The following is a 57,671-nucleotide window of genomic DNA, read 5'->3' as shown; positions in this document are numbered from 1 at the left end:
AACCTGCTAAGATTCTACGATCGCCTCCGACACCTAATACCCTTTTTAAAGCGCTGCTTGGAATTTGTGATTTATGTCTGCATGGCAACATTGGTGATTCAGCAGGTGCAGTTAATTGCCAATGTCGCAACTTTTGGGACGCGAATTATCAAGATAATCGGTATCATCTTCATTAGTCGCGTGTTGTTTGAGGTAGTTTACTTACTTATTGAAGAGGTGCTGTTCAAAGAGCAGAATCTAACTGATATTCAAAGAAGTAGACGCCTAACGCTCGTTCCTCTGTTTCGTAGTTTCTTACAATACTTAATTTACTTTGGTGCTACAGTTTTCATTCTCTATGCCCTGAGTATCGATCCAACTCCCATACTTGCGGGTGCTGGTATTGTCGGCATCGCTGTAGGTTTAGGGGCACAAACACTAATTAACGATATTGTCTGCGGCTTCTTTATTCTATTTGAAAACTACTACTTAGTAGGTGACTATATTGAAGCTGGAAAAGTCGAAGAGAAAGTTGTCGAAGGTATTGTCGAGGCGATTGAACTCAGAACCACTCGTGTCAGACATCCTAATGGTCAATTGCAGATTATTCGCAATGGCGATATTGGCTCAATTACTAATTACTCCAAACAGTATATCTTTGCAGTAGTAGAAGTTGGCGTGCCTTATGATTCTAACTTAGCGCACGTGTACAAAGTCATTGAGGAAGTGGGACAGCAGTTAAAAGCAGACTATCCAGATGTACTCGAAGGCACACAGATAGATGGAGTCGAAAGTCTGGGAGAGTCTAACTTGTTGCTGCGGACTTTAACGAAAGTAAAGCCAGGAAAACATCTTCAGATTCAGCGCGTTCTTCGGAAGATTTTTACGAATGCACTGCTGCGGGAAGGAATTACAATTCCCGTGCGCGCTGAAAGTGCTGAAGGTTAATTTGGCTCTTTTTTTCTACATTAGATTAGGCGGATTTCTAGTCATTAATATGATATAGAAAATAAATTTTAAGCTTAGTTAAAACGTGTTGATTTATACAAAAAATCAGTAGTGACTGTTATAGGCTTGAAAAGCCCTTTACTTTTATACTTTGGCGAAACTTCACCGCCAAAAAAGCACCAGAACGATAGAAAATTACCTGTTACCAAATGCGATTGATAGTTATCAAATGCAAATCCGGTTAAGTTGAACAGATTCTTGTCAGCAGAATAGGTGATTTTCTACGCTCTGGTTATTTCTTTTAATTATTTTAGCTCAATGCCTTTAAGCGATATCAATGCTATCTTAAAGGTTGTTTGAAAAGTCATGATTGATGTATTAAACATTTTTTACCCCGCCCTAACCCTCCCCTTATAAAGGGAAGGGAACCACATTTTTATTGTTTCCCCCCTTTATAAGGGGGGATTAAGGGGGGTAATAATGTAATTAAAATTACAGCCAACTACTTTTCAAACAACCTCTTAAATGCTTTGGCAGTTTGTGTACTTGCCAAAGATGTTATGAACAAAATATGGTTGTAATTTGCTAAAATTAGCTCCTTCATTTATTGATTAGGCAAAAAAGTTCTTTTAGCAGTGACGCGGCGTTTAACCCATTCCCAGTTCTGAGTAAAGATGTTAGATTCCCAACTTCTTTACTCAGCACTACTACCCCAGTCTCTAGTCTCTAGTCTCCATCAGTCTAACCAATTAATTTCTCCCAACTAGCAGGGCCGATAATTCCATCGGCATCTAAACCATTTTGCTTTTGAAAGTTTTTAACTACAATCTCTGTTTGCGGCCCGTAGACACCATCATTATCCACACCTAAACGGTATTGCAAGTATTTGACAACTGCATTACCAGCATGGTTTGGTCTAAGTATTCGTTTTGCCAAAATTTGATTTATGGCACTCCATGTAGTTGTGTCAGCAATTCCAGTTGACTGAACCCCAACAATAGTCTGAAATTTTTCTACAGCAGATTTGGTGTTAGCCCCTGTGAAGCCATCTTCCACTAATGTTTTACCATTTTTATCAGTTATTTTTAGTCGATTTAAGGCTTTTTGCAGTCTGAGAATCGTGGTATCTACATTATCTTCTTCATCTGGTACAGGGTTAACAGGAACACTTGCCACTTTACCAGTTAAGCCTTTGACAATTGCATTAGCCATTGCTTCAGGATTAAAAAGATTCATATCTTTTTGCGAATCGAGGAAGCAACATTCTACCAAGATAGCAGGCATATCTGTATTTTTCAGAACAAACAAGTGGGAACCACTCTTAACGCCACGATTAAAAAATCCTAACTTGATGATTTCATCTAATACAGGTTTAGCGATTTTTCTACCTGTATCGCTAGTTGCAAATACTTCTGTGCCATTAGCTTGCCCGTTAAAAGAGTTAAAATGAATCGAGACGTAAATATCTACTTTACTCGCATTAGCTGTAGAACATCTTTTTGAGAGTGATTCACGTACTGTACTAGCACTACTTGGTTTACATACTACGACTTCATTTCCTAAAGCTCTTAATTTGGCTATAACTCTATTACCGACATCTAAAGTTAAATTATCCTCGAATTTAATTCCTCTAGCTCCTGTATCTGGTGGACAATTGTGCCCGCTATCGATTCCGAATTTCATTATTTCATCCTCAATTTAATTGTTTTTACACTAATTCAAAACTTTTCTAATTATATAGACAAAGTTTTGTTAATAACTTTGTGAAAATACTTGTTAGCAATGGCTGCATTATTTTCAGCATTCCTACGCTATTAAACCAAATAAGTTTTTGTGCGAACCTGAGCAGTAACTTTGATTTGGTAAAATCCATTAATTACAAGCTATATTGTAACCAAAAACACAACTATTATAAGTTATCAATATCGAGAATAACCAGTAAAATTTTGCAATAAATTGAAATCTAGTAATTGCCTCCATTTTTTAGATAATAACGCTTTGTAAAACTGGAAAGCCATGACAAATGTACTTAGTTAGATGCCCAAATCCCAAAACCGAACGCACCCCTTGATGTGCATCTGGGTTTATAAGGCCGTAAACCTTTGACAGACTCTACCCTTGGCTTCTTGTTAACCCTGAGCAGCTTAACACATAATGCTTTACAGTATTAATGAATACGCGATCGCTTCTAGTAGTTCACCAAGGAAACTTGGCGGGGTAAAGGGTAAGGGGTAAAGGGAAAAGGTTTTAATTCCTTCCCCTTTCCCCTTTACCCTTTTCCCAGTCCAAACATAGCAATTTTGGGTTGGCAGACTACTAGACACACCTGTGCAAGATTAACAAACTAAACTGCTCAAGAAACGAGGCTCAACATGGGATCTTTAAATTTTGTGAAGCTACTGGAGAATTCCATCAATGAACCCGGCTTAGGGTGGACTCTTTGTTTTATAGGGGAAGATCAATCTAGCAAACTTGCAGAACTCACGCAAGAATTGAGGGGAGAATTTTCTGCAACAGGCGATGGAAAAGAGATTTTATCTGGTTTTTCTTATTGGGGAATCGGCCCAACCATCGCCTGGGATCGTGCCTGTAACGATCGCTTCTATCTCGTAATGAAAGAGAGTATAGAATCTTTTAGATATCGATGGAATCAAATTAATACAAATAATATCAAAGATCAAAAATATCATTATGTAAGTTTAGGCGTAGGCACCGGTGAAAAAGACCAACATATTTTAAGTTTATTGATTAACGCAAATCCCGATTTACTCTACTTTCCAGTTGATATGAGTTCGGAAATGTTAAGGCTAGGTGTGCAACAGGCAACGAGAGGCTCGCAATTGCAAGGTAGCCATGTATTGCCAATTCAAGTTGACTTTTCCATTGAGAGAAATGTTGACGAGTTACGAAAACTACTAGATAGAGTTATCAATAACAGTCCGGTGCTATTTTCGCTTTTGGGGAACACATTAGCTAACTTTCAGCAAGACACAGAACTTTTGCAAACTATTTCTAAACTAATGCGACCTGAAGATAGACTACTCCTAGAAGTAGCTACCACCGAAGAATTAAGCGAAGAAGCGGCACAAAATGCAGCCAAAGAATACGCAAAAACTAAATCGTTTAAAGAGTTTGTCACCAGTGCGTTGCTGCAAAATACTGATTTACATATCGACTTAAATAGTGTGTTTTTTGAAGGTACTGTAGAAGCCGATCGAGGAATTTTAATAAAAATATTGTATCGCAATCTAACTAAAAACAAAATTGAAGTAATGTTACCCGATCGGTCAGTAATGAATTTTGAAGACCAAGATACGATTCGTTTATATCTGAGTCGGAAATATGCTTCTAATGGCATCCAGAAAACTATATCAGACTGCAACCTGGTGCTTGTCGATCGGCTACACACAGTATTGGAACCGCGTTTAAAAAATGGATTTGGCATGGATTTAATCTTAATTGCCCCTGACTCTTCAGGAATTAACAATAATCCTTCTGTAGCAAATGATATATGGTCTAAAAGGTAAGATGTGATATGAGTATGAAAAACCTAGTGAGTTTTATCACGTTTTTCCCTCTACTTTTGGGATTTATTTTAGCCGCCGTCTGGTGGACTAAAGATGAAAAAAATTTGGAACCAATACTAACAGGTCTGGGATTATTAGCCACAGTTACCGGGATTTTTGGCGAACGATGGGCATCAGCTAACGAAAAGAGGATAGAATTTCTGCGTGCTTTACTGAATGAGTGCAGATCGAATGACGTAATTTTATCTGACGAACGATTTAATCCAAACTCACACAAGCCAGGACGACCGATAGTTTTTCCGCGATTAATTATATCAGTTACCGAAACAGCGATCGCATCTAATGTCTTTGCAGAACGTCAAGATAGAGAGTTATTTTCGCTTATACATCAATGGCGACATACTGCCAATGAGTTTAACCGGAGATTAGATATTACCGAGTTGCGTACATTCACAAACTTGTCAGCACAAGAAATTCGTTTGCTATACGAAGCGCTACAACAGTCAAAAGAGTTCAATGATGCACTGAATTTAACTCAACATATTACAACTTTTTTGCAATCAAAATATCCTAAAGGTAGTAGTGATAGTGAAGTCCTCATCCCTTCAAGGAACTACTGACCGGAATCTGTGGGTAGATATTTAACAATCAGCCTGAAAGCACGTTTAAAATTTAAGTAAAGAAATATTTCGTAGCTTACAGGCATGAAACGCATCGTCTTGATTGCTGGGTTTGAATCATTCAACGCTGACTTGTACAGAAAAGCAGCCTTTTTGGCTAACTCTCGCTGTCCTGAGTTGGATATTCGGGTATTTAGCGATCGCGATCTTACAACCAAACGCGCCGAGGTAGAAACAGCACTTGATGGCGCTGATGTGTTTTTCGGTAGCCTACTATTTGATTATGACCAAGTTGTGTGGTTGCGCGATCGCATTTCCCAAATTCCCATTCGCCTAGTTTTCGAGTCAGCCTTGGAATTGATAAGTTTAACCAAGTTGGGCGACTTTGCCATTGGCGACAAACCCAAAGGAATGCCCAAACCAGTTAAATTTATCCTCGACAAATTTAGCAATGGACGAGAAGAAGACAAACTTGCTGGTTACATCAGCTTCTTAAAAATTGGCCCCAAACTACTGAAATATGTTCCAGTACAAAAAGTCCAAGACTTACGCAACTGGTTAATTATCTACGGTTACTGGAATGCTGGCGGCCCAGAAAACGTCGCTTCATTATTCTGGACACTGGCAGAAAAATATTTAAATTTAAAAGTCGGCGACATTCCCCCGCTAGTCGAAACCCCCAACATCGGATTACTCCACCCCGACTATCCAGGGTTTTTTGAATCCCCCCGCGAATATTTGGAATGGTATGAAACCCATTGTAGAGACGCGATTCATCGCGTCTATTCTACAGACGCGATGAATCGCGTCTCTACAAAACCCATTATCGGAATTCTCCTCTACCGCAAACACGTCATCACCAAACAACCCTACATTCCCCAACTGATTCGCAGTTTTGAAAAAGCTGGTTTAACTCCTTTACCCATCTTCATCAACGGCGTAGAAGGACACGTGGCGGTACGAGATTTGATGACAACCGACTATGAAATTCAGCAACGACAACTAGGTAATATAGAGACTGCCTCACTATCAAGTGAAGCAGTGAAGGTGGATGCGATCGTTTCCACAATTGGCTTTCCTCTGGTAGGTGGCCCGGCTGGTTCAATGGAAGCTGGCCGTCAGGTGGAAGTAGCAAAACGCATCCTCACTGCCAAGAATGTACCTTATATTGTTGCTGCACCACTATTAATTCAAGATATTTACTCGTGGACGCGCCAAGGTATCGGCGGATTGCAAAGTGTCGTGTTGTATGCTTTACCAGAATTGGATGGCGCTATTGATACCGTTCCCCTTGGTGGTTTAGTGGGCGAAAATATTTATCTGGTTCCCGAACGGATGCAGCGATTAATCGATAGGGTTAAAAGTTGGGTAGCTTTGCGGCAAAAACCTGCATCTGAACGCAAGATTGCCATTATTTTATATGGCTTTCCTCCTGGTTATGGTGCTGTAGGCACAGCTGCATTATTAAATGTGCCGCGTAGTTTGCTGAAGTTTCTCCACGCACTCAAAAAACAAGGTTACACCGTGGGAGATTTACCTGATGATGGCGAAGAATTGATTCGCTGGGTGAAAGAGGCAGATGAATCTTTAGATGATACAAAAAATATTCCTGCGTCCGTTAGCACCTGTACCCTAGAAAAATGGTTGGGATATCTGCAAACTTCCCGCATCGAAAAACAATGGAAATCTCTGACGGGGACTGGTATTAAAACCTATGGCGATGAATTTCAAATTGGCGGTGTGCAATTAGGAAATGTATGGATAGGTGTACAACCACCATTAGGGATACAAGGCGATCCCATGCGCTTAATGTTTGAACGAGATTTAACGCCCCATCCCCAATATGCAGCTTATTATAAATGGTTGCAAAATGAGTTTCAAGCTGATGCTTTAGTTCACTTTGGAATGCATGGGACGGTGGAATGGTTGCCTGGTTCTCCGTTGGGTAATACGGGTTATTCTTGGTCGGATATTTTGTTAGGAAATTTGCCTAATCTATATATATATGCGGCGAATAATCCGTCTGAGTCAATGTTGGCAAAACGTCGCGGTTATGGTGTGTTGATTTCTCACAATGTACCGCCTTATGGTCGTGCAGGTTTGTATAAGGAATTGGTGGCGTTGCGAGATTTGATTTCGGAGTATCGCGAAGATCCACAAAAGAATTATGTTTTGAAGGAAGGGATTTGTAAAAAAATTGTGGACTCTGGTTTAGATGCAGATTGTCCCTTTGAGGATGCTAAACGGTTGGGAATTGCGTTTACTCCTGAAAATCTGCGGATGTTTAGCAATCATGCTTTTGATGATTATTTGGTGGAGTTGTACGAATATTTACAAGTTTTAGAAAATCGGTTGTTTTCTTCTGGGTTGCATACGTTGGGAGAAGCACCGAATGAGGAAGAATTAGGATCGTATTTGGAAGCTTATTTTGGAGAGGATGAAGGAGAAAAAGAAGAAGAAAAACTAATCAAAGACTTGTTGATGCAATCTACGGATGAGTTAACGAATTTGTTAAGGGGGTTGAATGGAGAGTATATTCCGCCTGCGCCTGGTGGTGATTTGTTGCGAGATGGCGCTGGTGTGTTACCGACTGGGAGGAATATTCATGCTTTAGATCCTTATCGGATGCCTTCACCTGCTGCTTATGAACGGGGACGAAAAATTGCTCAAAAAATTATCGCCCAGCATTTGGATGAACATGGGAAATATCCAGAAACGGTGGCGGTGATGTTATGGGGATTGGATGCGATTAAAACTAAGGGTGAATCTTTGGGGATTCTTTTGGAATTGGTGGGGGCTGAACCTGTTAAGGAAGGAACTGGTAGAGTTGTTCGTTATGAATTGAAGCCGTTGGCGGAAGTTGGACATCCCCGCATTGATGTGTTGGGTAATTTGTCTGGGATTTTTCGGGATAGTTTTGTAAATATTATCGAATTGTTGGATGATTTATTTCAACGGGCGGCTGATGCTGATGAACCGGACGATCAAAATTTTATTAGGAAACACGCTTTAGCTTTAAAAGCCCAAGGTGTGGAAAATGCATCGGCGAGATTGTTTTCTAATCCAACGGGTGATTTTGGTTCTTTAGTGAACGATCGCGTGGTTGATGGTAACTGGGAATCTGGCGAGGAGTTGGGGAATACTTGGCAAAGTCGCAATGTATTTAGCTACGGGAGAGAAGATAAAGGTCAAGCTAGACCGGAAGTGTTAAATACTTTGTTAAAAACTAGCGATCGCATTGTTCAAGAAATTGATTCGGTAGAATATGGTTTAACTGATATTCAAGAATATTACGCTAATACCGGCGGTTTGAAAAAGGCAGCAGAAAAACAAGGCGGTAAGAAAATTACAACCAGCTTTGTAGAAAGTTTCTCCAAAGATACTACACCGCGCAAGTTAGATGATTTGCTGCGAATGGAATATCGCACTAAGTTGGTAAATCCCAAATGGGCGCAAGCGATGGCGAATCAAGGTTCTGGTGGTGCTTTTGAAATTTCCCAACGGATGACGGCGTTGATTGGTTGGGGTGGTACTGCCGATTTTAGCGATGATTGGGTTTATGACCAAGCGGCTGATACTTATGCGTTAGACGCAGAGATGGCGGATAAATTACGTAAGGCAAATCCTGAAGCTTTCCGCAATATTTTAGGCAGAATGTTGGAGGCGCATGGGCGGGGTTTCTGGGAAGCTGACGATGAGAAGTTAGATAAGTTGCGCCAATTGTATGAGTTAACGGATGAGGAGTTGGAAGGTGTGACAGTTTAGAAGGTAGATGCGTTAAAAGTTCAAATAAAAATTATTGTAGAGACGGCGATTTATCGCGTCTTCACTTAATCGAACCGTATTGAAAGCGAGGTCTACGACGGGCTATGCCTACGCTATTACGCTTGAAGCTGTAAAAATTTAAACCTTTGCAGCTAAGATTACTTCATGTATAAGAAAGGCTTAAGTTTTTCTAGCAAATGTATAAGCCCTTGCTGGAAAGGCTTAATACTTTGCAACAAATGCTTTTCCATGTATAAGAAAGGCTTAAGTTTTTCTAGCAAATATATAAGCCCTTGCTGCAATTGTTTAATGCTGTGCAGCAAATGTTCTTCCATGTATAAGAAAGGCTTAAGTCATTGCAGCAATTGTTGTAACAAAATTATGACTCTATTTAATACCGGAAATAGAATATAGAAAATTGTAGGTTGGGTTAAGCAAAGCGCAACCCAACAAAGCCCCGAAAATGTTGGGTTTCGTTCCTCAAACGCCATGTGCTTCAAGTCGGGGAACCCGCCCAACGCAGTGGCTCCCCAACCTACACATTTCAAGGTTTTTGGCGCTAACCCAAGCGTATTGGAATATAGTCTAAGTGAAATTAACTAAATTTTGAGAAATGTAATTGCAACTGATTTGCTATATTTTCCCATGACAATTAGAAATTCTTTGGTATAAAACAGTACTAATAACTTAGTAGTAGAGATGCATTATGGCACGTCGTAAAAGAAATTCCACCGCTTTAGAACGAGCCGATCGCCGGATTGAAAGTTTACAATCTATCAGTGTAGAACTTGACTTTGGGGAAGGATTGACTACACAAGCTTACACCATGACAATTAACGATCTCCGGTCTAAGCTTGCTGCCTACAACACTGCATTATCTACCATTGACAAACTCACAGATGACGTGAATAACGCCGAAAAGGTTGTAATAGCGATGTCAGAAAAAATGTTATTAGGAGTTGGCAGCCGTTACGGTAAAACCAGCCCAGAATACGAGATGGCGGGTGGTGCTAGACGAGGTAATACCAAGAAGAAGCGAAGCGTACTAGACAATTCCAAACCCACCAATTCTTTAGCAGCCGATTCTGTGAAACTTTCTTCTGCAAATGGATCTATGAATCGGGTGTAGGGTGCGATCGTGAGTTGAGTAAAATCCAATAGGGTTTAGTGTCAACTTAAGCTCAAATACTTAATTTACTGTAGTTTGAGATCCTTCAACTCCATTAAAAAGGGGGCACTAGTTCCCCCTTTTTTAAGGCTACCGTGTATACACAAGTCAAATTACCCCCCTTAATCCCCCCTTGCAAAGGGGGGAAACAAGAATCTAGTTCCCTGCCCTTGAAAGGAGGGTTAGGGTGGGGTAAAATTAAGGCGAAAACCAAATGAGTAAACTATTTCAGACTTGTGTATTTCTGCAACTGCTGCACAAACGCATCATGTTCCGGTGATTTCAACCCCGCTTGCACCACCTCCAACACTCGCACCATCTGATTGTTTAACAGCGCCTCCACCGCTAACCACAAACCCGGAAACACCCCAGAGCGAATAATTCCATCTGCACCGGGAGATAGCAATCGATAGTCGCCATCAATGAGGCAAAACCATTCAATTTTATTCTCGTAAGATTGCCAGATTACGTACTCTAACACCCCATTACGACGATAAACCTGCTTTTTGCTGCCTGTATCAATGGCTGCACTACTCGCGGCAATTTCAACAATCAATTCGGGAGATCCTTCAATGTAACCGTCGCTGCTCAAACGGGTTTGTCCGCCTGCGTCTGGTTCAATAAAAAGCGCTGCATCTGGCTGGGGTTCATTGTCTAAATCTAGTCTTACCGTTGGTTCAACGCTCAAATCAACGCCAGGAGTCAGTGATTGGTAGACTCCTAACCAAGTTATCACCTGACTGTGGGGTTTGCCATGCTGCTCGTGTCTTACAGGAGATGCGATGTAAACAATTCCTTCAATCAGTTCTGCTTTCTTGATATGGGGTGCAGCCGCATAACGCCGTTCAAATTCAGGACGAGTTAGACGATCGCCACTTTCAAGCGGAGGCAGATGTCTCTGGGGTGAGTACTCTCTAACCATTTGCCAATCCTTGGAGTTGCCGGATATTTTTGACTTTAGCAAACCTCAGTTATCAGTTAGAATTTATTGATTTGCTGTTTTCCTCAAATTCCAAAAATCATAAAACGTACTGTTAATTATCATCGTATGTTCTACGTGCGATCGCTTACTGCCCAAGTTAGACATCGCCGACAATTAATGCTGCATAACAGATTCCAACTAGCTATCATTAGCTAAGTGGTATGCCAGATATATTGACGGCAATACCATTTAGTTAGCAGTCTTTCTTGACTGCTTACACTCGCACCCATAAAAATATTAGTTCGATCCACTTTTTATTCCCTGCTCTCTATTGTGATACGCATTGGCTAAAAGTACTCTAAATAAGTACGGGGTGCAAAAAATATAAAAAATTTCTCAAGATTCAAGATTAAGGATAAGGCTATGGCAACCGAACAGTTAACTAGAGACAGCGACAATCTAGATTTAAATCAGCTACTAAGAACGCTGAATGCTGTTAAACAGGGTGACTTTTCTGCTCGGATGCCCATAGACCATACTGGTGTGGCGGGGAAAATAGCTGATACGCTCAATGATATTATTGACCAGAATGAGCGGATGGCGGCCGAACTACAACGGATTGGTAACGTTGTTGGCAAAGAAGGCAAAATTGCCGAACGTGCCTCTCTCGGAGATGTTCGTGGTTCTTGGTCAGATTGCGTGACTTCTGTCAATAGTCTAATTACAGATTTAGTTCAACCAACAGCTGAAACTACTCGTGTAATTCGCTCAGTTGCTAATGGTGACTTATCGCAAACGATCGCCACAGAAATTGAAGGCAGACCTCTGCAAGGTGAGTTTCTCCAAACTGCAAATATCGTCAACACGATGGTAGAACGGCTCGGTTCTTTTGCATCGGAAGTAACGCGGGTGGCGCGGGAAGTAGGAACCGAAGGTAAATTGGGCGTTCAAGCCGAAGTGCAAGGTGTGGCTGGCACTTGGAAAGATTTGACTGATAACGTTAACTTGATGGCGGGTAATCTCACCGGACAAGTTCGCAACATTGCCGAAGTTGCTACTGCGATCGCCAATGGGGATTTATCGAAAAAAATCACTGTCAATGTCAAAGGCGAAATTCTGGAACTCAAAAACACCGTCAACACGATGGTGGATCAACTTAATTCTTTTGCATCGGAAGTGACGCGGGTGGCGCGTGAGGTGGGAACTGAAGGGAAATTGGGCGTGCAAGCCGAGGTTAAAGGAGTAGCAGGGACTTGGAAGGATTTAACCGATAACGTTAACTTGATGGCTGGAAATTTAACCGCCCAAGTCCGTAACATTGCGGAAGTTACCACGGCGGTAGCGAATGGCGACTTATCCAAGAAAATCACTGTTGATGTCAAAGGCGAAATTTTAGAGTTGAAAAACACCGTCAACATCATGGTGGATCAGCTGAATTCCTTTGCATCGGAAGTAACAAGAGTTGCGCGTGAGGTGGGTGCAGAAGGTAAATTGGGCGGTCAAGCAGAAGTTCGCGGCGTCGCAGGTACGTGGAAAGACCTTACCGATAGTGTGAATTTCATGGCGGGAAGCTTGACGGCACAGGTGCGGAATATTGCGGAAGTCACAACGGCGGTAGCAAATGGCGATTTATCCAAGAAAATCACTGTGGATGTCAAAGGCGAAATTTTGGAGTTGAAAAATACCATCAACACAATGGTGGATCAACTTAATTCCTTTGCATCAGAAGTAACAAGAGTTGCCCGTGAAGTGGGAACTGAAGGGAAGTTGGGCGTACAAGCAGAAGTGCGGGGAGTTGCGGGTACTTGGAAAGATTTAACCGATAACGTTAACTTAATGGCGGGTAATCTCACCGGACAGGTGCGAAATATTGCCGAAGTTGCGACTGCGATCGCCAATGGCGATTTATCCAAAAAAATCACCGTCGATGTTAAAGGTGAAATTTTTGAACTGAAGAACACCATCAATATCATGGTAGATCAACTCAGTTCTTTTGCCTCGGAAGTAACACGGGTGGCGCGTGAGGTGGGAAGTGAAGGGAAACTGGGCGTGCAAGCCGATGTGCGCGGTGTGGCGGGAACTTGGAAAGATTTAACCGACAGCGTAAACTTCATGGCGGGAAGTTTAACGGCACAGGTGCGAAATATTGCCGAAGTGACTACGGCGGTGGCAACAGGCGATTTATCCAAGAAAATCACCGTCGATGTCAAAGGTGAAATATTGGAACTCAAAAATACCATCAACACAATGGTGGATCAACTGAATTCCTTTGCATCAGAAGTAACAAGGGTTGCGCGTGAGGTAGGAAGCGAGGGTAAACTGGGCGTGCAAGCAGAAGTGCGCGGTGTCGCGGGTACTTGGAAAGATTTAACCGACAGCGTGAATTTCATGGCGGGAAGCTTGACGGCGCAGGTGCGGAACATCGCCGAAGTGACTACGGCGGTTGCAACAGGCGATTTATCCAAGAAAATCACCGTTGATGTCAAAGGTGAAATTCTGGAGTTGAAAAATACCATTAATACAATGGTGGATCAACTCAGTTCCTTTGCCAGTGAAGTAACGCGGGTGGCGCGTGAGGTGGGAACTGAAGGTAAATTGGGCGTACAAGCGGAAGTAAAAGACGTTGCCGGAACTTGGAAAGATTTAACTGACAGCGTAAACTTCATGGCGGGAAGCTTGACGGCACAAGTGCGGAACATTGCCGAAGTGACAACTGCGATCGCCAATGGTGACTTATCGAAGAAAATTACTGTTGCCGTCAAAGGCGAAATTCTGGAACTCAAGAATACCATCAATATAATGGTGGATCAACTCAACTCCTTTGCCAGTGAAGTAACGCGGGTGGCGCGGGAAGTGGGAAGCGAAGGTAAACTCGGCGTACAAGCAGATGTGCGTGGCGTAGCTGGAACTTGGAAAGATTTAACCGACAGCGTGAACTTCATGGCGGGAAGTTTAACGGCACAGGTACGAAATATTGCTACAGTTACCACGGCGGTGGCAAATGGCGACTTATCCAAAAAAATCTCTGTTGATGTCAAAGGTGAAATTTTGGAACTCAAAAACACCATTAACACAATGGTGGATCAACTCAATTCCTTTGCAAGTGAAGTGACGCGGGTGGCGCGGGAGGTAGGAACCGAGGGTAAATTGGGCGTACAAGCAGAAGTTAAAGGAGTGGCAGGTACTTGGAAAGACTTGACCGAAAGTGTAAACTTCATGGCGGGAAGCTTGACGGCACAGGTGCGGAACATTGCCGAAGTGACCACGGCGGTAGCTAACGGCGACTTATCCAAGAAAATCACCGTCGATGTGAAAGGTGAAATCCAAGAGCTTAAAAACACCATCAACACAATGGTGGATCAACTCAATTCCTTTGCATCAGAAGTTACCAGAGTTGCCCGTGAGGTGGGAACCGAAGGTAAATTGGGCGTGCAAGCTTACGTCAGAGGCGTAGCTGGAACTTGGAAAGATTTAACAGACAATGTGAACTCGATGGCGGGGAACCTCACCGGACAAGTTCGCAACATCGCCGAAGTTACCAAGGCGGTAGCTAATGGCGACTTATCTAAGAAAATTACCGTCGATGCCAGAGGCGAAATTTTGGACTTAAAGAACACCACCAATACAATGGTGGATCAACTTAGTTCCTTTGCATCAGAAGTAACGCGGGTGGCGCGGGAAGTGGGAACTGAAGGGAAGTTAGGCGGACAAGCGCAAGTCCAAGGTGTTGCAGGGACTTGGAAGGATTTAACTGACAACGTTAACTCGATGGCGGGTAACTTAACGGCACAAGTGCGCGGTATCGCCAGAGTCGTAACCGCAGTTGCGAACGGTGACTTGAAACGGAAACTGATGTTAGATGCCAAAGGAGAAATCGAAACCTTGGCAGAGACAATCAACGAGATGATTGATACCCTAGCAACATTTGCCAATCAGGTAACTACAGTAGCGCGGGAAGTGGGAATCGAAGGAAAGTTAGGCGGACAAGCGAGAGTACCTGGGGCAGCTGGAACTTGGAAAGATTTGACGGATAATGTAAATGAACTCGCTGCTACACTGACAACTCAGTTGCGAGCGATCGCCGAAGTTGCTACAGCTGTAACTAAAGGCGATTTAACTCGTTCAATTGCCGTCGAAGCACTAGGGGAAGTCGCAATACTCAAAGACAACATCAACCAGATGATTGCTAATCTGCGCGAGACAACGCAGAAAAATACTGAGCAAGACTGGTTGAAAACTAACCTCGCCAAGTTTACCCGAATGCTGCAAGGGCAGCGAGATTTAGAAACCGTATCTAAACTAATTCTCTCAGAACTAGCGCCTTTGGTAGGAGCGCAACATGGCGTATTCTTTTTGATGGAATCTGCTGAACATACACCGTATTTGAAATTAATTAGTAGCTACGCTTACCGGGAACGCAGACATCTAGCTAACCGCTTCCACTTGGGTGAAGGTTTAGTGGGGCAATGCGCTTTAGAAAAAGAGCGAATACTGCTAACGGATGTACCAAGCGATTATGTCAGAATTGCCTCTGGTTTAGGAGAAGCCACGCCCTTGAATGCCGTAGTGTTACCTGTACTTTTTGAAGGACAAGTGACAGCAGTCATTGAATTAGCATCCTTCCGCCGCTTTAGCGAAATTCATCTGACATTCTTCGACCAGCTTACCGAAAGTATCGCGATCGTCCTCAACACGATCGCCGCATCGATGCGCACTGAAGAATTACTCAAGCAGTCGCAATCATTGGCTGAAGAACTCCAAACCCAGCAAAGCGAACTCAGGGAAACTAACAAGCGCTTAGAACAACAAGCCCAATCACTCAAAGCCTCTGAAGATTTACTCAAAGGACAGCAAGAAGAACTGCAACAAACCAACGCTGAGTTAGAAGAAAAGGCAGAGTTGTTGGCGATGCAAAAGAAAGAAGTCGAGCGCAAAAATCGGGAAATTGAACAAGCAAGACTTTCTTTGGAAGACAAAGCTGAACAACTCGCCCTTTCTTCAAAATATAAATCAGAATTTCTCGCCAATATGTCCCATGAACTGCGGACACCGTTGAACAGCTTGTTGATTTTGGCGAAATTGTTGTCAGATAACATCGATCGCAACCTTACCGCCAAACAAGTCGAATACAGCCAAACAATCTACTCAGCCGGGACTGATTTGTTGGCGTTAATCAATGACATTCTCGATCTCGCCAAAATTGAATCTGGAACTATGTCGATTGACATAACTCAAATGCCATTGACAGAATTGGGCGATCAGATTGAGCGCACCTTCCGACAAATCGCTCAGAGCAAAGGACTTGGTTTCACAATTGAATTGGCTCCCGAATTGCCCACAACCATCTATACAGATGTCAAACGCTTACAACAGGTCTTAAAAAATCTCCTCTCCAATGCTTTTAAATTTACAGAAAAAGGAGAGGTACGCTTACAGATTGCGGTGGCGAAGCAGGGATGGAGCAAAGATCAAGAAACTTTGAATCGCGCCCAAAATGTCATCGCCTTCTCAGTCAGCGATACAGGCATTGGCATTGCTCCCGACAAGCAGAAAGTTATTTTCGAGGCATTTCAGCAAGCCGATGGCTCTACCAGTCGGAGATACGGCGGTACTGGATTGGGCTTATCAATTAGCCGTGAAATCGCCCGTCTCTTTGGCGGCGAAATTAAACTAATCAGTCAACCAGGTCAAGGCAGCACCTTTACATTCTACTTCCCCCAATTGAGTCCAGAGTTCCGAGTTTTGAGTCCTGAGCCAACATCAACTCAATCCAGCACAGAGGCGATTAATCGCGTCTCTACCCACTCCTCACTCCTAACTCCTAACTCCGCACTGATTAATGACGATCGCGCTACTATCGGCGTAGGCGATCGCGTGTTACTAATTGTTGAGGATGACGTTAATTTTGCGCGTATCCTGCTAGATATGGCACAACAGCAAGGATTCAAAGCGATCGCTGCCCAAACAGGCACTACAGGTTTGATGCTAGCGCAGCAATTCCTACCTTCAGCGATTTTGCTAGATATCAGGTTGCCAGAAATGGATGGTTGGACTGTATTAGATCGTTTGAAGCATGACCCAAATACCCGCCACATTCCTGTACATATCATGACCGTTGAGGAAGGAAGACAACGCGGTTTGCAATTAGGTGCGATCGCATATCTGCAAAAACCTTTAACCAGCGAGATCGTATCCGAGGCGTTGACCAAAATTAAAGGTTTTGTTGAGCGCCAAGTGAAAAATTTGTTGGTAGTCGAAGACGACGACGCTCAACGGCTGAGTATTGTGGAGTTGATTGGTAACAGCGATGTTTCGACCACAGCAGTAGGCACTGGTGCAGCAGCTTTAGAAGCTATTCGCTCACAGCATTTTGATTGCCTCGTTCTCGATTTAGGGCTACCCGATATGACTGGGTTTGAACTGATCGAGCAAATAAAGCTTCTACCTCACGGTAAAACTTTACCAATTATTGTCTACACAGGTAGAGATATTAGCAAAGCTCAAGAAACGGAACTCAGACGAATTGCCGAAACAATCATCATTAAAGATGTGCGATCGCCCGAACGTCTCCTCGATGAAACAGCATTATTTTTACACCGAGTCCAAGCAAATTTACCAGCACCCAAACGAGAAATACTTGAACAACTGCATTCCATAGACTACTTACTCGCTGGCAAAAAAGCGCTAATTGTAGACGACGATATGCGTAATATCTTTGCGCTGACAAGTATGCTGGAGCGTTATCAAATACAAGTTTTATATGCTGAAAACGGCAGGGAGGGGATTATCCTGTTAGAAACTACACCAGATATTGATGTGGTTTTGATGGACGTAATGATGCCAGAAATGGACGGTTACGAAACAACACGCTTAATCCGCCAAAACGAGCAATTTAAATCTTTGCCGATTATTGCACTGACCGCTAAAGCCATGCAAGGCGATCGCGAGAAATGTATTGAAGCGGGCGCATCAGATTACATCACCAAACCCGTAGATACTGAACAATTGCTGTCGCTATTGCGTGTTTGGCTATATCGTTAACGGAATAATGTTCTAATGTATTTGAACCACACCCAATACGGTTCGGTTAAAGGGAAAAGGGGAAAGGGGAAAGGGGAATAAAAAACCTTTAACCGCAAACCCATTTCCCTTTTCCCCAAACCCTATTTTGACGTGAGTTCGACGGCTCTAAAAACCCCTCTCCAAACCTCTCCCCCACAGGGAGAGAGGCTTTGAAACCCTAATTTTTTCGTTGTCAACTAAGAATATTTCTGTCCCTCTCCGCCTCGGAGAGGGGTTGGGGAGAGGTTCATCGAACTCACGTTATTTTGAGTTCAAAATGCTTATCCGAACCGTATTGCTTCCCCTTTAACCAAAACCTTTTCCCCAAGAGTGCAAAAAGCACTTTTGCCAAGAGGTCTATTTCTTTGGGGAGATGAAATTTAGATGATATCAGGTTGCGATAATTTTGGTTATCCTGACTCAAAAACCAAAACTAAGCTACAATTCAAGCAGAGTAAGCATTTCCGCTCAGAGACTCCCCATGTTTGATAACCTGCAAACCCAAATTTACCAACTAGAACAATTTGCCAACAGCCTTGTTTCTAACCAACTGACACACCTTAGCTGGGTAAGCGTTGGCATCATCTTTGTTGCTGGCTTGCTTACCAGTCTTACACCCTGTATGCTTTCGATGCTGCCAATTACCATTGGTTACATTGGTGGTTATGAAGCCAAAAGCCGCTTGCAAGCAGCTGCCCAATCAACTTGGTTTGCTTTAGGTTTAGCAACTACCCTAGCAGGGCTAGGTATCATAGCAGGTTTTGTTGGAAAAGTCTACGGTCAAGTGGGAATTGGTTTGCCGATTATCGTCAGCATTATCGCCATTCTCATGGGGCTGAACTTATTAGAAGCACTACCTCTACAATTTCCATCCTTGAATGAAACCAATTGGATTTCGCCAGATTTGCCAGCAGGATTGCGTTCTTATTTGCTGGGGCTGACTTTCGGCTTAGTCGCATCCCCTTGTAGCACGCCTGTTTTAGCGAGCTTGTTAAGTTGGATTGCTAGTACACAAGACTTAATTTTAGGTGCTGTTTTGCTACTTTCTTATACAGCCGGTTATGTGGCACCGTTGATTTTGGCGGGTACTTTTACAGCTTCAATTAAAAAATTACTAGAATTGCGTCGCTGGTCTGGCTGGATTAACCCAGTTAGTGGGGCACTATTGGTAGGATTCGGTGTATTTTCCTTAATTTCTCGGATTCCCCTTGGCAGTTTTTAATATCAATACGTTGTATTAGATTTTACACCTAATGATAGAAGATTCAGCGTCCAAAGAAATAAAATGGTGGGCGATACCTGGGCAGTTCTTACGCCAAGAGCTTTTGCCCGTACTGACTAACTTAAAATTAGCGATCGCACTACTGCTATTGATTGCCATCTTTAGCTCTACCGGTACTGTCATTGAGCAAGGTCAATCACCCGCATTTTACCAAGCCAATTACCCAGAACATCCAGCTTTATTTGGTTTCTTAACTTGGAAAGTAATTCAAGTAGTTGGGTTAGACCACGTATATCGTACTTGGTGGTTTCTGGCATTACTGATCTTATTTGGCACTAGCTTAACTGCCTGTTCATTTACCCGTCAGTTACCAGCTTTAAAAGCTGCCCAGCGCTGGAAATATTACGAAGAACCACGACAATTTCAAAAATTAGCTTTGAGTGCAGAACTAGATACTGCTTCTCTAAATTCCCTCAGCGAAATCTTACAAAAACACCACTATAAAATTTTTCCAAATCAAGAAAAAACAAATCTTCTTTACGCCCGCAAGGGAATAGTCGGACGCATCGGCCCAATTATTGTTCATATTGGTATCGTTGCTATTTTGCTAGGGGGAATTTGGGGCGCGATGACTGGGTTTCTGGCTCAGGAAATGGTTGCTAGTGGCGATACATTTCAAGTGACAAATATTGTCGATGCTGGACCTTTAGCCGCAGCGCAAGTCCCGAAAGATTGGTCTGTGCGCGTCAATCGTTTTTGGATTGACTACACACCATCTGGCGGCATCGATCAATTTTATTCCGATATGTCTGTCTTGAATAATCAAGGAGAGGAAGTTGACCATAAGAAGATTTTTGTCAACGAACCTCTGCGCTATCATGGCATAACTTTCTATCAAACTGATTGGGGAATTGCAGGTGTTCGCGTCCAATTTAACAACAGCCCGATATTTCAGCTGCCAATGGCGCAATTGAACACCAACGGTAACGGGCGGATTTGGGGAACCTGGGTTCCGACTAAACCAGATTTGAGTGAGGGTGTCTCTTTGCTAGCGAAAGACTTGCAAGGAATGGTATTAATTTATGATGCCACTGGCAAACTTGTTGATACAGTCCGCGCGGGGATGTTCGCGGAAGTTAATGGCGTGAAGCTGAAAATTTTGGATGTAATTGGTAGCACCGGCTTACAAATTAAAGCCGATCCAGGCATCCCAATTGTTTACACAGGGTTTGGCTTACTCATGCTGGGTGTGGTAATGAGTTACTTTTCACACTCGCAAATTTGGGCATTGCAAAAAGGCGATCGCTTGTATATTGGTGGCAAAACTAATCGCGCCCAAGTTGCTTTTGAACAAGAAGTTTTAGAAATTTTAGATCGGCTGAGTTCCCAGCCAAAAGGTGAAGAGAAAGAGGCAGCAATTGAAGTTTAAACACAGAAGGGCGCAAAGTAAATCGCTCCAGGAACGCAGAGAATGACTTTGCGTACCTTTGCGTTAACCTCCGCGTCCCTTTGCGTTTCAAAATTATTTACAACTAATTACACCCACACACCTACAAACATTGAAATTACTAGAGGTATTTATTAAACATTGGAACAAAAAATTTCTATATCTGCTAAACTTCAATCTCAAGGACGGGTTTGCCTTCTACCTTTAATCGCTATCTTGTTGAGTATTGCTTCTTGCACTGCCGAGCAAAAAAACATCAAGCGTGTTTCCCTTGTTGGTACTGGGGCAAGTTTTCCCGCACCTTTGTATGAGCGTTGGCTTTCAGATTACAACCAGCAAAATCCCAATATAGAAATTAACTATCAAGCTATAGGAAGCAGTGCTGGAGTGCAACAGCTCATCGACGGGACTGTAGATTTTGCAGCTAGTGATGTGGGAATTACAAGGGAACAAGCAGCCAAGGTAAAACGGGGAGTAATTGCTTTGCCAATAACTGCTGGTTCTATTGTGTTAGCTTATAACCTGACACCATCTATACGGCAGTCGCCTCAAGTGAATGTGCCACCTACTCTCAGGCTACCACGCCAAGTTTACGTAGATATCTTTCTCGGAAAAATTAAGAATTGGAATCATCCTAGAATAGGTGCAGCTAATCCAGGTGTAAGTTTGCCCGATTTACCAATTCAAGTTGTAAACCGAACTGATGGTAGTGGAACTACAAGCGTGTTCACGCAACACCTAAGCGCCATAAGTGCGGAATGGAAAAGCAAAGTTGGGGCTGGTAAATCTGTAGCATGGCGAATAGGAATTGGTGGAAAGGGTAACGAAGGTGTTACCGCCCTGATTCAACAGATACCAGGAGCTATTGGCTATGTAGAATACATTTACGCCAAACAAAATAAACTTTCTGTGGCTGCTTTAGAAAATAAATCCGGTAATTATATTACGCCGACACCAGCATCTGTAGCACAAACTTTAGAAGCAGTAAAATTACCAAGTGATAATTTGATTGCTTTTATCACCGATCCTACAAGTACCCAGTCTTATCCCATCGTCACTTACAGCTGGCTTTTAACTTATCACCAATATCCAAACCGAGTTAAAGCTCAAGCACTAAAAAACTTTGTAAATTGGGCTGTGATTGACGGGCAAAAATCCAGTTTGGAACTTGGGTATATTCCTTTATCAAAAAAAGTTGTGCTGCAAGTGCAATCTGCTGTCAAGAAAATTGCTGAATAAATATAGCAGTTCTCCTTTGGATGCAACATAGACTAAATGGTTGAAAAAGAGGCAAGGGAGCAGGGGAGATAGTTCAGATATTGCGTTTAGTTATAAACTTTGTAAAGAATAAGAAATTTTTTAGCAACCCAATAATCATTACAGTTTTATTATGAAATAAGAAACAGCTAATAACTTTATTCCTAGTTGACTGAAGTTTAGTGCTGTTATTTGGTGGAGGGTGCAATGTCCGGTGATTTGGATTTTGCTCCTTAGAGTGCTTTGGCTAGGAATTGTACACTTGCTCAATTAACTTCAGAGCTTCTAACTTAATGGAAGTAACTCCAGACCCTGACCAAATAGTACTTTTTTGATTGATATTCCCATTACTATCTGGAGGCTATTGCTATGTTCAATGAACAAGCTTACTTGCTAGCATACCCTGATGTAGCGGCGGCTGTTAATGCTGGCTCTTTTACCTCAGGACTACAACACTATGAACAGGTTGGACAATTTGAGAACGATCGCTTTGGCTTTTTTTTTGGAACCAACGGAAATGACACCGTAACTGGCTTTGGTGAAGGTAACAAACTCATTGCTGGACTTGGTTTTGACGTTTTATCAAATGGATCGACAGTTGCTGGAGTCGGTCAGATTGATACCCTAATTGGCACCCAAGGACAAGATGTATTCCTCCTTGGCCATCCTACTTTGTCTTCATTAACCTCCACGCCTCAACAATTTTACGTTGGTGGCGGTAATACAGATTATGCTCTAATCCAGAACTTTAAGCGAGGAAGTGACAAGATTGTGCTAGAAGGAGCAGCACAGAACTACACCTCTCAAGTAATAAACGGAAGTTTAAACATCTCTACATTATCGGGAGACTTAGTTGGTATTGTGGAGGGCGTTACTTCTTTAGTGCAGATTCCGGGTAGTTTAATTGACATTACACAATTCAACATTCCATTTAATGCTATTGGACAGTTTTCTGTTTTTTTGTAATGCAATGTACGAACTAGGCGTTGTTGCTTTATGGAGTTAAGTTTACTGAATGTTTATTAACTGGAAAGATTGGAACTGGTTGTTGGCGTTAGAGAGTTTGTTAATTATTGATGGTGCAATCTCAGCCTCTATCAATTGTGCTCTTGCCCAACCCATAGCCGATGATACCTTAGCTAAAAATTCTATTGTTAAACCTAGTATTATTCCGTTAAACAAAGATGTATCTAGTATCCTGATCGATGGTGGAGTCACTAGAGGAGCTAATCTTTTGCATAGTTTTAAGGAATTTAATATTGGAGAAAAAGAAGGAGTCTATTTCATTAATCCTATCGGCATTAAGAACATTTTGAGTCGAGTTACAGGAGATAAAGGCTCTGAAATTCTAGGAACTCTGGGAGTATTGGGCAATGCTAACCTGTTTTTGATTAATCCCAATGGGATCATCTTTGGACCAAATGCCAGCCTGAGTCTCAACGGTTCGTTTGTAGGAACAACAGCAAATGCCATCGGGTTGGCTAATGGTGACATTTTCAGTGCAAATCCGGTTAAAAACCTGCCAACCGGACTGTTGAATGTAAATCCTTCTGCATTTTTGTTCAATCAAATTGCTGCCCCAATTCAAAATAACTCAGCTGGTTTAGGGGTTGACGATAATCGTAGTTTGCTGCTTATAGGTGGCAACGTGAGAATAGATGGTGGCTCCTTGAATGCCTTGGGTGGGCGAGTGGAGTTAGGAGGATTAGCACAAGAGGGGACAGTCGATCTCAATATCAGTGGTGATAATTTCAGCTTAAATTTTCCGGCTAACATAGCGCCAGCAGATGTGTCGCTTACCAATGGCGCTGAAGTTAATGTCGCCTCTGGCGGTAGCGGTAGTATTGCTATCCACGCTCAGAATATAGATATTTTAGACAGAAGTAGCCTGCGTGCTGGCATCAGCCTACTTGCAGGTATCGATGACGCTCAAGCAGGAGATATTATGCTCAGTGCCAAAGGAGCATTAACGGTAAAAAATAGCTTTGTTTACAATGCTGTTTTTGATAGGGGGAATGGCGGTGATTTACTTGTTGACACAGGAAAATTGATTATTCAAGATGGAATAGTAGCGACTGCTACTACTTCTAGTGGTAGTGCTGGGAATCTGGCTGTGAAAGCCTCTGACTCAATAGAACTAACTGGCAGTTCCTCATCAAACGGTACAATTGACATCAATGTTCCGATTAATTCCGCCGATAATTCTTCCAATTTTCCTGTTCCAATTGGCTTGTTTTCCGCTTCCTTGGATGTCAAGAATCTTCTTGCCCAGAATCTTCGTAATGCTCCTCCTTATTTAAAAAATTTTATAATTTCTTCTCTACCTACTGCAAGTGGAAATGCCGGAAACCTGACCATTGAAACTGGGCGGTTAATTGTCTCTAATGGGGCAGTAATATCGGCAGGGAGTACTACCCCAGGGCGAGCCGGAAATTTATTCGTGAACGCAAAAGACTCTATAGAACTTAGTGGCACCTCAGCTAATGATGCTCCCCAAGGACTAGGACTGTTCACCATAGGCGATAGAGTTCCCAGTGGATTGCGTAATGAAACTAGAGGTTTGGGACAAGGAGGCGACTTAACTATTGATACTGACAGATTAATTGTCCGTGATGGGGCCTGGGTGACAGCAGGTACTGGTGGAGAGCAGCCAGGAGGAAAATTAACTGTGAATGCTTCAAAGTTAGTAGAAATAAAAGGCATCGGCACAGACAATAATGTTCCTAGCGTCTTAGCTAGTGGAACACAGGGATCTGGAAAATCGGGCGGTATGGCTATTACTACTAAAAAGTTAATAGTCAGTGATGGGGGAATCATCTCATCGGGTACTTCTAGCTTGGGAAAAGGCGGAGATTTAACTATCAACGCCTCCGAATCTGTAGAACTTCTCGGCACTTCAAAGCAAGGAGTGTCCGCCGATGTCTTAGAGCAACTAATTGGAATTAGTGGAGGCTTAGTCTCTAACGTCGTAAAGGATCGTCCGTTTCCTAGTGGTATAATTACAGGGACTACAGGTCAAGGAAATGCCGGAAACTTGGTAATTAAGACTGGACAGTTGTTTATCCAAGATGGGGCACAAGCATCAGTTTCAACAACCAGTGTAGAGAAAGGGAATGCGGGTTCCTTGACTGTTAATGCCACTTCTATAAAACTGAGTGGAACTTCACTTGAAGGCTCCAACCTCAACGATGTTGTGGGTCGGAGCCTGTTAACGACTGCTACCAGCAAAGACTCAACAGGTAAAGGCGGCGATATTAATTTATACACCAACTCCTTAGAAATCATCGATGGTGCTGCACTGACAGCTAGTACTTCAGGGCAAGGAGATGCAGGTAAAATAACTGTCAACGCTACTGATAAGGTAATAATTAGTGGTAGTGATTTTAATTATGATGACCTAGTTAATAACTTTAGCGATCGGGTAGAAAATATCGGCGTTAGCAGTGGCTTATTTGTCAGTTCTACTGGTTCAGGAACCGCAGGCGACATCGAAATCAATTCACCTAAAATTATTTTAGACAACAAAGGTAAACTCAACGCCGAATCTGCATCCGGTAACGGCGGTAACATCAACGTCAACAGCGACTTACTTTTACTCCGCCGCAACAGTCAAATCTCCACCAATGCAGGTACAGACAAATTAGGTGGCAATGGCGGTAACATCATTATCAATAACCTCCCAAATTACCGAGGCTTTATCGTTGCAGTTCCCAACGAAAATAGCGATATCACTGCCAACGCCTTTGAGGGTAGCGGCGGGAAAGTTATTATCAACTCTGCTGGCATCTTTGGGCTACAGCCGCGCAGTCGGCAAGAGCTCGAACAGCAGTTGCAAACAACCGACCCGAACAAGCTAAATCCTAGTCAGTTGCTAACAAGTGACATCACTGCCATCTCCCAAAGCAAGCCTTCCTTAAATGGTGAGATAAATCTCAACACACCTGATACTGACCCTAGTCGCGGCTTAATTCAACTACCTTCTAACCTGGTCGATGCATCCCAACAAATCGCTCAAGGCTGCACTCCCAGAGGACGACAAACCGCCAGTCGTTTTATTGCCACAGGACGCGGTGGATTACCCCTTAGCCCCAACGAGCCTCTGCGGGGACGAGCAGTAATTACTGGTTGGGTAGATTTGCCCCCACAAGCAACACAGAGAGTCACGGATAAATTATCTACATTTGTGACCAAATCTACTAATCAGATTGTGGAGGCTCAAGGATGGATTGTTGATGGTAAAGGTGATGTTATTCTTGTGGCTCAATATCCCCAAAATTCTTCTATTCCCTCTGCTATGTCCTGTAGTCGATGATTCATTATCCCAAGAGTAGGGGGAACAATTCCTATGAAACCCAAGAGTCATAAAAGTAACAAATGGCCAAGAATTTGTAACGGATGCTTTGAACCCACATTCCGCACCCCAACTGTCACACATCAACAAAATGTAAATAAAATAGTACAAGAAAACTAATAAGAACGAATATTTAAATTGAAGCTAAGGGAGAAAAAGGAGATTACAGTACAAAACGTGTAAAATTTAACTCTAATCGCTTTAGTTAACTTTACGTTACATACTTGTAAATTTTGCCGCCCACTTACTTATATATATCCTGTCCGGTTAATCAACCTTCTTTCAAAAATATTTCTAGTCAGGATTTCAGTCCTGATTTTGTATCACTAGCGTCTTATAAAAAGGACTAAAATCCTCTCTAAAAGCCAAAGGTTTCATTCTGGGTACTTATGATGACGCACTTCAATCACAGTATGTACATTACCGCGAGGCGTAAAATCTGCTTTTACAATGATTTCCAACGGATCGCAAGCAGCTACAAAATCATCCAAAATTTGATTAGCAGATTCTTCGTGGGAAATGTAGCGATCGCGGTAACTATTAATATAAAGTTTGAGTGCCTTTAATTCCACTACCCGTTCATCAGGCACATAGCTAACATAAATTGTCGCAAAGTCAGGATAACCGGAAAACGGACATTTACAAGTAAATTCCGGCAAAGTAATGTTAATGTCATATCGCCTCCCCACACGCGGATTCGGAAAGGTAATTAGTTTACCTTCGGCAATGTCGCGTTCGCCATACTTCATTTCTTGGTTTGTCATTTGTCATTTGTCACTTGTCATTTGTCATTAGTTATTCTACTTATCTTTACGTCCTTTTAGTAATTTTGTAGCTTGTTAACTCCAAACTCCAAACTCCAAACTCCTAACTCCCCTTCAATACTCTTCCTTCTCCCAGTCTGGACAATTCTCATCTTCGCACCCGTGGGGATGCATAGCATAAACTAATAAATTACCACCATAAACTTGACCGTGGTAATGACTACAACCAATACAGGCAGGATTTTTTTCAGATGTAGGTTCAACTGAATAAGGAAAACCCGGATCTACATCTGCTACCATGTCTTCCAGTTCCCAGTAAGCTTCTAACATCGGTTCAGCCAAATCCTGTAGATACTGATCGACTTCAGTAACAATATTATTATGTACTTGCTCGGTGACTTCTTCTGTTAGCTCAAAAAGTGCGTCTACCACTTCACTCATTCCCAGGAAGAAGCGCTCTACTTCATCAGCCACTGTTTCGACGATTTCTACTAAATCTTTTTGCCACTGTTCCATAAACTTGACACCTTTGCAGGCTCTAAACAGGACGCTTTGTGTTATCTGGCTTGAAGCACTAAAATACACACTAAGCAATGTATCTTATCAAGTTTTTATCCGAAGTGTCATGTCAAAATGCCACTTATTACTTAATATTGCGCTCAAAGAATGCTTTTTTTTAGCGATCGCGTTGCAATCGTTTTAACTCATCTTGCAGTTTTAGCACTTCATCGCGCAATTTATCTACATTCTCATCATTTGACGCCTCTTTCACCGTTGGTTCATCTTCCTCTAAAATTTCAATGCGGCGAGGTTGAGAAGGGGGCGTTTCTGGTGAGGTTTCAACAGATGGTTGGGCTTGTTGGGCTTGCTTCATCATATCCTCAACGAAGCGGCGGGCTTCTTCTGTGTTCATTTCGCCCTTTGCCACCATTTCATCTGCCAGTTTTTGGACTTGCGATCGCACTTCGGCTAATTTTCCCCCTGCTTTCTCACCCGCGTAAGAAGCTAATCCAACACCGAGGTAAAAAGCTTTTTGAACAATATCTCCAAAACCAGGCATTGTTACTGACCGCTCCTAAAAATAGGGCGACCCGGAGACTACGCCTACCACAAGCCTCCCGTGTTGCTGCTACCTTCCGGTTCTGACAAGATTTGGGTGTTGCGATCGCATAGATCCAGGTCTTATATAAACATAACATGAAAATTCAGTAAGTGTGTGTCATTCCATAACAATTCGCCATTCATAAAGCTGATAGTTGACGCAGCCGTGTTTTACCAAGGGGTCATCAGCTACAATCGCTTCTGCTTCCTCCTTTGAGGCTGCCTCAAACAGTAACATTCCGCCTCTTTGCTCTACCCAATAGCCTGTTCGCGCTTTGTGTCCTTTAGTAATTAATTCCCGAATGTAGGCTTTGTGAGCAGGTACATATTGGTCAAAGGTAGGTTTATCGACTTTCCCTTCTTCAATTTTTACAAACCACGGCATTGGCTTCTTAACTCCAGTTACAACAGACAGCCTACGTAAAGTACCCAGTGCTGATGAAAGAGTATCAAATACAATAAATTTTAAGTGAAGTGCGTTATAGCTTTAGCCTAACGCACCGCTATATCTGTAATATCCTTTGAGCGTTTGCCGTTCAATACTCAACAACAATGATTTTATAATCCAAAATCTCAAATCCAAAATCTGAAATTGAATGAGCCGTTTTTTTATCGCCCTCCTACCACCGCAAGATATTCAAGACTACGCCAACAAGATTAAGCAATACTTTGCCTCACGCTATGCTAGTAGCGGGGCGCTAAAGTCTCCGCCTCATATTACCCTGCAACCGCCCTTTGAATGGGCAGATGCTAACTTGCCACTATTAGAAGCATCCTTGAAGGAGTTTGCCAGTGGACAACAGCCAGTAGCAATTACACTTAAAGGGTTTGATGCCTTTGTACCTCGTGTCATATACATTAATGTCGTCAGAAGTCAAGAACTTTTAACTTTGCAAGCTGATTTAATGGCTTATACAGAAAGCAACTTGAGAATTGTTGACAAGGTTTCTAAAACCCGCCCTTTTGCACCTCATTTAACGGTTGCATTTCGGGATTTAACAAAGCAGAATTTTAAAGCTGCTTGGCCAGAATTTGAAAATCGCCAGTTGCATTTTGAGTTTACTGCTGACAAATTAACCTTGCTGCTTCACGACGGGAAGCGCTGGAATATTAAACGAGAGTTTGCTTTTTTCTCTGGTAGTAATTGAGCTTTTAACCGATAATTCAGCCATTGCAAGTATTTTCTCAATGCCGATGTGGGTAGAATTTGGGATTCTAATTTATCGAATAGGTAATTCAATCACAAACTCGGTACCCTCACCTGGTGTTGAATGGCAATTTAGCTTACCGTGATGATTGTTAACTACAATTTGGTAAGCAATAGATAAACCTAGTCCTGTTCCTTTACCGATGGCTTTTGTAGTATAAAAAGCATCGAATATCTTTGTCCGATTTGCTTCACTGATTCCTGAGCCATTGTCTGCAATTCTGAGAATAACTTGCTCTCCAATTGCTTCCGTTTTAATCCAAATCGTCCCACTATGTCGAAAGTTTTCATCAAAATACTGATTTTTTTGGATTTCTTCAATTGCATCAATTCCATTACTAATCAAATTCATAAAAACCTGATTTAGTTCGCCTAAATAGCACTCAACAAGTGGTAATTCTCCATATTCTTTGATTAATTTAATTGCTGGACGATGACCATTTGCTTTCAGTCGATGTCCAAGAATGAGTAGTGTAGTTTCTAAACCTTCATGCAGGTTAGCTAGTTTTTTACCTGCTTCTCCGTGTCGAGAGAACTTATTCAAGGATGAGACAATTTCTGTAACGCGAGCTGTACCTATCTGCATAGATTGAATAATTTTGGATAAATCATTTAACAAATAATTGATATCTTTTGTTTTAATAGCATTTTGAATTTCATCTGGAGGATCGGGTAGATATTTCTGATATAACTCGAGCAAATTAATAACTTCTTGGAAATACTCTTCAATAAAATTCAAGTTTCCAGCGATAAAATTGATGGGATTATTTACTTCATGGGCAATTCCTGCTGTCATTTGACCCAAGGTTGCGACCTTTTCTGCTTGAATCAGTTGGGTTTGAATCTGTTGTAATTCGGCGTTTTTGTCTATCAAGGTTTTCGTCAAATTTTTCAGCTTCAGTTGATGCTCTATTCGCACCAAGACCTCTTCATACTGAAAAGGTTTAGTAATATAATCTACAGCTCCTAATTGTAATCCTTTAACCTTGTCAGCAGTATCGGAAAGAGCAGTCATAAAAATGATCGGAATATCCCGGACACGAGGATTGCTTTCACTTTTGAGGTATTTACAAGTTTCAAACCCATCGATACCCGGCATCATGATATCAAGCAAGATTAAATCAGGTAAATTATCATTATCTAATCTCTGAATGGCTTTTTCACCACTGCGAGCTGCCCAAACTTCAAAGCTAGACTGATCCAAAAAGCTCGATAAAACTTGTAAGTTGGCAGGGTTATCGTCCACGACTAAAATAATTCCTCTGCTAGGATCGCTATTTAGGGAATTTTTTTGATCGCCTATAGTTACTGTCATAAAATTTCTATCCTATATTGATTCACGTTGCTTATTTGCAAAACGCTAAAGGAGAACACTCCCAATTCAAAATTCACGGCATAAAATCCACATAAATAAATTTAAGGAAATTAATCTTTTGAGTTTTCGTTCAAAAAGTTAAGGATTAAATCTTCGTCAAACTGCCTCGCTAGCTGCCGCAATTGGTTAGCAAAGAGAGCGAATTTTGCGTCTGTTTCCTCTAGTTTATCTGCCCATTTTAAAATGTCATTGAAGTTACCTTTACTGGCTAAATTCATCAGTTCCTGCAATATATCGGGGGAAGGAAGAGTCAATTTATCTGGTGAACTATCAAGTGTTGTAGGCGAAGAATTAATTTTTTGTTCCTCAGATTGCTGGTAAATCCATGTCAAACCTAAATTGCACTCTAATTGATGCAGTAATTCATTTGCCTGTACAGGTTTGCTCAAAAAGGTGTCACCTCCTGCTTGCAGACTGCGATTTTGGTCGGCTTCAAAGACACTAGCAGAAGAGACGATAATCTTGATATCGTGGATATCTGGGGTATGACGCAGGTGTTTAATCAATTCAAACCCATCCATTTCTGGCATCAGCAAATCTGTAATCACTAGGTCTGGTTTCAGGGCGATCGCTTTTTCTAAACCTTCTTTACCGTTGCTGGCTTCAACTACGTTGAAACCCAATGGTTGCAGTAAATTTGTAATTACTGTGCGATTCTCCCAGCGATCGTCCACCATTAAGATGGTGCGGGGTCTACCTGTAAAGCCAATGATTTGTCCCTTGGATACAGCCATCGCAGACTGTACCCATTCGCTGGCTTGGGCGATCGCAATTTCAAACCAGAAAGTACTACCCTGACCAATCTCACTTTTAACCTGGATATCGCTACCCATCATCTGCACCAACTGCCGAGTAATAGCTAAACCCAGCCCTGTCCCTTCTATCTGATGCTTTTTTTCACCTACTTGTTCAAATGGCAAAAAAATGTTGCCCAATTGGGTTGGAGTTATGCCAATTCCTGTGTCTTTTACACTAAAGTGAATGTGATATTTCTCCATCTGCCCATCAGCAGTCAGTCGATCGATTACCTCAACCTCGAAGCTAACTTTACCCTCATCAGTAAATTTAATGGCATTTCCCAGCAGATTCAAAAGAACCTGACGTAACCTTTTGACATCGACATGAACCCCTGTGGGTAAGTTGCTTGCGGGTTCATAGACAAACAAAATGCCTTTTTGTTCTGCCCGAATCTGGCAAATTTCTACAATACCCTGTAAAAAAGACGGAAAATGCACATCTTGAGGATTCAGTTCTAGTTTTCGCGCTTCAATTTTGGAAAGATCCAAAATGTCATTAATTAGAGTCAGTAGATGAGAGCCACACTGTTCAATAATATTTACATGATATTGCTCTGACTCTGGCAAAGCTTTGGAACGCAGCAAAATTTGAGCGCAACCCAAAATACCATTCAAGGGCGTTCGCAGTTCATGGCTCATGTTGGCTAAAAATTCGCTCTTAGCCCGGTTTGCGGTATCAGCCGCTGTTTTAGATTTTTTCAGTTGAGCTTGTTCAAAAGCTTGTACCTGCCACAAGACAGCGATCATCGTCACTGTTAATCCGCCCACAATTAGGGCGATCAGATCGAGAAATTGTAGCCGAGATTCAATGTTTTGACGCGGAATTACCAAAGCCACAGACCAATTAGTTTCTCGTAACGGCATATAAGCAACATACTTTTTAGTGCCGTCAATTTCCATCAACTGAATTCCCTGTTGTTTGTTTACCATTCGCTGCGCGATCGCATTTAAATTGCGATCTGGAATTTTCAGCAGGCTGGGTGCGGGTTTTTCTACCGTTGACATTAAGGTTGAGTTGGGATGGACGATCGCTTCTCCTTGGGAATTGAGGGCAAATGCATAGCTGTTGTTGCCGTAGTGCAAAGAGTTGACCACCTTTGCAATGCGATCGACTTTAACATTGCCGTGGAAAACTCCAATCGGTGAACGATTGGTAGGAGAATCAGACCAGATTGGAGTGGCGATCGCAATTAAAGGAATACCTGTGGAACGGCTAATAAAGGGATCGGAAATGTTGCTTTTTCCTGCTAGTGCTTTTTGAAAGTAGTCTCGATCCTTAACATTCTTATTTGACCGACCAATTTTAGTATTAAAATACGAACCATCCGGGGTAACTATTTGGAAAAAGAAAAATTCATCGATCCGCTTAACTTCTGACTTTAAATAAGGTTCTGCTAAAGACCAGTCTAAGGAGCGTACAGTTGAAGTATGAGCAAGGGTTTGCACCTCGACTTTGCGAATATGTAACCACTCCTCAATTTCATCAACTCCTCTCTGTACCTCTAAAAATGCTTTTCCTCTCAAGTCTTGTAGCGTTATTTTTCGAGCAGCCTGATAGCTAAAATAAGCAGAAATACTCACAATAAGAGTAGTGCCGCCAATAATAAATCGGATTGGTAAATTCCGTGAAGAATACATTTTGGTGTCAGATGGGCTGGAGTTGCCTTCGATCGCAGGCTTAACCCTTTAAACAATGGGTTTTGTAAGCAAAAAAAGGGCTATATTTAGATTGCCCAAAAAATTATTAATAATCGCAATTATGATTGTTACCCATAGCTGCGATTGTCAATACCCTAAACTTTGCTAACTATCCTTTAAAGACCTGTATTGTGAAGTATGTATAGGCCGATCGTCGAGTAAGTTCAAAAAATACACTTTATCAAAAATATAATAATCAAATTTCTCGTTATAATTTTCTTGATAAATTAGATAATATTACTGATATTTAAGTATCGGTAAATAGTCAACTTTATTTAGTAAAACAGGTATTTAAAATCAAAAATTTGGATTATTTTGTAACAGGCGAAAGCCAAGAGTCGCCATCTAGGTGACATTGGTAGCGATTAAATGACTGCCGACCCTATGCAAATTGAATGTGAAAGAGGTTATCAAATCTGATTAACAAGCTACAGTATATACCTGTAACATAACAACCAATTAGGTAATACTTGCCTTTTGACTAATGACTCAAGTAGATATTCTGATCCTTTCAAATGGCCCAGGTGAAGTAACAACCTGGGTGCGTCCAGTAGTAAAGGCGTTGCGGCAAGAACTAGGGGATGACCGTTCTATAGTGAGGATTTCTGTGGTATTATCGCCTTGCTCAAATGCCAGTGGTAAAGAAGCAGCGATCGCTCTTTCTTACCCCGAAGTAGATAGAGTTCAGGGAGCAGAACATTTTTGGCAATTTTTGCTTTGGGGTAAAACATTTGAAAATTGGGATTGGAGAAGTCGCGGTGTTATCGTTTTTTTGGGCGGCGATCAAATTTTTCCAGTGATTATAGGCAAAAAGCTCGGATATCGCACAGTTGTTTACGCCGAATGGGAAGCCAGATGGCATAACTGGATTGATCGCTTTGGTGTGATGAAACCCGAAGTAGCAGCCAAAGTCCCAGCAAAATATGCTCAGAAATTCACTGTTGTCGGTGATTTGATGCTAGAAGCTAGTAGTCAAGAGTCATTAGTCATTGGTCATTTGTCCTTAGCAAATGACAAAGGACAAATGACTAATGACATAAACGCGTCAGTGACTTCCCACAGCGTAGGACAAAAGACTGAATTGATTGGTTTACTCCCTGGTTCAAAAGCAGCAAAATTAGCCCAAGGAGTACCATTATGTTTAGCTATTGCCGAATACATTCATGCAAAAAGACCGCAAATCAGATTTGTGATTCCTGTAGCCCCAACTTTGGATTTACCAACTTTAGCTAGTTTTGCCAATCCCCAAAAGAACTCTATTGCTGAAATCTTTGGCTTTGGCGGTGCTTCCTTAATTATCCCAGAGGATGCTCAAGGCAAGGCATTGCTCAAAACAGCAACGGGCTTAACTGTAGAACTGTGGCAAGAAAACCCTGCATATCACTTATTATCCCAGTGCTGCATCTGCTTAACTACGGTGGGGGCAAACACTGCTGAACTTGGTGCTTTAGGAGTGCCAATGATTGTTTTACTACCAACGCAGCAACTTGACGCTATGCGTTCTTGGGATGGTTTACCTGGATTGTTGGCAAATCTGCCAGTAGTCGGTACGCTATGCGCTAAGGCAATCAATTGGTCATTTCTGAGATTTGTGAGACGTAAAGGTTTATTAGCATGGCCAAATATCTGGGCACAAGAAGAGATAGTCCCAGAAATTATGGGTAAAGTTCAACCACAAGATATTGGAGAAATGGTTTTAGATTTTTTGGCGAATCCAGAAAAATTGGATGATATGCGCGCTAAACTCCGTAATATTCGCGGTGAAAACGGTGCAGCGCAGAAGATAGCACAGATTGTTGGTGAGGAGATTGGGAAGTAGGGAAAGATGAGGGAGTAATCAAAGCAACATCCCCCTAATTTTTACTCTGGCTTAACGTGAGTTAGACAAGTATTATTTGACGTCTCCCCCAACCCCTCTCCGACACGGAGAGGGGAGCAAAAGCTGAATTTTTCGCTACTCCTCCCTTTGGGTTTCGGAGAGGTTCATCGAACTCACTCTGGCTTAATCTGAAGATTCTCCATCCCTGCGCCCAAGTTCATAAATGCCAGCACCCATACAGGCTAATATACCTGTACTAATTCCCCAACTCTCGCCTAAACTAATTTCCAGACCCCAGTTACATAAAGTGCCGACTACCAAAAAAGGCACAATGCTAAACAGTGAGGCGTAGAAAGCATTTTGGGATTCTCTGGCTTTACGAGTCTTTTCAAATTCTGACTGGCTGGTGTAGAGCGATCGCTCGGCAAAGTTAAACCAGCGATTGAGTTGCTCGATTACCCATTCATTGACTCTGGAAAAACCTAGATATAGCGCCAATGACCACAAACTCGCTCCAGCGATCGCGATCGTGTCTAACTCAAAACGGAAAGGTAAAATTTCAGTCAGCATTGCTTAGGTGAATCCTGCAAAGGGTTAACTTTAGCTGTCAGTAGATGCTAAATAAACCTCTTGTGCAATTTTAAGCATAAAAGCTCACAAGATTTCAACTACTTAGTAAATATCCAGCTTCTTAGCTTGTTTACACCCGTTTTACACTCATTCTCTATCTAAAGGTATCAAAAAATACCTCACATTTTAGTTTAAGCTACAACAGTTTTCCTATATAAGCTAGTACCTACAAACCACAAACCCCTTGAAATTATTATATTTCAAGGGGTTTAATATAGTGCCAGGAACCGGACTTGAACCGGTGACACGAGGATTTTCAGTCCTCTGCTCTACCAACTGAGCTATCCCGGCTGGGGCTTTTGTGAGCCACGATTAATCAATGTAGCAAAGATAAAAGAATATAGCAAGTCTTTGGAGAAAAATAGTTATGCAGCTTTCAAACTCAACTTAAACCAGATGAAAACGGCTACAAATAGTAGAAATTGGACAAGAACAATACTTGGCCCAGAAGCAAAGTTGAAAATACCTGACACAATGATCCCAGCAATGCTGCTAATGGAACCAACTATCACCGACATGACTAGAAAGCGGCTAAAGTGGTGACTCATCAGTTTGGCGGTAGAGGCGGGAATGACCAAAAAGGCGTTGACTAATAAAACGCCAACAGCTTTAATCGCGACAGCAACGGCGAGTGAAAGCAAGACTACAAAAGCGTAGCGGTACAATTGGACGGGAACACCTTGAACTTGGGCGACATCGGGGTTAAGGGTCAATAAAATTTGCTGTCGCAGAGTTGATAATAAAAATATGCCACCTCCCACAAGTACTAGCAGCGTCAAAATCAAATCTGTGGTGTCGATCGCTAGAATATCCCCAAACAGTACAGCCATCAAGTTGCCACGATATCCTTTAATTAGGCTCGTGAGAATTAAACCGATCGCTAATGCCCCAGATAGCACTATGCTAAGTACGCTATCGCTAGCTAAGTCGGTTTTATCGATAAAGTAAAGAACAATAACCCCAAAAACTAAGGTAAAAGGTAACAGCATCCAAGTAGGATTTATTTGTAGCAGTACACCTAACGCCACACCTACTAATGCTGCATGACCAACTGCGTGACTGAAAAATGATAACTGGCGCAAGGTGACAAAACTACCCAACATCCCGCCAAGTATTCCCATCAATGCAGCACCTGCGATCGCACGCTGCATATAAGGGAATGTTAATAAGCTTACCAAATCATTAATATTGGCGATCGCAAGCCAAGTTATCTGACAATCATTGAAGAAATTCATACTTATAGGCATTAATGTTGGTGCTGGTAGCGGCTAAAACCTGGGCCGTAGGTTGCTAACAGGTTTTGCGGTGAAAGGGCAATTTCTGGCTTACCAGTACAAACAATGCTTTGGTTCAGGCAAAGCACGCGATCGCAATGCCGATTTACCATATCAATATCGTGAGAAACTTGTAATACTGTCCAACCTTCCTCTCGCTTTAATTCATTTAGCAAAGCGTAAAAATCTGCTGCACCTTGCACATCAACACCAGCAAAAGCTTCATCTAGTACCAAGAGTTTCCGAGGCATTACCAAACAATAAGCCAATAAAACCCGCTTCAGTTGACCGCCACTAAGAGTACCAATAGCTTGATGCTGTAAATGATAAGCATCAGTTCGCCGTAAAGCTTCTGTTACTGCTGCCGATTTTTCTCGGTCTTGTTTCCACAATTTAGAGAAAAATGAATTCTTTTTTTTTCCTTCTTTAGTCCATCCCAGTCCCACCAATTCGCTGACAGAAATGGGAAAGCTACGATCAAAAATGAAGTTTTGTGGCATATAACCCAACGTGTGGCGTAAATGCCCCAATCTGGAAATTGGACGACCCAAGATTTCAATCGTCCCAGCACTTCGAGGTATCAAATCTAAAACCGCTTTTACCAGGGTACTTTTACCAGCACCATTGGGGCCAACGATGGCTGTATCTGTTCCTGGCAATAATTCAAAGGAAACATCTCGAACAGCTAGATAGCTGCCTTGATAAACAGTTAATCCTTCTACTTTCAAAATAGGAATGTCATTAGTCATTGGGTATTAGGCATTGGGCATTGGGCATTGGGCATTGGTCATTTGCAAAAGACAAAAGACAACTGACAAATGACAAATCTATTTACACGATGTTTCTAGAGTTTGCAAATTCGCTTTCATTGCCTTGAAATAATGCTGTGGATCTGTTTCGCCAGTTTCTAGAGAATCCAGAGTACGCAAATTTAATTTCAAGTCTTTAGAGAGGCTGTTCAGCAGTTTATTATCTACTCCTGGTTCGCTAAATAAAGCTTTGACTTTGTATTTTTTCACGGCGCTGACGGCATTTTGCACATCTGTTGGTGAAAGTTGATCTTCGGGAATTTGTACCACAGCAACTTGCTTGAGGTTATAGCGTTTAGCTAAATATGGAAACGCATCATGAAAGGTAATAAAGGTGCAAGTGGGATTTTTCTGTAAAGTCTGCTGAAATTCACTGTTTAAACTTTCTAATTCTTTAATATAAGCTGTAGCATTTGCTTCGTAAGTAGCTTTGTTCCTCGGATCGGCAGCAATTAATCCATCTCGAATATTTGTTACTTCCTGTTTTGCTAAAACTGGATCTAACCAAACGTGAGGATTACCCTGACTTTGTTCGCGGTCTTTTTCATCTGGCGTTGTTTTTACGACAGGTGAAATTTCATTTAAGGGTTTAATACCAATACTTGCATCAATTTCAGTTAATTTGGGATTTTGGGCATTTTTGACAGTACCTTCCAGAAATTCCTCCAAGCCTAAACCATTTTTTACTAATACCTTAGCAGTAGCGATCGCTTTGACATTTCCTGGTGTCGCTTGGTATTCATGTACCTCCGTACCAGGTGGCACTAGAATTTCTACATCTGCGACATCCCCAGCTACTGCCTTAGTAAACAAATATATCGGCAAAAATGTCGCTACTACTTTAGTTTTTCCTGACTGCGCCTGTGGGATAGAAGCAGCTTCTTGTGCTTGCGGCAACTGTTCGGAAGTTGTTCCCTGATTTGGATTCGATTGACTACACCCAGTAGCCATCGACAACATTAGCAGAGCAATTATGGGCAAGATGCCGCTTCTTTGCCTACCTGTTCTAACTTCTGTGCAATTCACAATCACGTATTTTGCCTCCAAAACGGATGCTGACTCTGCCTCTGTCAAAATTCCTATTGACAACTTTATACTATAATAATTCTCATTCTCATTTTAAGTACATAATATCATTCTGAGTTTGCTGTGTAATGAGTAACAACAAAACTTTTTCAGACGGTACAGCCCTCTGCAATTTAGTTTTCCCTAAATAATTAGGGTTTGTTGACTTTTTTTGTTAAAAAGTTTCCTCTCTTCTGATAAGATTGCTGACAAATATTCTCATAAAATACACGTTTAAAAAACGTGGTTTGGGTGTGAGTTGGAGATCGGTGTGAGGAGAGAAATGCAAAAATTCTGGAAATATCTGCTAGTTAGTCCAGCAGTCTGCGGTGTCATGCTATTTGTGAATACTGCTACATTTGCAGGTGAAACTTCTAGCATGTCTGAAATCAATCAAGTGCAAGTTTTAGCTAATCCAGACACAAAAGTTGAGACAAAAGCGCAAGTTACCTCCGTGTCTCAATTTTCTGATGTACAACCAACCGACTGGGCATTTCAAGCATTGCAATCCTTGGTTGAGCGCTATGGCTGTATTGCAGGATACCCAAATAGCACTTATCGCGGTAATCGGGCATTAACGCGATATGAGTTTGCTGCTGGTTTGAATGCTTGTCTCGATCGCGTTAACGAACTTATTGCGACAGCCACTGGCGATTTAGTTAACAAACAAGATTTAGCCACATTACAAAAGCTGCAAGAAGATTTTTCCGCCGAACTGGCGACACTCCGAGGCCGTGTAGATGCAGTAGAAGCGCGAACTGCTGAATTGGAGGCGAATCAGTTCTCAACCACAACTAAATTGCAAGCAGAAGTTGTCGCAGTCGCTAGCGATGTTTTGTCAGGAAATACAGTTAACGGTGCGGAAATTACAGATAAGAATACAACTTTAGGGTTACGGGCGCGGATACAATTCGTGACCAGCTTTACAGGAAAAGATACGCTGTTCACCAGAATCCAGGCTGATAATATTCTCAGTCCTAACATCGGTACGCCAGAGGGGAACTTATTTTTTGCTGGCGAGGATGGTACCACTAATGCTTTTATAGATGCCTTGTATTACAAATTCCCTCTGGGTGAAAAAACAGAGGTTACTGCTCTTGTCAACGCAGCCGCAGCAGATGATATTACCAGTACTGTCAATCTCTTTGACGGTGATGGCTCCTTTGGTGCTTTGTCCACGTTTGGTACACGCAACCCAATTTATAATCAGATAAATGGCGCGGGGTTGGCAGTAACGCACGAGTTCAATGAGAAATTGGCACTGAGTCTAGGGTATTTGAGTGGTACAGCTAATGACCCTACGCCCAATAATGGTTTGTTCAATGGTTCTTATGGTGCGTTGGCACAGCTGACAGTTAAACCAAGCGATCGCATTTCTATCGGTTTAACTTACATCAATTCCTACAATCAACCACTACTCACAGGTAGTAATGCTGCCACTTTCCAGGATATAGCAGCTATCCAGGGTTTACCAGAAGATCAAGTAGGATTTTCCAGTAATTCTTACGGTGTCGAAGCATCCATTGGCATCACTGATAACATTGTCTTGGGTGGTTGGGCTGGATACACCAACAGCCAAAGCTTGAGAGGAACTCGTGGAGACGTTGATATTTGGAACTATGCTGTCACCTTGGGCTTTCCTGACCTCGGTAAAAAAGGTAACTTAGCAGGTATCATCGCTGGTGTGGAGCCGAAAGTGACAAGTTCTAACATCGCAGGTTTGGATAGCGATCCTGATACATCCTATCATCTTGAGGCGTTCTACCAGTATAAGCTGAGTGACAATATCACCATTACTCCTGGAGTCATCTGGTTAACATCTCCAGATCATAACGACGCTAATGATGATGTTGTTATTGGTGCATTAAGAACCACATTCAGTTTCTAATTTTTTAAAATTTTAAAAGAAGACGCAAATTTATCTTTTGCGTCTTTTTTTGGGTATAGGTTTAAAAATAGAACTTAGCATTTTTACCCAGCTTGATATCTGAAAACAACGCGAGTTCGACAGTTAGGAAAGGTCAAAAAAGTTGCTAGATATGAATTTGCTCAACTGAACATCCACGCAGCCTGAAAAAAGTCGCGTTCACAAAACATCGCATAACGATAAGTTGAATGCACAACAGAATCAGTAGCGGCATAATTGTCAACCAAATTTTCTAATTGTTGTGTCAGTGGTTGAAAATCTGCGCTGCTATAAGTACGAATCCAGTCTGCATATTGATGATTAGGAATACCGTTACAAGCCAATTTTTCTCCTAAAAAGGCATACAAACGCATACAGGGAGACATTGCCGCAGCAGTTAAACCGACATCTTTGCTCCAAGCAGTTGCTAACAAAAAATCAGTATAGCGGCGAGTAGCAGATGCAGGTTCTACAGCATACAAATTGACTCCCCACTCAGAAGCATAACTACTATGCAGGCGAAGTTCTTCTAAAACTCCACTAGCTAAATTATGAAATGTGGTGAAACCTAACCAGTCTGGTGCTTTGGCTGCGGCGATACTGTAGGCACGGGCAAAAGCTTCTAAGAAAAAAGCATCTTGCCCTACGTAGTAAGCAAATTTAGCTTGCTCAAGAGTACCATCGCCAATGCCTTGAACGAAAGAATGCTCTAAGCAAGCTTGGGCTAAGTCTTGATTTGCTGCCCATAATTCGTTAGATAAAGTCATTTGTTATTTGTCACTTGTACTGAGCGAAGCCGTTGGCGTGGTCACTGAGCGTAGTCGAAGTGGAGCCTCTCCAAGAGTTGTATTTGTCATTTGTCAACTATTATCTCCTTTAAAAAGGGAAGAACTGGAGTAAGACTGAGCCAATACTTCCCAAAAAGTCAACGAAGCTGGGTTTACCAGTACTTACCTTCTCATTAACCGGTGTTTGTAGTTCTTTTATAAAAGTTTGGGCTGTTAGGGTTCCAGTGCTGTTGTTTTGGGATGTAAACAATTTTTCTGCAACTTGAGCATCTTGGAATGCACCTTGTCTATCTAGTATTTGGTAACGAGCGACACCACGAGCAAGATAAGCATCTGCATATTCTGGTTTAATTGCGATCGCTTGATTAAAATAACTGATTGCTTGCTGTTGGTTGCCTTTTTGCCCTTCTGCTACACCCAAAGCATAAAAATCTGCTGGTGAAGCAATTTGTGATGGTATCGCAACTGCACCTTGAAAGTTAGTCCCATTCAAGTAAGCGCCAGTTAGTTCTGCATTTGCTAAATAAGTATTTCTCAAATCAGCACCCGTCAAATTTGCCCCATTAAATTTAGCTTCGCTCAGGTTAACGCCAAATAAACTCGCGCCACTTAAGTTTGCACCCCGCAAATCTGCACCGCTCAAATTTGCACGGCTCAAGTTTGCACCTGTGAGATTAGCACCGCTCAAATTGGCTCCAGATAAGTCAGCCATCACTAAACCTGCATTCATCAAATCACAGTTTTGACATTGTTTGGTTGCTAATAACTGTTTAACATGTTCAGAATTAGCTGCTTGTACGGTCGTTGTCAAACTAATCGTGGTTAAAAATGCAACTGCACTTAGAAATTGAATCTTCATATTTATGTAATATTTATTACTCAATAACAGTATAAACTGAGATGGATTTATACCTCAGCATTATGATATGAGCAATCTCAATAATTTGTCCTCTGTAGTTGCCTACATCACTTATAAATTGGTGATACCTTTCCTGTAGAACCTTACGCTAAAGGATTCTAGAAAAGTCGGGAAAGTATAAATTGAGCCGATATTAAGATTGATAACCCCAGTAAGAAGGGTAAATGAGCATCATTCGTCAAGATAAATGATACATTTTACTAGAGGCAAAACTGATGTTACAAAATTAAACTCACTGCAAAATATCGCTTCCAAAAAATCATCTGTAACATCCAAATAATTAGTATTTGTTAAAATCAAGTCAATTAGTAGAGCAGTATCCAAGCCTAAAGTTTGCCCTATAGCTGGACTAGTCATTGTCATCAGGGATGCTTGAACTCAGGAGCAAAATGATAGATTTGCTTTTAGATACCCTGATTTTAAATAAATATGAGACTATAGAAATATTAAGGCAGTCAGAAAAACGTGAGTCAGCAAGACAAACTCTTAGAAAAAATTCTCTCTGGGACTTCTGATACAGATATCCCTTTCGCCCAACTGTGGCAACTTTTATATACACTAGGCTTTGAAGAACGGATTCGTGGCGATCATCGTATTTTTTTCAAAGCCGATGTTGAGGAGATATTGAACCTGCAACATAAAAAAGGAAAAGCCAAAAGCTATCAAATTAAACAAGTTCGGGCAGTGATTCTCAAATATAAGCTAGGAAGTAAAAATGATGTTTCGGTATGAAATTATTCTCTACTGGAGTGAATTAGATCGAGCTTTTATTGCTGAAGTTCCAGAGTTACCAGGCTGTGCTGCTGACGGTGATACTTATCAAGAAGCACTGTATAATGTAGAATTAGTTGTGCAAGAATGGATAGAAACTGCTAAAGATTTGGGGCGTCCAGTTCCTGAGCCTAGACCACGTTTGATGTACATTTAATTGATACACAAAGCAAGTTCAACTTATTTTTTAGCATAATCATACGTGAGTTCGACAAGCCCTTTTTTGACTTCTCCCTCAACCCCTCTTGGACACAAAGAGGAAAGCCAAAACCCTAATTACTCGTTGCTCCTTCCTTGACCCGTGGGAGAGGGAGGTTGTGAGGGAGAGGTTCATCTAACTCACGTTAATCATAAATTTTCAAACATTCTTTAAGTGAAGAACTTAGTTACTGGCAATCTTACAAATCACCATAATATGTGAATTGTATTTGTTAGTAGTATAGTGAATAAGTTGTAGTCCAGAACGTTCTATTTCTTGCAATAGTTTAGGTATTTCATACTTGTGATGCCGCCAAATAGTAATTTCTTCACCTTTAGAGATTTCAATATTTTTCTCTATCCCCATCCGACTAAAATTGATAGTGTAATCATGACGTAGTTTCAGATTAGCAACAATACTATCTGTTTTTAAATCGTATTTTCTCACTAGTTCGCAATCTTCCGATTTTATCCCAATCTTCTTTTTAACCCATCCATATACTTCTTCTACATGATACTTGCAGCCACCTCTAACTATTCCATCCCATGTAGAGTTAGAACCAGTTTCGTTGGTAAATACTAACAGATCATTTTTTCCCATGCTATCTCTAAAGTTTTTGAACACCTCATCTCTATTTTGATGATTTCCAATGGTAACACCTAAGTGTAAAAATATTTTTGCTGTGTCGTCAATTTCAAGGATAGCTTGATTTTGGAATAAACTTTTGGGTACACAACTACTTTCTATGTCAATTGTGGAACTGATAAACTCGATTAATGGAAACCATTTTTTAAAATTCATTTTGGAGACATGAAGCAATTCTTCGCTAATATCTAAAGCAATATATTTGTTAACTTTTTTTAATTTATTTAGTTTGCGAATAAACTTTTTAACAGGATAGGAATTACCTGCGCCAACATCTATAATATTTACTCGATCGCCAGCTTTGATATTACCATTAAGGTATTTAAAATTTTCTTTTAAAAGGTCAATTTCTACATTTGCCCTTCCATACCATCTAGGAATAGCATGTTTCAGATAAAAATCGTTCCAAATTTTTGCACCTCTCCCTTTATATGAATACTTGAGAGGGATTTCTCGTTTGACTTCTAATGCATGAATTATTCCTGAAATTTCTTCTTCAGAAAAAAGAGAGTAGAACTCAGAACTTGGCTTTGCTGTGCGACTGATAGTAGTTGAGATATCCGAGGGAAGTTGGGAATTACGATGAAAATTTTGAGCCATTATTCTTGTTCTTTGGTTTTCTTCGGTCTTGAAATTGATTAGCCGTAATGCTTGCTAAAAATGTATTCTCCCATGCCACTGTCCCAAAACTCGAAATTTGCACCACAAATAATTTGCCGCAAGTCATACAGAATTTAATCAAAAACAACATAAACCTTGCTACTCTTCTTTTGGCGGAGATGCTATGCTAACGGGAAAGCTCCGCGAACGTCGTTCCTCTTCGCAATTAGATATTAGATTTAGTTATATCTGTCTACTTACATTATGGTAGATAATTCCCAAGAGCCAAAAGAGCATGATGTATCTCTGTGCGGTCATTATAAAGTCCCAGCAGATGATGTAGTTTTGGGAGAACTTGAAAGAATTAACCAGTTGATGATGCATGGAAGGATTGAGCAAAAAATTGATGCTCTTCTGGATGCTTTTGAATATGGTCAAGCTGGCTTACAAATAATTATTCATTCGTTGCATGACTCTTCAATAGAAGTGAGAGAAGCTGCCTATTTTCTACTTCAAGAAAGTACAGAATGGTCAGCAAAAGAGGTCTTACAAGAATATATACCTATGATTTTTTTAAATGCCTTCATGCATGGAATGGGCAAACTGTAATGTCTTTGTGTTCTTCAATCAGTTCAGATTGGAAAACTCTAGTAAGTGTTGATAATGGAAAATGCAACCTTTGGGATTTAAGAACAGGTCAGCTAATACGCACTTTGGATATCAATTTACCAAATGATGATATTGATGATGTTACTGATTATGTTAATATCGCTTTCATCCCTGATACGCAAACCCTTATCATTGCATCTGAAGGTATAGTAAGTCTATGGGACATACAAACAGAGGAGATAATTCGCACTTTAAAAGGGAATTACGCTGGCTCTTTCGCTACCAATTTGCTGAATAAAACAACCATCTCTCTCGGTCGTCGCGTTCATGATGACTACTCTGACTCTGAACACCCTGTTAAAGTCTGGAATTTACAGACAGATCAGCTAGTTAGTACTATATACGGGCATAATACAGCTGAAGAGAACGATCTGATCGTCAACCCCTCAGAGCAGTTTCTCACTATTATGTATTGTCACTTTAAGGATGCACGTGGTTTTTATGACATAGTTCTTAAAATGTGGGATTTACAAACTGGTGAACGACGAATTGCTACATTTAATGTGCCTCTTAGTAAATCGGATAAAACTTTTTTCCCTACCTTAAGCCAAGATGGAAAAACTCTTGTTACTTGCAGTGGGGATGCCAGCATCAAAGTGTGGAATTTCCAAACAAAGAAGATAGTTCATATTTTCCAAGGTCATCGAATTATTCACGGTCATCAACCTATTTTCCTAAGCCCCCAAGCCAATATTCTTGCAAGTGTAGGGGTCGAGAATAGAATAAATACTATCATTTTATGGGATTTAATTAGAGGAGAAAAAATACATATACTTGAAGGCTCCGCACCTGTGGCTTTCAGTACAGATGCTAAAGTTATCGTAAGTGGAGGTGCAGACAATACAATCATTGTGTGGGATTTACAAACGGGTGAAAAACTTTGCATACTGGAAGGTCATTCATCTCGAATTGTAGACATTGCTATCAGCCCAGATGGCCAAACTATTGTCAGTTCCAGTGACATTAGTAGTTACTTTGCTAACGATGCTACTATCAAAGTCTGGGGAGTGTGATAATACTAACACCCTTGATGGACTAGCCAATTGGTTTTTTACAATCAAAAATAGGAGATAATTTTCCAAAGATAGAGGGGTAAATACCATTGGTTCAGCAACCAGAACTCCAAGAAACTTCGTCGATAAAGGCAACCCAGCGCGTGCTTAAAAGTTTAAGCACTTACCGGTGGACTTCACTGGGAGCATTAGTCAGCCTGTTGCTGTTGACGATCGCCAACGCACTCACTCCACAACTATTTCGGTGGGGAATTGATGAGGGAATCGCGCCAAAAAATCTCCAAATTGTGCTATATAGCGCCGCCTGGATGGTAGTTGCCGCGATCGCTCGTGGTGTATTTAACTTTGGACAAAGCTATTTAGCAGAAGCAGCATCTCAGGGTGTTGCTTATGAACTGCGAAACAAAATTTTCAGCAAAATCCAAAATCTCAGTTTCAGCTTTCATGACCAGGCGCAGACTTCCCAACTACTAACCCGTGTCACCAGCGACATTGAACAAATTCGTACCTTTGTTGGTACTAGTTTAATTCAGGTCGTCGGTTCAGTTGTGACATTGGTGAGTATTTCGGTGGTTTTGCTGGTGATGAACTGGCAATTAGCACTGATTAGCCTAACAGCAGTGCCCATAACCGCATGGTTAATGGCACTATTCGTCAGCCGAAATAACAAACTTTTTCGGCAAGTACAAGAGCAACTGAGCAACCTCAATGCTATCTTGCAAGAGAACTTGCTAGGAATCCGTGTAGTTAAAGCCTTTGTGCGGGAGTCAACCGAAAGGTCGCGTTACACAACTCTGAATGATGGCCTAGTCAAGGCAAACATGAAGACCATTAGCGCCATCCGCGATACCTTTCCCTTGATATTCTTGCTGAGTAATTTGGTAACACTGGCAGTTTTCGCCTATGGGGGAGCGCAGGTGATTGGGCGCAGATTTTCCATTGGCGAGCTGGTGGCGTTTAACTCCTACCTAGCGTTGATTCTCCAACCAATTTTGTTGATTGGATTTGCCGCACCCGCGATCGCTCAAGCAGCTGCTTCCGCCGAACGTGTCTACGAAGTTGTGGATGCAGAGGTAGAAATTCGCGATTGCCCTGGTGCTGTCCCCTTTGACACCTGCGGTGGTAGAATTACCTTTGAAAATGTTTCCTTTCGCTATCCCGGAGCGACAACCGAAACTCTCAAAGAAGTATCCTTTGAAACCAAGCCTAACGAGCTAATCGCCGTTCTCGGAATGACTGGTTCGGGAAAAAGCACAATCATGAACCTGATTCCTCGCTTTTACGATGTCACCAAGGGAGCAGTTCGCATTGACGGACGAGATATAAAAAGTTTCACACTCAAAAGCCTCAGATCGCATATTGGGATTGTCTTTCAGGAAACCACCCTCTTTTCTGGCACAATCCGCGAAAATATTGCCTACGCCAAACCTGATGCTACCTTAGAGCAGGTGATTGAAGTTGCAAAAACCGCCCAAATGCACGATTTTATTAGCGGTCTAGCCGATGGCTACGAGACGATTGTGGGCGAACGGGGTGTAGGCTTATCTGGAGGACAAAAGCAGCGAATTGCGATCGCTCGTACCTTACTAACCGATTACAGCATTCTGATACTTGACGATAGTACCTCGGCTATAGATGCCAAAACTGCCGCCCAAATTCAAGCCGAACTAGATCATTTAATGCGCCAAAAAGCTTGTACAACCTTTGTAGTAGCTCAACGTATTAGCACTGTTAAAAATGCCGATCGCATTTTTCTCATGGATAAAGGACGATTGGTAGCACAAGGCACTCACGAAAAATTGATGCAAACCAGTCCACTCTACGGTGTAATTTTGGAATCTCAGGTAAAACCAAAGGAGAAAAAATGATCTCCAATTAGCATAATTAATTTTGCTTACAGCCTAGTAATAAAGACTTTTAATCTAAAATCGTTCGACTGAGCGACTTGCCTTGAGCGGAGCCGAAAGGAGCCGAAGTCCAAAATCCAAAATCTAAAATTTTTATGAGAGGCACTATTCCCGTTGTTGCATCTGAGGAAAACGCAAGTCAGCAATTTTCCACCCTGCGGCGCTTTTTACAATACGTGCTGCTTTATCGCAAAGAAATTCCCATCGCTCTGACATTAGTATTAATTGGTGCCATAACTCAGGCAGTTGGACCATTCTTTCTCGGCTGGTCGATCGATCGTTTGATTGCACAAGGGAATTTGCAAGGACTGCTGATGTTGTTAGGGCTACTAGGACTGAACTACGGACTTGGTGTCTTAGCAATTCGGGGTCAAATTATTCGAGTCGGCTGGATTATGCAGCGATTGCTGGCTCAACTAAGACAAGATATTTTCATTAAAATCCAAAGTCTGCCACTCAGCTTTTTCGATCGCAGCGAAGCAGGCGATTTAATGAGCCGCTTGCTGAATGATGTCAACACCGTGAATCAAGCATTTGGACTGACGATTGCCCAAATGCTGGGCAATACTTTCAGTTTGGTGGGCATTGTAATTGCCATGCTCTCAATCAACCTGCGACTTGGTTTGTTGAGCAATCTGGTTGTGCCACTGATGATTTTTACCACAAGCTTATTTGCACGTTGGGCAAGAGTCAGATTTCGCGTCACCCGACAAACCATTGGGGAACTTTCCGCCAAGTTAGAAGAAGATATTGGCAGCGTCCGAGAAGCACAAGCATTTAATCGCGTACAGATGAATATCGCAGAATTTGATATTCTTAACGCCGCTAATAGAGATGCCAACGTTGAGGCTGTGGCAATTACTTCCGCCTTTTTGCCCTCTATCGATTTTCTCAACACACTAGCAACGGCTGGCGTGCTAGCCTATGGCGGTTATCTAGCGGTAACAGGAGCTGCAACAGTGGGTGTAGTGACATCCTTTTTACTTTACGTCCAGCAGTTCTTCCGCCCGATCCAAATTCTCAGCCAGTTTTACACCCAAGCTCAATCTGCTTTTGCCGGATTAGAGCGAATATTTCTATTATTAGATGAACCGTCAGAACTCAAAGATGCACCTGATGCCATAGAAATGCCGCCTATTCAAGGTGAAGTGACATTCGAGAATGTCAAATTTGGCTATAACCCAGATCGACTGGTTCTTAAAGGAGTGAATTTACACGCCTATCCAGGACAGATGGTTGCATTAGTCGGGCCAACCGGTTCGGGAAAAAGTACAATTATTAACTTGATTTTGCGTTTCTATGATGTATCAAGCGGTGCAGTGAAAATTGACGATATTGATGTGCGTAGCGTGACTCAAGCAAGTCTGCGCCGTCAAATTGGCATCGTCCTGCAAGACAATATTTTGTTTACCGGCACTGTCGCCGAAAATATAGCTTTTGGCGCTCCTTACGCCAGCCAAGCTGATATCGAAGCGGCTGCACAACTAGCAAATGTGCATGAGTTCATTACCTCATTACCACAGGGTTATACAACTCAATTGGGGGAACGGGGAGCGCCTCTGAGCCAAGGACAGCGACAACTAATCAGTATTGCTCGGGCGGTATTAATTAATCCCCGAATTCTGATTCTGGATGAAGCCACCAGCAGCATTGACACCCGCACAGAAGCGCTAGTACAAAGTGCGATCGCTCGTTTGCTCCAAGGTCGTACTAGTTTCGTAATTGCCCACCGCCTCAGTACAGTTACGCAGGCAGATCGGGTATTAGTAATTCAGCAGGGACAAATTGTCGAACAGGGTACTCACGCCGAACTCATTAATCAGCAAGGTGTTTATGCCAACCTTTATGCTCTGCAACTGGGTGCAGCAGACACAATGGTTCTTCAAAACGAAAAGTAAAATATTATATATAGCTCAAATTTACTAATTGCCAGCAAAAAAAAATGAAGCTACCTAACCTTGATTCACAAACCATCGATCGCATCATTGAAATGGCATGGGAAGATAGAACATCTTTTGATGCAATTGAAGCTCAGTTTGGGCTGTTGGAGAAACAGGTAATCGCCTTAATGAGGCGCGAAATGAAAGAATCTAGTTTCAAGATGTGGCGAGAACGAGTCACCAAACGCAATACGAAGCATTTATCTCAGCGAGAATTTATTACAGGTCGGTTTAAATCGCATAATCAAAAAACCTAAGTAATTGGGTAAGCGTAGGCGTAGCCCGTCGTAGCATCGCTCTTTTGTGATATAAACCATCAAGGGCCAAAATGCTGTAAAAAGAATAAGCGTGCGATCGCTTGTACTCATTGAGTGAAAACTACCAAATTCACCAAGCACAATGACGAAAGTTACACTCTACATTGCAGCTAGTTTGGATGGCTACATTGCTCGCAACGATGGCAAAATTGAGTGGCTATCAATCCTTGATACAGAAGATGAAGACTATGGTTATGGTGATTTCTACGAATCGATTGATGCGATCGTCTTGGGTAGCAAGACGTATGAAGTAGGGTTGGGTTTTGATCGCTGGCCTTATCCAGAAAAAAAATCCTTCGTATTCACCCAGCGTAATTTCCAATCCGATCGTCAGGACGTTGTATTTGTTTCTAACCCAGTAAAACAGGCGTTAGCAGATATAGAGGCTCAAGGTTTTAAAAATATCTGGCTAGTTGGTGGCGGAGAATTAATCAATTCGTTTCTTCAGCACAGCTTGATTGACGAATATATTATTTCAACGATTCCAATTATCTTAGGTGGCGGTATACATCTTTTTCCACCATCTAACCATGAAGAAAAATTAGAGCTGATTAACTCACAACAATATCCAAGTGGTTTACTTCAGGCACATTATAGGCGAAAAGTAAATGGTTAAAATAATTCGTAATCCCTAATGATATTCTCTACGAATTACGAATTACGAATTAGCTAAACAAGCTTCTGAACAGCGTTGCTAAAGTCTTCGTAAGGAGAAACCCCTACTATAGTTTCTGCTAAAATACCATCTTTGAAAATTAAAACTGCTGGAATACTGCGAAGACCGAATTTTTTGAAAACGGGCTTATTCCTGTCAACATCTACCTTAACGACTTTAGCACGACCTTTGTATTCTTCGGCAAGTTGATCCATTAACGGACTGACTAGGCGACAGGGGCCACACCAAGTAGCAGTAAAATCAACAACAACAACTTTCTCTTCACTTCCATTTAAAACAACATCAAATTCACTTTCTTCAACGTAAGTAACTATGTCAGTATCAGTAGACATTTTTTAATTCCTTAGTGGCAAACTAAAATTTCGGCAAAAAACTAACTATACAAACTATACTCCCTTCTGAGTGTCAGATTAATTAGTTACCTACATTCATAGGAAAACTCCCACAGATGATTTTTGCTGTAATGGTATATTTAATGACTTGTAGTTTTTTACGTAGGTGCGATCGCATAACGCACATTACTATCCAAAAACCCCTACCTTCAAGGCGTAGAAGCGTCAACAGTCATTCTGCTGGTCAAATAATTCTAACAACCCAATTGTGCCGACAAAAAAAGTATAAATAGCATATTTTATTGGCATCTTTTGTCTTGAAGGTGCATAAAAAGCTGCTATAATACTTTCAATAAAATGGCATATCATCGCAAAACGCTCAATCAAAAAAATTGGATTAAGGCTGCTTGGTAGAGGAATGTTAGTTATTACTGCATAAATATTCCACGATTCCAATCCAATTGCGCTTGTTATCAGCGCTGTAGATATAATTTTTATAAAGGTATAAATCTTTTTCTCGATCGATTTTAAGTCCATACTGCTCAAAATAATATTTAACATATCTACAATACTTGGAAAATTAACCAAAAAGTTAATATGTTTTGTCTAAAAATTTGCCCTAAGCCAACCAATTTTATTTCATATTTTCATTTTTACAAAAGCCTATAAAAATATAAATATGCTACAGAGGTAAACTGGCACAGCTAGCTATATGTTCTCACGATGACAATTTCTATATTGGTAACTTACAAAAAATAAATTATCCTAAATTATTCGTACATTTGTATTAGGGGCGTACATTGGGGCATCCCTAAGATCGGATGTTTTTTAACTGGAAGTAGCTGAAGTCAATATTCCCAAAATTTTGAGAAGAGAACAGACTAAAAACTATGAGCTATTGAGATTAAATCGCCTAGATATTTCAAAAATGAAAAAAGTGTGGAATAATACATAAGTGAGAAATTTAATTGCACTCCATAGATTGATAATAAATGTAAAGCTATGATTGCTCAACATTACAACTCAATTCATGTTGAAAATGACTTGCTTAAACAAATCAAAATTAAAGAAAATCAGCTAAAAATTGCACAAGAGTCTGAAATGCTTCATGTAGCAGAAGAATTACAGAGTCAATTATTAAAGCTACAGTCTCAATTATCAGAGCCGCAAGAGCAAGACGCTGAAATTCAAGCGTTGATGAGTTTGCTAGACGAATAAGATTGTAAACTTTTGTTGCAAAATTGGAAATACAAAACCTCTGTTGGCCAAAAGCAAAGTATAGCGATCGTGATGTCTGGAAATGTAGCTTATGTGCTACAGTTTAAAAATTAACAAGACAAGCAAAAGCCATAGAAGAGTGATGATTCTTACTTAGATAAGACGTTGGGGTTTTTGCTGAGTATGTGGTCTTTTGCTTTGCGGTACTGAATCAATCTTCAGAATAGGTTTAATTGGGCGCTGTTGCCTTTGATTAAGAATTTGAATTTCTCTCTCAATTGAATTTTTTCCTTGTCTAAAAAATTCTTGAGAATTATATGGAACCAAGTCACGGGATAAATGTTGAGCTTGTCTTGGAGTCAAATTAGAAACTGCTTGTTCAGCATTGGCAGAAGTCTGTACAGCCAGTAAAAAAGCTGTTGAAAGCACCAAAGGTTTTATTTTTATACATCTGGTAAATATTAAGTTTAACATCGTTGATAGATCGGTTGCGTGAAGACAGTTTTTAACCATATTAGTCTTGGTCTGATTATAAATAAAATACATTTATTCCTTGCTAATTACCTCCTACAAATGGATGAATTATGAATTAACCAGCTAAACTATTAGTACAGTACAGCGTAAATATGGCTACTATCTAAATTAACCAGATAAGTTGCTCAAGCAACTGGTTAAAGTTAGACAAACCTTCCGCTACTTGAAATTTCGATGGATGTTGAAAGCAAGAGAATTGTGCTATTCAGTAGCTAATGGTATTTTCGCCTTTTGAAACACCCGCTCAACAGTAAATTGCAGTCCCTCAAACAAAGAATCTGTGAGTAGTTCTTCTCCCATATAAGTTTGTGGCGCTGCGTCTGGATAAAAAACAGTAATGCTTCTGGCTTTACTATCTAATATCCATACCCGCAGCACCTGAGCATCCAAATAGTCTTTGGCTTTAGCCGCCATTTGTCCAAAGGTTTGCCCTGGTGAGAGAGTCGCAGTCTTGGCGGTTTCCGCCGATTGCGAACTCTCGAACCCGAAGGGCGAAATAATCTCAATCACCAAATCAGGAGGAACAGGACAAGCTTCATTTTCATCCCAGTTGGCGGGTAAACGCTTATAAGAAATGTATAAAATATCTGGAATTGGCATCCAATCTCGTCCTCGACGAGTTAAAGCAACAGCCCATTCCGGGCAAACTTCTCCTTTACCCTCACACGATTGCTCAATCAAATTAAGAATAACGCGAGTAAGTTTCGCGTGAAAAAATTTTGGTGACATTTTAGGAATTGCTTGGCCATCAACTAGCTCATAAGTTATGTCTCCCTCGCTTGGTGGAAGATTTAGGAACTCTTGCAAAGTTAATTGATTTTTGCCTTGGAGTATCATGGCTCATTAATTCGTAATTGAAGAACAGAGCAACTAACTTTTATTCTGACTCCTTAATTCTTCTTCAAATTGTTCACATTCCCCGCAACACTTGCCGAATAATATCCGATGGCACTTCATCGGTAATTGTTACTACACCAATCTCTGTTGGTAAAACAAACCGCACTTTCCCCGCTTTGACTTTCTTATCTAACTGCAACGCCTCAATAATTGCTTCAATATCTACTCCATCTGGTAACTGAGTTGGTAAACCCGCTTTTTGAATTAAAGCATTTTGACGTTCTGTGTCTTCTTTTTGCCACAGTCCCAAATCCACAGCAATTTGACCGGCTGCTACCATACCAATAGCCACCGCTTCACCATGATTTACTAGACGATAACCAGTCAAACTTTCCACTGTATGACCGATGGTGTGTCCATAATTGAGAATTGCCCGTAATCCGCCTTCTTTCTCATCTTTGCCAACAACATCAGCTTTAGCTTGACAAGAGCGCGTTAATATGGTGGTTATTAAGTCAGGTTTGACATAGCGGAGTTGGTCGAGGCGTTTACTTGCTTCTAACTGGGTAAACAATTCGGCATCCCAAATCACACCGTACTTAATAACTTCTGCCATTCCTGCCCGAAACTCGCGCATAGGTAGAGTTTTTAACACATCTGGGTCAATCAAAACCAAACGCGGTTGATGGAATGCCCCAATTAAGTTTTTACCTTGGGGATGATTCACACCAGTTTTGCCACCAATTGCCGAATCTACCATCGCCAACAAAGAGGTAGGCACTTGGACAACATTAATACCGCGTAGCCAAGTTGCGGCTGCAAAGCCAGTCATATCGCCAATTACACCTCCGCCCAAAGCCACCATCGTAGAAGAACGTTCTAGGCGGTTTTCCAAGGCTACATCGTAGAGTTTTTGGATGGAATTGAGGGTTTTGTAGCGTTCACCAGGTGGTAGAGTGCAGCTAGCAACTTCAAAACCAGCAGATTTGAGGGATGTAATTGCTCTTTCGCCAAAATGCTTAAAAATCGTCGGATTAGAAACTAGCAGTACCTTCTTGCCCAGCTTGAGACTGGCCATCCGTTGACCCAGTCGATCTAAACTCGAAGGTGCGTTAGCGTCGCTCGACGTTCGCGTAGCGTCTCGTTCGCGCAGCGTCTCCGACGGGAGAAGAGAAGTTATCACAATCTCATAAGACTGCTCTGGTAAATTTACATTAATTACAGAAGTCATTGCCCAACCCCAAACAAGCGCTTGTGGGCTGTATTGTATCGCAATCTACGAAATGGGCATAGGGCATTGGGCATAGGGGATTGGTAAGAAGCAGGGAAGCAGCAAAGAAGTTGCAGTAAGTATTTCTCCTCTACCCCCATGCCCAATGTCCCATACCCCATCCCCAATACCCAACAACTAATGATTCAATAGATTTAGGAAGTATTCTGGAGAGCAATAAATGTTTGCAATTGTATCTTATATCGTCTTCTTGGGTTTATTCTTTGGCTTATCTGTAGGATTGCTGTTCGGTCTACGGACTGCCAAAATAATTTAATCGAGGTATATTTAACCCAAAACTCTTGTGGGGGCGGGCATCTTGCCTGCCCTCAGTTGACAAATAGGCTATAAAACCTTTACTTTTTCACCAATTCCGGCAACGTGGACTTAATAAAATTGCTGTAGGCTTTAGTCCGTCGGTACTTACTGCCTGATGTTGACAAGAAGTTAATTGTTTTTTCCTAAAGTATTGTTACTGGATCGTGATATGATTCAGCTGACTGAATGTGCAGTCATCATATTTAACTGTACTGGTTTCAAGTCCCGTGAGCTTGTCAGACGAATCAATTGCGCCCACTCCGACAACGCAACAAGATGCTAAAACTGGTTCTGAAGACACAGAATCAGGTAACTCCATGCAAGAGTTCTATCAACTCTTCCAGCGATTATTGGTAATCACGCTTGTCTTGACGGGGGTTATTTTTATCTCTGTGTGGATTTTTTATTCCTTAAACATTGCCCTAAATTATTTAATTGGGGCGTGTACAGGTGTGGTTTACTTAAAAATGTTGGCAAGAGATGTTGAGCAGCTTGGTAGTGAAAAAACCAGTCTGAGCAAAACTCGTTTTGCTCTGTTTATTGGAGTCATGATCGTAGCAACTCGATGGCGTGAGCTACAGATTTTGCCCATTTTTTTGGGATTTCTAACTTACAAAGCCACGCTCCTCGTCTATATGGTGCAAATTGCGTTCATTCCTGATTCTTAAAAAGTCAGGCTCACAAAGATAGTAATCCCATCCTCGCTCGTTGGGGAAAATGCTTGAAGAATGCAAATGCTTAGTGTCTTAAACGCCTTTAATTCTTTTCCCCTCGCCGAATTAGAAGTAGGTCATCATTTCTACTGGCAGTTGGGCAATCTTAAAATTCATGGGCAAGTTTTTCTCACCTCATGGTTTGTGATTAGTATTCTAGTAGTGGCTTCAATTGCTGCTACTCGCAACGCACAAAGAATTCCCAAGGGCATCCAGAATTTGATGGAATATGCCTTAGAATTTATTCGTGATTTGGCAAAAAACCAACTTGGTGAGAAAGAGTACCGCCCTTGGGTGCCATTTATTGGCACATTGTTCTTGTTTATTTTCGTATCGAACTGGTCAGGTGCGCTAATTCCCTGGAAGCTCATCAAGCTACCTTCGGGCGAATTGGCAGCTCCCACCAATGACATCAATACGACAGTCGCATTGGCATTGCTGACCTCTTTAGCGTACTTTTACGCAGGTTTTAGCAAACGGGGTTTAGGCTACTTTAAGAAATATATAGAGCCAACCCCTGTTTTGTTGCCGATCGCAATTCTCGAAGATTTCACCAAGCCCCTCTCCCTAAGCTTCCGGCTATTTGGTAATATTTTGGCGGATGAATTGGTAGTAGCGGTGCTGGTGCTACTAGTTCCTCTATTTGTACCTCTGCCTGTAATGGCCTTGGGTTTATTTACCAGTGCCATTCAAGCCCTGGTTTTTGCCACCCTAGCCGGAGCATACATTCATGAGGCAATGGAGGGGCATGGTGAAGAAGGACATGAGGAGCATTAAATCAGTGAACAGTTAATAGTGAACAGTTATCAAGCGTGCGGTGCAACTGACAACTGATAACTGGTAACTGAATAACTGTTAAACTTCTCAGTTGATAGCACAGTTCCAAGAGCATTTTCGCTCAAAACATCGCAAAGCGCGATCTAAAGAACTCAGGTGCAGCGTGAAAACCACGTTTCTAATTGTTAACGTAATGTCTGTTAGTTTTGTAATCAAAGCAAGGAAAATCAACATGGATCCATTAGTTCAGGCTGCTTCAGTTCTCGCTGCTGCTTTAGCGATTGGTTTAGCTGCAATTGGCCCTGGTATCGGTCAAGGAAACGCTGCTGGACAAGCAGTAGAAGGTATTGCTCGTCAACCTGAAGCAGAAGGAAAAATTCGCGGTACTCTGCTATTAACCTTGGCATTCATGGAATCCTTGACTATCTATGGTCTAGTAATTGCCCTGGTATTGCTGTTTGCTAATCCTTTCGGCTAATACCTAAAATTTTTGTGAGTGTGGAGACGTGAACCAT

At 41.5% G+C, this 57,671-nt stretch carries 48 protein-coding genes, 1 tRNA gene and 1 other RNA gene (1 of these 50 running past the window's edge); 27 read left to right on the top strand and 23 right to left on the bottom strand.

Going from position 1 to position 57,671, the window contains the following annotated elements:
- Positions 1-927: the 3' portion of a mechanosensitive ion channel family protein gene (locus ACR5KR_RS11450; protein ID WP_448266605.1), read on the top strand. Its footprint begins 657 nt before the window's first position; only the last 927 of its 1,584 coding nucleotides appear in the window; the start codon falls outside the window, past its left edge; it ends in the stop codon at positions 925-927.
- Between the two features lie 741 nt (positions 928-1,668).
- On the opposite strand, the gene ACR5KR_RS11445 is transcribed toward ACR5KR_RS11450, so the two are convergent.
- Positions 1,669-2,610, bottom strand: a complete 942-nt coding sequence (locus ACR5KR_RS11445; protein WP_448266604.1) for an N-acetylmuramoyl-L-alanine amidase — start codon at positions 2,608-2,610, stop codon at positions 1,669-1,671.
- Positions 2,611-3,299: 689 nt separating this feature from the next.
- On the opposite strand from ACR5KR_RS11445, the gene ACR5KR_RS11440 reads away from it, so the two are divergent.
- The 4 genes from ACR5KR_RS11440 (at position 3,300) to ACR5KR_RS11425 (ending at position 9,968) form a co-directional block, all read left to right on the top strand.
- Positions 3,300-4,454 carry an L-histidine N(alpha)-methyltransferase gene (locus ACR5KR_RS11440; RefSeq protein WP_448266603.1) on the top strand — a complete coding sequence of 385 codons (1,155 nt, stop codon included), beginning with the start codon at positions 3,300-3,302 and terminating at the stop codon, positions 4,452-4,454.
- An 8-nt stretch (positions 4,455-4,462) separates the two neighbouring features.
- Positions 4,463-5,074: a hypothetical protein gene (locus ACR5KR_RS11435; RefSeq protein ID WP_448266602.1), complete on the top strand. Its 612-nt coding sequence runs from the start codon at positions 4,463-4,465 to the stop codon at positions 5,072-5,074.
- 84 nt (positions 5,075-5,158) lie between these two features.
- Positions 5,159-8,839, top strand: a complete 3,681-nt coding sequence (gene bchH / locus ACR5KR_RS11430; protein ID WP_448266601.1) for a magnesium chelatase subunit H — start codon at positions 5,159-5,161, stop codon at positions 8,837-8,839.
- A 706-nt stretch (positions 8,840-9,545) separates the two neighbouring features.
- Positions 9,546-9,968 (top strand): hypothetical protein, encoded by a 423-nt coding sequence (locus ACR5KR_RS11425; RefSeq protein WP_448266600.1) that lies wholly within the window; start codon positions 9,546-9,548, stop codon positions 9,966-9,968.
- Positions 9,969-10,230: 262 nt separating this feature from the next.
- Here the strand turns inward: ACR5KR_RS11425 and ACR5KR_RS11420 are convergent, their stop codons facing one another.
- Positions 10,231-10,929: a Uma2 family endonuclease gene (locus ACR5KR_RS11420; protein WP_448266599.1), complete on the bottom strand. Its 699-nt coding sequence runs from the start codon at positions 10,927-10,929 to the stop codon at positions 10,231-10,233.
- A 423-nt stretch (positions 10,930-11,352) separates the two neighbouring features.
- Between ACR5KR_RS11420 and ACR5KR_RS11415 the strand changes: the two genes are divergently transcribed.
- The 6 genes from ACR5KR_RS11415 (at position 11,353) to ACR5KR_RS11390 (ending at position 26,229) form a co-directional block, all read left to right on the top strand.
- Positions 11,353-17,970: a HAMP domain-containing protein gene (locus tag ACR5KR_RS11415; RefSeq protein WP_448266598.1), complete on the top strand. Its 6,618-nt coding sequence runs from the start codon at positions 11,353-11,355 to the stop codon at positions 17,968-17,970.
- Positions 17,971-18,472: 502 nt separating this feature from the next.
- Complete coding sequence (locus tag ACR5KR_RS11410) at positions 18,473-19,213, top strand: cytochrome c biogenesis protein CcdA (protein ID WP_448266597.1); 741 nt, start codon at positions 18,473-18,475, stop codon at positions 19,211-19,213.
- Between the two features lie 31 nt (positions 19,214-19,244).
- Positions 19,245-20,642: a cytochrome c biogenesis protein gene (locus tag ACR5KR_RS11405; protein ID WP_448266596.1), complete on the top strand. Its 1,398-nt coding sequence runs from the start codon at positions 19,245-19,247 to the stop codon at positions 20,640-20,642.
- Positions 20,643-20,801: 159 nt separating this feature from the next.
- Positions 20,802-21,899: a phosphate ABC transporter substrate-binding protein PstS gene (gene pstS / locus ACR5KR_RS11400; protein WP_448266595.1), complete on the top strand. Its 1,098-nt coding sequence runs from the start codon at positions 20,802-20,804 to the stop codon at positions 21,897-21,899.
- Between the two features lie 387 nt (positions 21,900-22,286).
- The gene (locus ACR5KR_RS11395) at positions 22,287-22,883 is read left to right on the top strand and encodes a hypothetical protein (protein WP_448266594.1); all 597 of its coding nucleotides are present in this window, start codon (positions 22,287-22,289) and stop codon (positions 22,881-22,883) included.
- 49 nt (positions 22,884-22,932) lie between these two features.
- Positions 22,933-26,229, top strand: a complete 3,297-nt coding sequence (locus ACR5KR_RS11390) for a two-partner secretion domain-containing protein (RefSeq protein WP_448266593.1) — start codon at positions 22,933-22,935, stop codon at positions 26,227-26,229.
- A gap of 413 nt (positions 26,230-26,642) precedes the next feature.
- Here the strand turns inward: ACR5KR_RS11390 and queF are convergent, their stop codons facing one another.
- The 5 genes from queF to ACR5KR_RS11365 form a co-directional block, all read right to left on the bottom strand.
- Positions 26,643-27,032, bottom strand: coding sequence for a preQ(1) synthase (queF, locus tag ACR5KR_RS11385; protein ID WP_448266592.1), 390 nt, complete (start codon positions 27,030-27,032; stop codon positions 26,643-26,645).
- 114 nt (positions 27,033-27,146) lie between these two features.
- Positions 27,147-27,548 carry a hypothetical protein gene (locus ACR5KR_RS11380; protein WP_448266591.1) on the bottom strand — a complete coding sequence of 134 codons (402 nt, stop codon included), beginning with the start codon at positions 27,546-27,548 and terminating at the stop codon, positions 27,147-27,149.
- Between the two features lie 160 nt (positions 27,549-27,708).
- Positions 27,709-28,092, bottom strand: a complete 384-nt coding sequence (locus ACR5KR_RS11375) for a phasin family protein (RefSeq protein WP_445626435.1) — start codon at positions 28,090-28,092, stop codon at positions 27,709-27,711.
- A gap of 25 nt (positions 28,093-28,117) precedes the next feature.
- Positions 28,118-28,214, bottom strand: an RNA gene (ffs, locus tag ACR5KR_RS11370) — signal recognition particle sRNA small type.
- Positions 28,215-28,251: 37 nt separating this feature from the next.
- Complete coding sequence (locus ACR5KR_RS11365) at positions 28,252-28,518, bottom strand: YciI family protein (protein ID WP_289795594.1); 267 nt, start codon at positions 28,516-28,518, stop codon at positions 28,252-28,254.
- Between the two features lie 211 nt (positions 28,519-28,729).
- Between ACR5KR_RS11365 and ACR5KR_RS11360 the strand changes: the two genes are divergently transcribed.
- A complete protein-coding gene (locus ACR5KR_RS11360; protein WP_448266590.1) occupies positions 28,730-29,281 on the top strand; it encodes a 2'-5' RNA ligase family protein in 552 nt (183 codons plus the stop codon).
- A 72-nt stretch (positions 29,282-29,353) separates the two neighbouring features.
- Here the strand turns inward: ACR5KR_RS11360 and ACR5KR_RS11355 are convergent, their stop codons facing one another.
- Both ACR5KR_RS11355 and ACR5KR_RS11350 read right to left on the bottom strand, forming a co-directional pair.
- Complete coding sequence (locus ACR5KR_RS11355; protein ID WP_448266589.1) at positions 29,354-30,655, bottom strand: hybrid sensor histidine kinase/response regulator; 1,302 nt, start codon at positions 30,653-30,655, stop codon at positions 29,354-29,356.
- A 110-nt stretch (positions 30,656-30,765) separates the two neighbouring features.
- Positions 30,766-33,150 carry an ATP-binding protein gene (locus tag ACR5KR_RS11350; protein ID WP_448266588.1) on the bottom strand — a complete coding sequence of 795 codons (2,385 nt, stop codon included), beginning with the start codon at positions 33,148-33,150 and terminating at the stop codon, positions 30,766-30,768.
- A gap of 544 nt (positions 33,151-33,694) precedes the next feature.
- On the opposite strand from ACR5KR_RS11350, the gene ACR5KR_RS11345 reads away from it, so the two are divergent.
- Positions 33,695-35,029, top strand: coding sequence for a lipid-A-disaccharide synthase (locus tag ACR5KR_RS11345; protein ID WP_445626468.1), 1,335 nt, complete (start codon positions 33,695-33,697; stop codon positions 35,027-35,029).
- Between the two features lie 183 nt (positions 35,030-35,212).
- On the opposite strand, the gene ACR5KR_RS11340 is transcribed toward ACR5KR_RS11345, so the two are convergent.
- The 5 genes from ACR5KR_RS11340 to ACR5KR_RS11320 form a co-directional block, all read right to left on the bottom strand.
- Positions 35,213-35,599: a hypothetical protein gene (locus tag ACR5KR_RS11340; RefSeq protein WP_334866878.1), complete on the bottom strand. Its 387-nt coding sequence runs from the start codon at positions 35,597-35,599 to the stop codon at positions 35,213-35,215.
- A 278-nt stretch (positions 35,600-35,877) separates the two neighbouring features.
- Positions 35,878-35,950 (bottom strand) — tRNA-Phe (locus ACR5KR_RS11335).
- Positions 35,951-36,024: 74 nt separating this feature from the next.
- Positions 36,025-36,894: a metal ABC transporter permease gene (locus ACR5KR_RS11330; protein WP_445626469.1), complete on the bottom strand. Its 870-nt coding sequence runs from the start codon at positions 36,892-36,894 to the stop codon at positions 36,025-36,027.
- A gap of 11 nt (positions 36,895-36,905) precedes the next feature.
- Positions 36,906-37,682: a metal ABC transporter ATP-binding protein gene (locus tag ACR5KR_RS11325; protein ID WP_448266587.1), complete on the bottom strand. Its 777-nt coding sequence runs from the start codon at positions 37,680-37,682 to the stop codon at positions 36,906-36,908.
- Between the two features lie 78 nt (positions 37,683-37,760).
- Positions 37,761-38,702: a metal ABC transporter substrate-binding protein gene (locus ACR5KR_RS11320; RefSeq protein ID WP_448270166.1), complete on the bottom strand. Its 942-nt coding sequence runs from the start codon at positions 38,700-38,702 to the stop codon at positions 37,761-37,763.
- A gap of 388 nt (positions 38,703-39,090) precedes the next feature.
- Between ACR5KR_RS11320 and ACR5KR_RS11315 the strand changes: the two genes are divergently transcribed.
- Entirely contained in the window at positions 39,091-40,695 is a 1,605-nt protein-coding gene (locus ACR5KR_RS11315) for an iron uptake porin (RefSeq protein ID WP_448266586.1), read from the top strand.
- A gap of 161 nt (positions 40,696-40,856) precedes the next feature.
- On the opposite strand, the gene ACR5KR_RS11310 is transcribed toward ACR5KR_RS11315, so the two are convergent.
- From ACR5KR_RS11310 to ACR5KR_RS11300, 3 genes are all read right to left on the bottom strand, one after another.
- Positions 40,857-41,480 (bottom strand): TenA family protein, encoded by a 624-nt coding sequence (locus tag ACR5KR_RS11310; RefSeq protein WP_448266585.1) that lies wholly within the window; start codon positions 41,478-41,480, stop codon positions 40,857-40,859.
- 109 nt (positions 41,481-41,589) lie between these two features.
- Entirely contained in the window at positions 41,590-42,360 is a 771-nt protein-coding gene (locus ACR5KR_RS11305; RefSeq protein WP_448266584.1) for a pentapeptide repeat-containing protein, read from the bottom strand.
- 231 nt (positions 42,361-42,591) lie between these two features.
- A complete protein-coding gene (locus ACR5KR_RS11300) occupies positions 42,592-42,777 on the bottom strand; it encodes a hypothetical protein (protein WP_448266583.1) in 186 nt (61 codons plus the stop codon).
- Between the two features lie 108 nt (positions 42,778-42,885).
- Here ACR5KR_RS11300 and ACR5KR_RS11295 point away from each other — a divergent pair, with 108 nt between their 5' ends.
- Together ACR5KR_RS11295 and ACR5KR_RS11290 are read left to right on the top strand one after the other, a co-directional pair.
- On the top strand, positions 42,886-43,152 hold the full coding sequence (locus ACR5KR_RS11295) for a type II toxin-antitoxin system HicA family toxin (RefSeq protein WP_448266582.1): 267 nt from the start codon (positions 42,886-42,888) through the stop codon (positions 43,150-43,152).
- A complete protein-coding gene (locus tag ACR5KR_RS11290; protein ID WP_448266581.1) occupies positions 43,136-43,348 on the top strand; it encodes a type II toxin-antitoxin system HicB family antitoxin in 213 nt (70 codons plus the stop codon). The genes ACR5KR_RS11295 and ACR5KR_RS11290 overlap by 17 nt, the downstream gene beginning before the upstream one ends.
- Positions 43,349-43,573: 225 nt before the next feature.
- Here the strand turns inward: ACR5KR_RS11290 and ACR5KR_RS11285 are convergent, their stop codons facing one another.
- Positions 43,574-44,635, bottom strand: coding sequence for an L-histidine N(alpha)-methyltransferase (locus ACR5KR_RS11285; RefSeq protein ID WP_448266580.1), 1,062 nt, complete (start codon positions 44,633-44,635; stop codon positions 43,574-43,576).
- Positions 44,636-44,899: 264 nt separating this feature from the next.
- Here ACR5KR_RS11285 and ACR5KR_RS11280 point away from each other — a divergent pair, with 264 nt between their 5' ends.
- From ACR5KR_RS11280 to ACR5KR_RS11255, 6 genes are all read left to right on the top strand, one after another.
- Positions 44,900-45,244: a hypothetical protein gene (locus ACR5KR_RS11280; RefSeq protein WP_448266579.1), complete on the top strand. Its 345-nt coding sequence runs from the start codon at positions 44,900-44,902 to the stop codon at positions 45,242-45,244.
- Entirely contained in the window at positions 45,244-46,317 is a 1,074-nt protein-coding gene (locus ACR5KR_RS11275) for a WD40 repeat domain-containing protein (protein ID WP_448266578.1), read from the top strand. Before ACR5KR_RS11280 ends, ACR5KR_RS11275 begins: the two co-directional genes overlap by 1 nt.
- Before the next feature lie 89 nt (positions 46,318-46,406).
- Positions 46,407-48,185: an ABC transporter ATP-binding protein gene (locus tag ACR5KR_RS11270; protein ID WP_448266577.1), complete on the top strand. Its 1,779-nt coding sequence runs from the start codon at positions 46,407-46,409 to the stop codon at positions 48,183-48,185.
- Positions 48,186-48,319: 134 nt separating this feature from the next.
- A complete protein-coding gene (locus tag ACR5KR_RS11265) occupies positions 48,320-50,122 on the top strand; it encodes an ABC transporter ATP-binding protein (RefSeq protein WP_448266576.1) in 1,803 nt (600 codons plus the stop codon).
- Between the two features lie 44 nt (positions 50,123-50,166).
- Positions 50,167-50,421, top strand: a complete 255-nt coding sequence (locus tag ACR5KR_RS11260) for a TIGR03643 family protein (protein WP_445626479.1) — start codon at positions 50,167-50,169, stop codon at positions 50,419-50,421.
- Between the two features lie 142 nt (positions 50,422-50,563).
- Positions 50,564-51,097: a dihydrofolate reductase family protein gene (locus ACR5KR_RS11255; RefSeq protein WP_448266575.1), complete on the top strand. Its 534-nt coding sequence runs from the start codon at positions 50,564-50,566 to the stop codon at positions 51,095-51,097.
- A 53-nt stretch (positions 51,098-51,150) separates the two neighbouring features.
- Here ACR5KR_RS11255 and trxA read toward each other — a convergent pair whose 3' ends face one another.
- On the bottom strand, positions 51,151-51,489 hold the full coding sequence (trxA, locus tag ACR5KR_RS11250) for a thioredoxin (RefSeq protein ID WP_322696114.1): 339 nt from the start codon (positions 51,487-51,489) through the stop codon (positions 51,151-51,153).
- 225 nt (positions 51,490-51,714) lie between these two features.
- A complete protein-coding gene (locus tag ACR5KR_RS11245; protein WP_445632133.1) occupies positions 51,715-52,026 on the bottom strand; it encodes a hypothetical protein in 312 nt (103 codons plus the stop codon).
- 465 nt (positions 52,027-52,491) lie between these two features.
- Between ACR5KR_RS11245 and ACR5KR_RS11240 the strand changes: the two genes are divergently transcribed.
- Positions 52,492-52,707 (top strand): hypothetical protein, encoded by a 216-nt coding sequence (locus ACR5KR_RS11240; protein ID WP_445626482.1) that lies wholly within the window; start codon positions 52,492-52,494, stop codon positions 52,705-52,707.
- A gap of 153 nt (positions 52,708-52,860) precedes the next feature.
- Here the strand turns inward: ACR5KR_RS11240 and ACR5KR_RS11235 are convergent, their stop codons facing one another.
- The 3 genes from ACR5KR_RS11235 to aroB all read right to left on the bottom strand — a co-directional run bounded on the left by ACR5KR_RS11235 (position 52,861) and on the right by aroB (position 55,309).
- Positions 52,861-53,253, bottom strand: coding sequence for a hypothetical protein (locus tag ACR5KR_RS11235; protein ID WP_448266574.1), 393 nt, complete (start codon positions 53,251-53,253; stop codon positions 52,861-52,863).
- 189 nt (positions 53,254-53,442) lie between these two features.
- Entirely contained in the window at positions 53,443-54,078 is a 636-nt protein-coding gene (locus ACR5KR_RS11230; RefSeq protein WP_445626484.1) for a Uma2 family endonuclease, read from the bottom strand.
- A 73-nt stretch (positions 54,079-54,151) separates the two neighbouring features.
- Entirely contained in the window at positions 54,152-55,309 is a 1,158-nt protein-coding gene (gene aroB / locus ACR5KR_RS11225; RefSeq protein WP_448266573.1) for a 3-dehydroquinate synthase, read from the bottom strand.
- 220 nt (positions 55,310-55,529) lie between these two features.
- On the opposite strand from aroB, the gene petL reads away from it, so the two are divergent.
- The 4 genes from petL (at position 55,530) to atpE (ending at position 57,634) form a co-directional block, all read left to right on the top strand.
- Positions 55,530-55,625 carry a cytochrome b6-f complex subunit PetL gene (gene petL, locus ACR5KR_RS11220; RefSeq protein WP_099101760.1) on the top strand — a complete coding sequence of 32 codons (96 nt, stop codon included), beginning with the start codon at positions 55,530-55,532 and terminating at the stop codon, positions 55,623-55,625.
- A 268-nt stretch (positions 55,626-55,893) separates the two neighbouring features.
- Positions 55,894-56,334, top strand: a complete 441-nt coding sequence (locus ACR5KR_RS11215) for an ATP synthase subunit I (RefSeq protein ID WP_292873069.1) — start codon at positions 55,894-55,896, stop codon at positions 56,332-56,334.
- A gap of 60 nt (positions 56,335-56,394) precedes the next feature.
- The gene (gene atpB, locus ACR5KR_RS11210) at positions 56,395-57,156 is read left to right on the top strand and encodes a F0F1 ATP synthase subunit A (RefSeq protein WP_322652708.1); all 762 of its coding nucleotides are present in this window, start codon (positions 56,395-56,397) and stop codon (positions 57,154-57,156) included.
- Positions 57,157-57,388: 232 nt separating this feature from the next.
- The gene (atpE, locus tag ACR5KR_RS11205; RefSeq protein WP_012411162.1) at positions 57,389-57,634 is read left to right on the top strand and encodes an ATP synthase F0 subunit C; all 246 of its coding nucleotides are present in this window, start codon (positions 57,389-57,391) and stop codon (positions 57,632-57,634) included.
- The last annotated feature ends 37 nt before the right edge of the window (positions 57,635-57,671 follow it).

Source organism: Nostoc sp. DSM 114159 (assembly GCF_053470285.1).
Note: the sequence above shows the minus strand (reverse complement) of the source record. Positions and strands in the feature narration are given on the sequence as shown.

Coding starts and splice junctions, on each gene's coding strand:
- ACR5KR_RS11445 (WP_448266604.1), bottom strand. CDS start 2,610: ATGAAATTCGGAATCGATAGCGGGCACAATTGTCCACCAGATACAGGA.
- ACR5KR_RS11440 (WP_448266603.1), top strand. CDS start 3,300: ATGGGATCTTTAAATTTTGTGAAGCTACTGGAGAATTCCATCAATGAA.
- ACR5KR_RS11435 (WP_448266602.1), top strand. CDS start 4,463: ATGAGTATGAAAAACCTAGTGAGTTTTATCACGTTTTTCCCTCTACTT.
- bchH (WP_448266601.1), top strand. CDS start 5,159: ATGAAACGCATCGTCTTGATTGCTGGGTTTGAATCATTCAACGCTGAC.
- ACR5KR_RS11425 (WP_448266600.1), top strand. CDS start 9,546: ATGGCACGTCGTAAAAGAAATTCCACCGCTTTAGAACGAGCCGATCGC.
- ACR5KR_RS11420 (WP_448266599.1), bottom strand. CDS start 10,929: ATGGTTAGAGAGTACTCACCCCAGAGACATCTGCCTCCGCTTGAAAGT.
- ACR5KR_RS11415 (WP_448266598.1), top strand. CDS start 11,353: ATGGCAACCGAACAGTTAACTAGAGACAGCGACAATCTAGATTTAAAT.
- ACR5KR_RS11410 (WP_448266597.1), top strand. CDS start 18,473: ATGTTTGATAACCTGCAAACCCAAATTTACCAACTAGAACAATTTGCC.
- ACR5KR_RS11405 (WP_448266596.1), top strand. CDS start 19,245: ATGATAGAAGATTCAGCGTCCAAAGAAATAAAATGGTGGGCGATACCT.
- ACR5KR_RS11395 (WP_448266594.1), top strand. CDS start 22,287: ATGTTCAATGAACAAGCTTACTTGCTAGCATACCCTGATGTAGCGGCG.
- ACR5KR_RS11390 (WP_448266593.1), top strand. CDS start 22,933: ATGTTTATTAACTGGAAAGATTGGAACTGGTTGTTGGCGTTAGAGAGT.
- queF (WP_448266592.1), bottom strand. CDS start 27,032: ATGACAAACCAAGAAATGAAGTATGGCGAACGCGACATTGCCGAAGGT.
- ACR5KR_RS11380 (WP_448266591.1), bottom strand. CDS start 27,548: ATGGAACAGTGGCAAAAAGATTTAGTAGAAATCGTCGAAACAGTGGCT.
- ACR5KR_RS11375 (WP_445626435.1), bottom strand. CDS start 28,092: ATGCCTGGTTTTGGAGATATTGTTCAAAAAGCTTTTTACCTCGGTGTT.
- ACR5KR_RS11365 (WP_289795594.1), bottom strand. CDS start 28,518: ATGCCGTGGTTTGTAAAAATTGAAGAAGGGAAAGTCGATAAACCTACC.
- ACR5KR_RS11360 (WP_448266590.1), top strand. CDS start 28,730: ATGAGCCGTTTTTTTATCGCCCTCCTACCACCGCAAGATATTCAAGAC.
- ACR5KR_RS11355 (WP_448266589.1), bottom strand. CDS start 30,655: ATGACAGTAACTATAGGCGATCAAAAAAATTCCCTAAATAGCGATCCT.
- ACR5KR_RS11350 (WP_448266588.1), bottom strand. CDS start 33,150: ATGTATTCTTCACGGAATTTACCAATCCGATTTATTATTGGCGGCACT.
- ACR5KR_RS11345 (WP_445626468.1), top strand. CDS start 33,695: ATGACTCAAGTAGATATTCTGATCCTTTCAAATGGCCCAGGTGAAGTA.
- ACR5KR_RS11340 (WP_334866878.1), bottom strand. CDS start 35,599: ATGCTGACTGAAATTTTACCTTTCCGTTTTGAGTTAGACACGATCGCG.
- ACR5KR_RS11330 (WP_445626469.1), bottom strand. CDS start 36,894: ATGAATTTCTTCAATGATTGTCAGATAACTTGGCTTGCGATCGCCAAT.
- ACR5KR_RS11325 (WP_448266587.1), bottom strand. CDS start 37,682: ATGACTAATGACATTCCTATTTTGAAAGTAGAAGGATTAACTGTTTAT.
- ACR5KR_RS11320 (WP_448270166.1), bottom strand. CDS start 38,702: ATGTTGTCGATGGCTACTGGGTGTAGTCAATCGAATCCAAATCAGGGA.
- ACR5KR_RS11315 (WP_448266586.1), top strand. CDS start 39,091: ATGCAAAAATTCTGGAAATATCTGCTAGTTAGTCCAGCAGTCTGCGGT.
- ACR5KR_RS11310 (WP_448266585.1), bottom strand. CDS start 41,480: ATGACTTTATCTAACGAATTATGGGCAGCAAATCAAGACTTAGCCCAA.
- ACR5KR_RS11305 (WP_448266584.1), bottom strand. CDS start 42,360: ATGAAGATTCAATTTCTAAGTGCAGTTGCATTTTTAACCACGATTAGT.
- ACR5KR_RS11300 (WP_448266583.1), bottom strand. CDS start 42,777: ATGACTAGTCCAGCTATAGGGCAAACTTTAGGCTTGGATACTGCTCTA.
- ACR5KR_RS11290 (WP_448266581.1), top strand. CDS start 43,136: ATGATGTTTCGGTATGAAATTATTCTCTACTGGAGTGAATTAGATCGA.
- ACR5KR_RS11285 (WP_448266580.1), bottom strand. CDS start 44,635: ATGGCTCAAAATTTTCATCGTAATTCCCAACTTCCCTCGGATATCTCA.
- ACR5KR_RS11280 (WP_448266579.1), top strand. CDS start 44,900: ATGGTAGATAATTCCCAAGAGCCAAAAGAGCATGATGTATCTCTGTGC.
- ACR5KR_RS11275 (WP_448266578.1), top strand. CDS start 45,244: ATGTCTTTGTGTTCTTCAATCAGTTCAGATTGGAAAACTCTAGTAAGT.
- ACR5KR_RS11265 (WP_448266576.1), top strand. CDS start 48,320: ATGAGAGGCACTATTCCCGTTGTTGCATCTGAGGAAAACGCAAGTCAG.
- ACR5KR_RS11260 (WP_445626479.1), top strand. CDS start 50,167: ATGAAGCTACCTAACCTTGATTCACAAACCATCGATCGCATCATTGAA.
- ACR5KR_RS11255 (WP_448266575.1), top strand. CDS start 50,564: ATGACGAAAGTTACACTCTACATTGCAGCTAGTTTGGATGGCTACATT.
- trxA (WP_322696114.1), bottom strand. CDS start 51,489: ATGTCTACTGATACTGACATAGTTACTTACGTTGAAGAAAGTGAATTT.
- ACR5KR_RS11245 (WP_445632133.1), bottom strand. CDS start 52,026: ATGGACTTAAAATCGATCGAGAAAAAGATTTATACCTTTATAAAAATT.
- ACR5KR_RS11240 (WP_445626482.1), top strand. CDS start 52,492: ATGATTGCTCAACATTACAACTCAATTCATGTTGAAAATGACTTGCTT.
- ACR5KR_RS11235 (WP_448266574.1), bottom strand. CDS start 53,253: ATGTATTTTATTTATAATCAGACCAAGACTAATATGGTTAAAAACTGT.
- ACR5KR_RS11230 (WP_445626484.1), bottom strand. CDS start 54,078: ATGATACTCCAAGGCAAAAATCAATTAACTTTGCAAGAGTTCCTAAAT.
- aroB (WP_448266573.1), bottom strand. CDS start 55,309: ATGACTTCTGTAATTAATGTAAATTTACCAGAGCAGTCTTATGAGATT.
- petL (WP_099101760.1), top strand. CDS start 55,530: ATGTTTGCAATTGTATCTTATATCGTCTTCTTGGGTTTATTCTTTGGC.
- atpB (WP_322652708.1), top strand. CDS start 56,395: ATGCAAATGCTTAGTGTCTTAAACGCCTTTAATTCTTTTCCCCTCGCC.
- atpE (WP_012411162.1), top strand. CDS start 57,389: ATGGATCCATTAGTTCAGGCTGCTTCAGTTCTCGCTGCTGCTTTAGCG.